The 54,163-nt window shown below is 69.6% G+C and carries 48 protein-coding genes and 1 pseudogene; 14 read left to right on the top strand and 35 right to left on the bottom strand.

What is annotated here, in order from left to right:
• Nucleotides 1-272: 272 nt before the first annotated feature.
• Both KIP79_RS16625 and KIP79_RS16620 read right to left on the bottom strand, forming a co-directional pair.
• Nucleotides 273-3,350, bottom strand: a complete 3,078-nt coding sequence (locus KIP79_RS16625; RefSeq protein ID WP_214105715.1) for a glycoside hydrolase family 9 protein — start codon at nt 3,348-3,350, stop codon at nt 273-275.
• A gap of 186 nt (nt 3,351-3,536) precedes the next feature.
• A complete protein-coding gene (locus KIP79_RS16620) occupies nt 3,537-4,127 on the bottom strand; it encodes a hypothetical protein (protein WP_214105714.1) in 591 nt (196 codons plus the stop codon).
• Nucleotides 4,128-4,529: 402 nt separating this feature from the next.
• Between KIP79_RS16620 and KIP79_RS16615 the strand changes: the two genes are divergently transcribed.
• Nucleotides 4,530-5,018 carry a MarR family winged helix-turn-helix transcriptional regulator gene (locus tag KIP79_RS16615; protein ID WP_214105713.1) on the top strand — a complete coding sequence of 163 codons (489 nt, stop codon included), beginning with the start codon at nt 4,530-4,532 and terminating at the stop codon, nt 5,016-5,018.
• A gap of 5 nt (nt 5,019-5,023) precedes the next feature.
• Here the strand turns inward: KIP79_RS16615 and KIP79_RS16610 are convergent, their stop codons facing one another.
• The 9 genes from KIP79_RS16610 to KIP79_RS16570 form a co-directional block, all read right to left on the bottom strand.
• Entirely contained in the window at nt 5,024-6,079 is a 1,056-nt protein-coding gene (locus KIP79_RS16610; RefSeq protein WP_214105712.1) for an ABC transporter ATP-binding protein, read from the bottom strand.
• Complete coding sequence (locus tag KIP79_RS16605; RefSeq protein WP_214105711.1) at nt 6,076-6,918, bottom strand: ABC transporter permease; 843 nt, start codon at nt 6,916-6,918, stop codon at nt 6,076-6,078. The genes KIP79_RS16610 and KIP79_RS16605 overlap by 4 nt, the downstream gene beginning before the upstream one ends.
• The gene (locus tag KIP79_RS16600; protein WP_214105710.1) at nt 6,906-7,757 is read right to left on the bottom strand and encodes an ABC transporter permease; all 852 of its coding nucleotides are present in this window, start codon (nt 7,755-7,757) and stop codon (nt 6,906-6,908) included. Before KIP79_RS16600 ends, KIP79_RS16605 begins: the two co-directional genes overlap by 13 nt.
• Entirely contained in the window at nt 7,754-8,914 is a 1,161-nt protein-coding gene (locus tag KIP79_RS16595) for an ABC transporter substrate-binding protein (protein WP_214105709.1), read from the bottom strand. The genes KIP79_RS16600 and KIP79_RS16595 overlap by 4 nt, the downstream gene beginning before the upstream one ends.
• Nucleotides 8,915-9,104: 190 nt before the next feature.
• Nucleotides 9,105-9,614 carry a sarcosine oxidase subunit gamma gene (locus KIP79_RS16590; RefSeq protein ID WP_214105708.1) on the bottom strand — a complete coding sequence of 170 codons (510 nt, stop codon included), beginning with the start codon at nt 9,612-9,614 and terminating at the stop codon, nt 9,105-9,107.
• Complete coding sequence (locus KIP79_RS16585) at nt 9,607-12,195, bottom strand: 2Fe-2S iron-sulfur cluster-binding protein (protein ID WP_308169748.1); 2,589 nt, start codon at nt 12,193-12,195, stop codon at nt 9,607-9,609. The genes KIP79_RS16590 and KIP79_RS16585 overlap by 8 nt, the downstream gene beginning before the upstream one ends.
• Entirely contained in the window at nt 12,192-12,449 is a 258-nt protein-coding gene (locus KIP79_RS16580; protein WP_214105707.1) for a sarcosine oxidase subunit delta, read from the bottom strand. The genes KIP79_RS16585 and KIP79_RS16580 overlap by 4 nt, the downstream gene beginning before the upstream one ends.
• 11 nt (nt 12,450-12,460) lie before the next feature.
• Nucleotides 12,461-13,660 carry a sarcosine oxidase subunit beta family protein gene (locus KIP79_RS16575; protein WP_214105706.1) on the bottom strand — a complete coding sequence of 400 codons (1,200 nt, stop codon included), beginning with the start codon at nt 13,658-13,660 and terminating at the stop codon, nt 12,461-12,463.
• A gap of 3 nt (nt 13,661-13,663) precedes the next feature.
• Nucleotides 13,664-16,030 (bottom strand): GcvT family protein, encoded by a 2,367-nt coding sequence (locus KIP79_RS16570; protein ID WP_214105705.1) that lies wholly within the window; start codon nt 16,028-16,030, stop codon nt 13,664-13,666.
• Between the two features lie 312 nt (nt 16,031-16,342).
• On the opposite strand from KIP79_RS16570, the gene KIP79_RS16565 reads away from it, so the two are divergent.
• The 3 genes from KIP79_RS16565 to KIP79_RS16555 are packed head-to-tail and all read left to right on the top strand — an operon-like array spanning nt 16,343 to nt 18,331.
• Entirely contained in the window at nt 16,343-16,636 is a 294-nt protein-coding gene (locus KIP79_RS16565; RefSeq protein ID WP_214105704.1) for a hypothetical protein, read from the top strand.
• A gap of 56 nt (nt 16,637-16,692) precedes the next feature.
• Entirely contained in the window at nt 16,693-17,205 is a 513-nt protein-coding gene (locus tag KIP79_RS16560; protein ID WP_214105703.1) for a hypothetical protein, read from the top strand.
• Nucleotides 17,159-18,331 carry a hypothetical protein gene (locus tag KIP79_RS16555; RefSeq protein ID WP_214105702.1) on the top strand — a complete coding sequence of 391 codons (1,173 nt, stop codon included), beginning with the start codon at nt 17,159-17,161 and terminating at the stop codon, nt 18,329-18,331. The genes KIP79_RS16560 and KIP79_RS16555 overlap by 47 nt, the downstream gene beginning before the upstream one ends.
• A gap of 36 nt (nt 18,332-18,367) precedes the next feature.
• Here KIP79_RS16555 and KIP79_RS16550 read toward each other — a convergent pair whose 3' ends face one another.
• The 7 genes from KIP79_RS16550 to betA all read right to left on the bottom strand — a co-directional run bounded on the left by KIP79_RS16550 (nt 18,368) and on the right by betA (nt 25,160).
• A complete protein-coding gene (locus KIP79_RS16550; protein ID WP_214105701.1) occupies nt 18,368-18,814 on the bottom strand; it encodes a hypothetical protein in 447 nt (148 codons plus the stop codon).
• Nucleotides 18,815-18,858: 44 nt separating this feature from the next.
• Nucleotides 18,859-19,266 (bottom strand): PIN domain-containing protein, encoded by a 408-nt coding sequence (locus KIP79_RS16545; RefSeq protein ID WP_214105700.1) that lies wholly within the window; start codon nt 19,264-19,266, stop codon nt 18,859-18,861.
• Entirely contained in the window at nt 19,251-19,511 is a 261-nt protein-coding gene (locus KIP79_RS16540) for a type II toxin-antitoxin system Phd/YefM family antitoxin (RefSeq protein WP_214105699.1), read from the bottom strand. Before KIP79_RS16540 ends, KIP79_RS16545 begins: the two co-directional genes overlap by 16 nt.
• A 78-nt stretch (nt 19,512-19,589) precedes the next feature.
• Nucleotides 19,590-20,561 (bottom strand): ABC transporter substrate-binding protein, encoded by a 972-nt coding sequence (locus tag KIP79_RS16535; protein WP_214105698.1) that lies wholly within the window; start codon nt 20,559-20,561, stop codon nt 19,590-19,592.
• Nucleotides 20,543-22,507: an ABC transporter permease subunit gene (locus tag KIP79_RS16530; protein WP_214105697.1), complete on the bottom strand. Its 1,965-nt coding sequence runs from the start codon at nt 22,505-22,507 to the stop codon at nt 20,543-20,545. The genes KIP79_RS16535 and KIP79_RS16530 overlap by 19 nt, the downstream gene beginning before the upstream one ends.
• Nucleotides 22,504-23,514, bottom strand: coding sequence for a quaternary amine ABC transporter ATP-binding protein (locus KIP79_RS16525; protein WP_214105696.1), 1,011 nt, complete (start codon nt 23,512-23,514; stop codon nt 22,504-22,506). The genes KIP79_RS16530 and KIP79_RS16525 overlap by 4 nt, the downstream gene beginning before the upstream one ends.
• A gap of 20 nt (nt 23,515-23,534) precedes the next feature.
• Complete coding sequence (betA, locus tag KIP79_RS16520; RefSeq protein WP_214105695.1) at nt 23,535-25,160, bottom strand: choline dehydrogenase; 1,626 nt, start codon at nt 25,158-25,160, stop codon at nt 23,535-23,537.
• A gap of 99 nt (nt 25,161-25,259) precedes the next feature.
• Between betA and KIP79_RS16515 the strand changes: the two genes are divergently transcribed.
• Nucleotides 25,260-26,024, top strand: coding sequence for an IclR family transcriptional regulator (locus KIP79_RS16515; protein WP_214105694.1), 765 nt, complete (start codon nt 25,260-25,262; stop codon nt 26,022-26,024).
• Here KIP79_RS16515 and KIP79_RS16510 read toward each other — a convergent pair.
• Together KIP79_RS16510 and KIP79_RS49470 are read right to left on the bottom strand one after the other, a co-directional pair.
• Nucleotides 25,987-26,760: an SRPBCC family protein gene (locus tag KIP79_RS16510; RefSeq protein ID WP_308169750.1), complete on the bottom strand. Its 774-nt coding sequence runs from the start codon at nt 26,758-26,760 to the stop codon at nt 25,987-25,989. The genes KIP79_RS16515 and KIP79_RS16510 overlap by 38 nt on opposite strands.
• Before the next feature lie 9 nt (nt 26,761-26,769).
• A pseudogene (locus KIP79_RS49470) lies at nt 26,770-27,015 on the bottom strand (Rieske (2Fe-2S) protein); the annotation flags it as partial.
• Nucleotides 27,016-27,307: 292 nt separating this feature from the next.
• On the opposite strand from KIP79_RS49470, the gene KIP79_RS16505 reads away from it, so the two are divergent.
• Nucleotides 27,308-27,490: a hypothetical protein gene (locus KIP79_RS16505; RefSeq protein ID WP_214105693.1), complete on the top strand. Its 183-nt coding sequence runs from the start codon at nt 27,308-27,310 to the stop codon at nt 27,488-27,490.
• Nucleotides 27,491-27,552: 62 nt separating this feature from the next.
• Here the strand turns inward: KIP79_RS16505 and KIP79_RS16500 are convergent, their stop codons facing one another.
• The 5 genes from KIP79_RS16500 to KIP79_RS16480 all read right to left on the bottom strand — a co-directional run bounded on the left by KIP79_RS16500 (nt 27,553) and on the right by KIP79_RS16480 (nt 30,633).
• Nucleotides 27,553-28,059 (bottom strand): DUF2199 domain-containing protein, encoded by a 507-nt coding sequence (locus KIP79_RS16500; RefSeq protein ID WP_308169747.1) that lies wholly within the window; start codon nt 28,057-28,059, stop codon nt 27,553-27,555.
• A 59-nt stretch (nt 28,060-28,118) separates the two neighbouring features.
• Nucleotides 28,119-28,331: a hypothetical protein gene (locus KIP79_RS16495; RefSeq protein WP_214105691.1), complete on the bottom strand. Its 213-nt coding sequence runs from the start codon at nt 28,329-28,331 to the stop codon at nt 28,119-28,121.
• Between the two features lie 82 nt (nt 28,332-28,413).
• Complete coding sequence (locus tag KIP79_RS16490; protein WP_214105690.1) at nt 28,414-29,073, bottom strand: histidine phosphatase family protein; 660 nt, start codon at nt 29,071-29,073, stop codon at nt 28,414-28,416.
• 93 nt (nt 29,074-29,166) lie between these two features.
• On the bottom strand, nt 29,167-29,508 hold the full coding sequence (locus KIP79_RS16485) for a hypothetical protein (protein WP_214105689.1): 342 nt from the start codon (nt 29,506-29,508) through the stop codon (nt 29,167-29,169).
• Nucleotides 29,509-29,730: 222 nt separating this feature from the next.
• Nucleotides 29,731-30,633: an AMIN-like domain-containing (lipo)protein gene (locus tag KIP79_RS16480; RefSeq protein WP_214105688.1), complete on the bottom strand. Its 903-nt coding sequence runs from the start codon at nt 30,631-30,633 to the stop codon at nt 29,731-29,733.
• Between the two features lie 74 nt (nt 30,634-30,707).
• Between KIP79_RS16480 and KIP79_RS16475 the strand changes: the two genes are divergently transcribed.
• A complete protein-coding gene (locus KIP79_RS16475; protein ID WP_214105687.1) occupies nt 30,708-30,989 on the top strand; it encodes a DUF2087 domain-containing protein in 282 nt (93 codons plus the stop codon).
• Between the two features lie 62 nt (nt 30,990-31,051).
• Here the strand turns inward: KIP79_RS16475 and KIP79_RS48970 are convergent, their stop codons facing one another.
• From KIP79_RS48970 to KIP79_RS16460, 3 genes are all read right to left on the bottom strand, one after another.
• On the bottom strand, nt 31,052-32,257 hold the full coding sequence (locus KIP79_RS48970) for an exonuclease domain-containing protein (RefSeq protein WP_214105686.1): 1,206 nt from the start codon (nt 32,255-32,257) through the stop codon (nt 31,052-31,054).
• A 352-nt stretch (nt 32,258-32,609) separates the two neighbouring features.
• Nucleotides 32,610-33,089 carry an NUDIX domain-containing protein gene (locus KIP79_RS16465; RefSeq protein WP_214105685.1) on the bottom strand — a complete coding sequence of 160 codons (480 nt, stop codon included), beginning with the start codon at nt 33,087-33,089 and terminating at the stop codon, nt 32,610-32,612.
• A 10-nt stretch (nt 33,090-33,099) separates the two neighbouring features.
• Complete coding sequence (locus KIP79_RS16460; RefSeq protein WP_214105684.1) at nt 33,100-33,618, bottom strand: XdhC family protein; 519 nt, start codon at nt 33,616-33,618, stop codon at nt 33,100-33,102.
• On the opposite strand from KIP79_RS16460, the gene KIP79_RS48390 reads away from it, so the two are divergent.
• The gene (locus tag KIP79_RS48390) at nt 33,604-33,729 is read left to right on the top strand and encodes a hypothetical protein (protein ID WP_256447284.1); all 126 of its coding nucleotides are present in this window, start codon (nt 33,604-33,606) and stop codon (nt 33,727-33,729) included. The genes KIP79_RS16460 and KIP79_RS48390 overlap by 15 nt on opposite strands.
• A gap of 58 nt (nt 33,730-33,787) precedes the next feature.
• Here the strand turns inward: KIP79_RS48390 and KIP79_RS16455 are convergent, their stop codons facing one another.
• The 5 genes from KIP79_RS16455 to KIP79_RS16435 form a co-directional block, all read right to left on the bottom strand.
• Nucleotides 33,788-35,677 (bottom strand): APC family permease, encoded by a 1,890-nt coding sequence (locus KIP79_RS16455; RefSeq protein WP_261368017.1) that lies wholly within the window; start codon nt 35,675-35,677, stop codon nt 33,788-33,790.
• Between the two features lie 57 nt (nt 35,678-35,734).
• Nucleotides 35,735-37,021, bottom strand: a complete 1,287-nt coding sequence (locus KIP79_RS16450; RefSeq protein WP_214105683.1) for an NBR1-Ig-like domain-containing protein — start codon at nt 37,019-37,021, stop codon at nt 35,735-35,737.
• Nucleotides 37,018-38,037, bottom strand: coding sequence for a hypothetical protein (locus KIP79_RS16445; RefSeq protein ID WP_214105682.1), 1,020 nt, complete (start codon nt 38,035-38,037; stop codon nt 37,018-37,020). Before KIP79_RS16445 ends, KIP79_RS16450 begins: the two co-directional genes overlap by 4 nt.
• Nucleotides 38,034-40,199, bottom strand: coding sequence for a hypothetical protein (locus KIP79_RS16440; protein ID WP_214105681.1), 2,166 nt, complete (start codon nt 40,197-40,199; stop codon nt 38,034-38,036). The genes KIP79_RS16445 and KIP79_RS16440 overlap by 4 nt, the downstream gene beginning before the upstream one ends.
• A gap of 203 nt (nt 40,200-40,402) precedes the next feature.
• Nucleotides 40,403-42,058, bottom strand: coding sequence for a DUF4082 domain-containing protein (locus tag KIP79_RS16435; protein WP_214105680.1), 1,656 nt, complete (start codon nt 42,056-42,058; stop codon nt 40,403-40,405).
• A 245-nt stretch (nt 42,059-42,303) separates the two neighbouring features.
• On the opposite strand from KIP79_RS16435, the gene KIP79_RS16430 reads away from it, so the two are divergent.
• Both KIP79_RS16430 and KIP79_RS16425 read left to right on the top strand, forming a co-directional pair.
• Nucleotides 42,304-43,827 carry a serine/threonine-protein kinase gene (locus tag KIP79_RS16430; protein ID WP_308169746.1) on the top strand — a complete coding sequence of 508 codons (1,524 nt, stop codon included), beginning with the start codon at nt 42,304-42,306 and terminating at the stop codon, nt 43,825-43,827.
• A gap of 70 nt (nt 43,828-43,897) precedes the next feature.
• Complete coding sequence (locus tag KIP79_RS16425; protein ID WP_214105679.1) at nt 43,898-45,079, top strand: esterase-like activity of phytase family protein; 1,182 nt, start codon at nt 43,898-43,900, stop codon at nt 45,077-45,079.
• Nucleotides 45,080-45,134: 55 nt separating this feature from the next.
• On the opposite strand, the gene KIP79_RS16420 is transcribed toward KIP79_RS16425, so the two are convergent.
• Complete coding sequence (locus tag KIP79_RS16420) at nt 45,135-46,157, bottom strand: LacI family DNA-binding transcriptional regulator (protein WP_214105678.1); 1,023 nt, start codon at nt 46,155-46,157, stop codon at nt 45,135-45,137.
• A gap of 171 nt (nt 46,158-46,328) precedes the next feature.
• Here KIP79_RS16420 and KIP79_RS16415 point away from each other — a divergent pair, with 171 nt between their 5' ends.
• Genes KIP79_RS16415 through KIP79_RS16400 form a run of 4 tightly spaced genes read left to right on the top strand, consistent with a single transcriptional unit; the run spans nt 46,329 to nt 51,851 of the window.
• The gene (locus KIP79_RS16415) at nt 46,329-47,618 is read left to right on the top strand and encodes a sugar ABC transporter substrate-binding protein (protein WP_214105677.1); all 1,290 of its coding nucleotides are present in this window, start codon (nt 46,329-46,331) and stop codon (nt 47,616-47,618) included.
• A complete protein-coding gene (locus tag KIP79_RS16410) occupies nt 47,615-49,198 on the top strand; it encodes an ABC transporter permease subunit (RefSeq protein WP_250213318.1) in 1,584 nt (527 codons plus the stop codon). Before KIP79_RS16415 ends, KIP79_RS16410 begins: the two co-directional genes overlap by 4 nt.
• The gene (locus KIP79_RS16405) at nt 49,198-50,031 is read left to right on the top strand and encodes a sugar ABC transporter permease (RefSeq protein WP_214105676.1); all 834 of its coding nucleotides are present in this window, start codon (nt 49,198-49,200) and stop codon (nt 50,029-50,031) included. Before KIP79_RS16410 ends, KIP79_RS16405 begins: the two co-directional genes overlap by 1 nt.
• A 17-nt stretch (nt 50,032-50,048) precedes the next feature.
• Entirely contained in the window at nt 50,049-51,851 is a 1,803-nt protein-coding gene (locus tag KIP79_RS16400) for a glycoside hydrolase family 13 protein (protein WP_214105675.1), read from the top strand.
• A 52-nt stretch (nt 51,852-51,903) separates the two neighbouring features.
• On the opposite strand, the gene KIP79_RS16395 is transcribed toward KIP79_RS16400, so the two are convergent.
• A complete protein-coding gene (locus KIP79_RS16395) occupies nt 51,904-54,036 on the bottom strand; it encodes a M6 family metalloprotease domain-containing protein (RefSeq protein WP_214105674.1) in 2,133 nt (710 codons plus the stop codon).
• Nucleotides 54,037-54,163: the final 127 nt, after the last annotated feature.

Genomic DNA, 54,163 nt, shown 5'->3' with positions numbered 1-54,163 from the left:
CAGGCCCCCAGGCCCGCAAGCCCGCAAGCCCGCAGGCCCCCAGGCCCCCAGGCCCGCAGGCCCGCAGGCCCGCAGGCCCCAGGGCCCCACTTTCCGGGGCCCGGTCTCAGAGGCCCCCAGTTCCGGGCTCCGGTATGAGGCCCTGGTTGAGGGGCCTGGTTGAGGGCCCTGGTTGAGGGGCCTGGTTGAGGGGCCTGGTTGAGGGGCCTGGTTGAGGGGCACGGTTGAGGTGCCTGGTTGAGGGGCCCGGTTTCAGGAGCCCGGTTCAGGGGTTATGCGCAGGCCTTGCCGTTCAGGGTGAACAGGCCGGGGTTCGGGTTGGCGCCCCCGGCGGTTTCGCCGATGAAGCCGAAGGTCGTCGTCTGGCCTGGCATGATCTTGCTGTTGTAGCTCAGGTTCTTCGCGGTCACCGAAGCCCCGGACTGACTGATGTCGGCCACCCAGTTCTGCTGGCTGACCTTCTGGTCACCCGTCCAGGCCCACCGCAGGGTCCAGCCGTCGATCGGCGTGCTCCCCGTGTTGGTGATGGTGATCTGCGAGTTGAACCCACCGGCCCAGTCGCCGTGCTTGACGTAGTCGACCTGGCAGGCCCCCGAAGCGGGAGCCCGCCCGTCACCTTGGTCGGCCAGCGCCGAGGCGATCCAGGCCAGCGCCGAGTTCCAGTTGATGGCCACCTCGTTGGTCGCGTACGAGTCGATGTGGTCCACGTAGCAGAACTGCGGCTTGCACCCGGCCAGCAGCGCGGCCGCGTACGGGTCCTCCAGGTTGGCGTTGGCGCCGCCCGCCAGCGAGCCCGCCGGGGGGTTGGGCAGCGACTCGTCCAACTGGTGGGCGAAGATCCGCGTGTGCTGGTTCTGCGAGTTCTTCTCGCCCCACCCGGTGACGTACGAGTGGTTGAGCGCGTTCCGCCCGAAGATGTAGTCCATGCCCTGCAACGCCCCGGCCTGGTACTTGCGGTCCCCGGTCAGGTCGTACGCGGTGGCCAGCACGATCACGTTGTTGATGACGTTGCTGTTGGACCCCCAGAAGTAGCTCCCCGGGCCCCCGGGCATCGGCAGCCCGTACGCCTGACCCGCCAGCGTGGTGAGGTAGGTGTCGGCGGCGGCCACCACCGACTGGCGGATGGTCTGCCGTTCGGCGGCCGGCAGGCCGCTGGGCACGGTGGCCAGGTCCAGCCGCCCGAGCGCCGCCGTGGCCGGCCAGGCGAAGCCGGTCGCGGTGAACACGTTGCCCGTGTGGTGCGGCGAGGCGCGCAGCTCGGTCAGGTACCCGGCCTCGCCCGTGGTCAGGTAGAGCTCGGCCGCCGCCCAGTAGAACTCGTCGCTCACGTCGTCGTCGCTGTAGGCGCCGCCGCCGTTGCCGTCGTTGGGGCTGGCCAGCCGGTTCGGGTTGGCCTTGGCGGCGGTGTAGGCCCGCTTGGCCGAGGTGAGGCACTTGGCCGCGAAGGCGGCGTCGTACGGGGCGAACAGGCGGGCGCACTGGGCGGCCGTGGCGGCCAGGTTGAGGGTGGCCGCGGTGGAGACCGGGTGCAGCTCGCGGAGCTGTGGGTCGTCCTCCGGCTGGAGCGGCAGGCCGGTCCAGTTCTGGTCGTGGATCTTGTGGTGGGCCATTCCGGCCAGCGGCTTGCCCACCGGCACCTGCATCCGCATCAGGAAGTCGAGCTCCCAGCGGGCCTCGTCCAGGACGTCCGGCACGCCGTTGCCCCGCTCGGGCACCCGGAGCTTGCTGTCCCCGAGCTCGGCGCCGCCGAAGCCGGTGATCGCGTTCTTGGTGCGCTCGAAGGTGCTGAGCAGCTGGTAGGTGGCGATGCCGCCGTTGACCACGTACTTGCCGTGGTCGCCCGCGTCGTACCAGCCGCCGCGCACGTCCAGCCGGTAGTCGCAGACCCCCGGCTGGCAGGGCACGTCGGTGTCGCCCTGGTTGGGGGCGACGCCGAGGTGGCCGGCCGGGCGGGCGTACGCGGCGCCGAACAGGGCGCCGTCGATGGCGATGCCGCTGCGCTGGATGGCGAAGAACTGGAGCGCGTCGGAGCGGAGCTGGTTATAGATACCGGTCTCGATGTCGAACGGGTAGCTGGTCTCGCCGTCGGCCACCAGGGTGAATCCGGTGCCCGAGCCGGTGAAGGAGCCGAAGTCGACGGTGTGGACGTTCTGGCCGGAGGACACGTCCACGCCGCGCGGGGCGGTGGTGCCGTCGGCCACCACGGTGCCGCCGCTGTTCTTCAGCTGCCAGGGCAGGGCCGTGGTCGAGTCGGTCACGATGGTGGCGTTCTTCGGGCCGTACGGCAGGTAGCCGACCTGGTTGACGCGCACCCGGGGGCCGGTGTCCGGCGCGTACGGGGGCTCCTCCTCGCCGCCGAGCAGCGAGACGTTGTCCAGGCAGAGCCGGTACTCGGCCGTGTTGGCGCCCACGTGGAAGACCACCTGGGCCCGCTCGGTGTCCGCGCTCGCGGTGAAGGTGTACTCCAGGCGTTCCGTGGTGGGGGTGAGCGGCACCGTACGGCCGAAGAAGGAGGTGAACGGCGCGTCGCCGAGCTGCACGTTGGCGTTGACCGAGGAACCCGGCGAAGCCGACGCCTCGAAGGAGAACGTGTAGCTCTCGCCGGCGATCAGCGTCACGTCGTTCTGGCCGATCCCGGCGTCCCACGGGTTGGCCAGACCGGCCGGGACCGTGGTGCACAGCCGCCCGTCGGCGGTGCTGGTGGCGTTGGTGCCGTAGGTGAACCAGCCGTTCAGCCCGCCGGAGAAGTCGCCGTTCTCCAGCTGCTCGGCTTGGCCGGGACCTCCGGGACCGCCCTCGGAGTCGCTGGTCAGTGAGACCTCGTCCAGGCAGAAGGTGAACGCCCCGCCGCCGCCCACCTGGAAGGTGAGGGTGCCGTTGGCGGAGTCCAGGTTGCCGTCGAACTCGTAGGTGAAGGTCTGCGGCGTGGGCGTCAGCGCCACCTCGCGGGAGGTCGCGGTGGTGTAAGGCGCCTCGTTCAGCTGCACGTTGGCCCGGACGGTCGCCGCCGTGCTGGCGTGCGCCTTGAAGGTCAGCGTGTACGGCACGCCGTCGGCCAGCGGGATCTCGTTGTGCCCGAGGGCGGCGTCCCAGGGGTTGGCGGTGCCTGCGGGCACCTCGGCGCAGAGCTCGCCGCCGGTGGCCGAGATCAGCACGTTCCCGGTGGACCACCAGGGGCTGGTGGAGCTGTCGAAGTCGCCGTTGGCGATGTGCTCGACCACCTCGGCCTGGGCGGAGGTGGGCAAGGTGGCCGTGAGGCCGGCGAAGGTCAGTAACGCGGCGGCGCAGCTCGCGACGAACGCGCGCGGCCGCCGTCCAAAGGGTCGGATCACCACGGGAGGTCGGGTCACGACGGTCCTTCCAGGATCGCGTGGGAGGGTCTGTGGGAGCGCTCCCGCGCAGGTTAGGGGAAGTCGCGACCCGCTGGAAGAGGTGATCTAGGGCCGCCCGCCGGGGGTGGCGGAGCGGCTGGTCAGGCGGGTACGCGGGCGCCCGGGGGACGCCCGCTGTGAACCTTTCACGGGCCGGCCGGAGGGTCAGGCCGCCTTGCGCGCCTTGGCGTACCGGCCGACGCCGGGGAGCCAGAAGGCGACCAGGGCGATGAGGCTGTCCACCGCGATCAGCAGGCCGAAGAGCACCAGGATGTCGGCGATCCCGTCGGCCATGTCGCGCAGGCCAAGCAGCGCCGCGATCGGGGCCAGCACCGTGAAGACGATACGCGCCCAGGTCGCGCCGGTGCGCAGGCCCAGCGCCAGCAGCGCGGCGAAGACCACGCCGAAGAAGATCCAGATGTAGGCGTGCGACTGGAGGATGGAGTTGGCCTCCGCCAGCGCGGCGTCCAGCAGCCCGGCCAGTTCCGAGCCCTCGGTGATCCCGGCCAGTTCCCGGGCGTACTCGCGGACCAACTCCTCGCCCTGGACGAGGGTGATGACGGCCGACAGCAGCGTGCTCAGGGTGACCAGCGCGGTGGCGGCCATCGCGATCAGCAGCGCCACCGGCGTCTTGACCGGCCCGGCCGGCGGCGCCGGGTAGCCCGCCGGCGGCTGCGTCCCGGGATACTGCTGGCCCTGCTGCGGATACTGCGGTCCCCCGCCCGGTCCGGGATTCTGGGGGTGGTGAATGTTCACAAGGGTACCTTTCCGGCAGAAGTGCGGCAGGGCTGCGCTCGGTCCGAGGCAGACTTGACACACTGAGTCATCGAATAACGCGTGATGCCCGCGGCAGGCGCCGTTGTCTCTCCCATTCCGAGATGAAGACGTCATGACACGAACAGGCCGGTCAGCGGACTGACCGACCAGGTGCCGGGAGGGGCGCGGCGGGTAACGATAAATAGCCTGTCGTTCACCCGGCTCCGCCGTCAAAATCCACAAAACACTTAATTCTCCCCGTAAGTGGTCCTGGCCAAAACCCGAAAGATGTGCTTAAGGCTGGTGAAAAGCGGGGAGTAAAGATCGAGATCGGCATGGCCTGCGGCGGCGCCGGGCGCTACCCTTTCCTTCGTGTGTCATACAACACGAGGATCGTAAAGTATGGACTCCGTATCATCTGAAACCCGGCAGCGTGAGCGGCTGACCGGGGAGATCCGGGAGTCGTTACAGGAACTCGGCAACCAGCTGTCGCTGCTCAACCATCACGTCGCCCTGCACGCGGGCCTCAAGGACGTGGACCTGGACTGCCTCGACCTGATCTCCCGGCACGGCCCGCTCAGCCCGAGCGCCCTGGCCCGCAGGGCCGGCCTGCACCCCGCCACCGTCACCGGCATCATCGACCGACTGCAACGCGACGGCTGGGTGATCCGCGAACGCACCCCCGAGACCACCGACCGCCGCGCCGTCGCCGTCCGCGCCCTCCGCGAGCGCGACCCCGAACTCCTCCACCTGTACGCGGGACTGAACGCCGCCGTGGACCACCTCTGCGACGACTACCCCGAGGCCGAACTCGACCTCATCGCCGCCTTCCTCCGCCGAGCCACGCACGCGGGCCGCGCCGCCACCGACGAACTCGCCGAGGACGACTGAGCCCGCTACGCGACGGCGGGCTCCTGGTCGCCGCTGGTCCGCGCGGTCACCAGCACCGGGCGTTCCACCACGCCGACCTCCACCCGCAGGCCGGGCGCCAGCCGTACCGCGTCATGGCCGGGCACGTCGGCGAGGACCTCGCTCTGGTCGGCGAGCTGCACGCGCAGCCGGGCGGTGGAGCCGCGGAAGGAGGAGGCCAGGATGAGCGCGCCGCCGTCCTCGGCCGGGGTGACCAGCACCGCCTCCGGGCGGATCAGCACGTCCACCAGCTCGCCCGGCGCGGTCCCGTCCACCGGCAGGGAACGGCCGAACACCTCCACCCGGTCCCCGGTGACCCGGCCGGGCACGTGGTTCATGGTGCCCACGAACTCGGCCACGAACGGCGTCGCCGGGCGGTCGTAGATCTCGGCGGGCGCGCCCACCTGCTCCAGCCGACCTGCCCTCAGCACCGCCACCCGGTCGGCGACCGAGAGCGCCTCCTCCTGGTCGTGGGTGACGAACACGGTGGTGATGCCCAGCTCCAGCTGGAGCCGCCGGATCTCCTCCCGGAGCGTCACCCGCACCTTGGCGTCCAGCGCCGAGAGCGGCTCGTCCAGCAGCAGCACCCGGGGCTGGAGCGCGAGCGCGCGGGCCAGCGCGACCCGCTGCTGCTGGCCGCCGGACAGCTGGTGCGGGAACCGGTCGCCGTGGTCGGGCAGGCCGACCAGGGCCAGCAGCTCGGCCGCCCTGGCGTGCCGCTCGGCGGTGGGGCGACGGCGCACCCGCAGGCCGAACGCCACGTTGTCGCGGGCGTTCAGGTTGGGGAACAGCGAGTACGACTGGAACACCATCCCGGCGTCCCTGCGGTTGGCCGGCACCCGGGTGACGTCCTTGCCGTCGATGAGCACCGCGCCGGAGTCCGGCGTCTCGAACCCGGCCACGCAGCGCAGCGCGGTCGTCTTGCCGCACCCCGACGGCCCGAGCAGGGCGATCAGCTCGCCCTGCGCCACCGTCAGGTCCAGGCCGTCCAGCGCGGTCGTCGCCCCGTACGTACGGCGCAGCGCGCGAAACTCCACGGTCATGGTTTCTTCCTTCCGGAGGCCCGGGAGAGCGTGATCAGCAGCAGCCAGATGAGGACCAGGCTGAGGATCGACAGCGCCACCGAGAGCTGCCCGTCGTTGCCGGAGATCGTGACGATCCAGACCGGGAACGTCTGGTAACCGAGCAGGGCGGCGATGGTGTACTCGCCGAGCACCAGCGCGAGGGTCAGGAACGCGGCCCCCGCCAGGGCGGACCGCAGATTGGGCATGATCACCCGGAGCAGCAGGTGCGGCCAGGACGCGCCCAGGTTCCGCGCCGCCTCCACCAGGGTGACCACGTCGATCGCGCGCAACCCCGCGTCCAGCGACCGGTACGCGAACGGCAGCGCGAGGATCACGTACGCCAGCACCAGCACGACGGGGAACCTGTCGTCCTGGATGGCGATGATGGTCGCCCAGAACGGCGTGGCCGCCAGCGCGTCCGCGCCCTCCCGCAGCGCGGAGCTGATGCCCACCACGTAGGTGATGGGCGGCACGATCAGCGGCAGCGTCGTGATCGTCTCCAGCACCGGCCGCAGCCCGGGCGCCCCGAGCCGTACCGCGATCATCGCGGGCAGCAGCAGCACGAGCACCAGCACGATGGTGACCGCGGCCAGCGCCAGCGAGGTGAGGAAGCTGGTGGCGAAGCCGGGCGAGGTCACGATCCGCCCGTACGCGCCGAGCGAGAACCCCTGCACCTCGTTGTAGACCGTGAACGAGATGGCGATCACCAGCGGGACCAGGAAGTACGCGGCGGCCACCACGAGCACGGCCCGCCGCCCCCAGCCGGAGCCCCCGACGGCGACCGCCCGCGCCGAACTCTGCGGGGTCACCGCAACCATCGTGAACTCCTCCGCTGCAACGGCAGGTAGACGGCCATCACCAGCATGGCCACCACGATCATGTCCAGGCTGAGCGCCAGCGCCACGTTCTCGAAGCCGACCAGCACGTTGCCGGTGAGCGCGTCCGCGATCTGCATGGTCACCAGCGGCACCGACGCGCCGACCATGGCGGCCGCCGTGGCGTAGGCGGCGAACGAGCCGCCGAACAGCAGGACCACGCCGCCGAGCAGGGCGGGGGTCAGCACCGGCAGGCCGACGTGCCGCCAGAACTGCCAGACGCTCGCGCCGCTGCCCTGCGCCGCCTCCCGCCACTGCGGGCGCAGCCCCTCCAGCGCCGGGGCGATCACCAGCACCATCAGCGGGATCGAGAAGTAGAGGTAGACCAGGGCCAGGCCCCAGAAGTTGTAGAGCAGCCCCGGGCCGAGCCCGAAGCTGGTGGTGACCAGACCCGAGTTGCCGAGGGTGGCGATCCAGATGAACGCCAGCGGCACCCCGCCGAAGTTGGCCAGCACCCCCGACGCGCTCAGCACCGACTCGCGCAGCGCCGCGCTCCTGGAGGTGAGCACGGCGTGCGCGAGCAGGGTGCCGGTCAGCGCCCCGGCCACCGCGACCACCGCCGACAGCTCGATGCTGGTCAGCAGCTTGGTCAGGTACGGCTCCCGCAGGCTGGCGGCCACGTTGTCCAGGCCGTACGTGCCCGGTTCGCCGGGCGCGCCCGGCACGGTGAACGCGCCGAGGGCGAGCATCACCGCCGGGATGCCGAAGGCGACCGCGACGACCAGGAGAAGGGGGGACGCGGGCGCCCACCCCTTCACCCGGGTGAATCTGGCGCTGGTCATCCGGCGACCGCGGCGCCCCAGCCGGCCGCCAGCGTCTCCTGGGCCTTCTTGGTCTGCGCCTCGGTCGGGAAGGTGGGCGTGCCTTCGACGGCCGGCAGCGCGGCGGAGGCGGCCTGGTCGACCGTCCCGTCGGCGATCATCGCGGGCAGCAGCACCGGGCGGGCGAAGCCCTTCAGGAAGAGGTTCTGGCCCTCGGGGCTGTACAGGAACTCCTGCCAGAGGCGGGCGGCCGCCGGGTGCGGGGCGTCCTTGTTGATCGCCTGCGCGTACAGCTGGAAGTACTTGCCGTCGGTCGGGATGACCGTCTGCCAGTCGAGGCCCTTGGGGGTCATGATCGGGGCGTAGGCGGCGTTGTTGTAGTCCCAGTCGATGCTGATCTGGGTCTCGCCCTTCTCGATGGTGGCCGGGGTGGTCTCCACCGGGTTGAAGTTCCCGGCGTCCTTCAGCTTCTTGAAGAAGTCGATGCCCGGCTGGATGTCGTCGAGGGAGCCGCCGTTGGCCAGCGCCGCGGCGAACACGCCGGCGAACGCCGAACCGGCCTTGGTCGGGTTGCCGTTCATCGCGACCTTGCCCTTGTACTCGGGCTTGAGCAGGTCGGCGAAGGTCTGCGGGCAGGGGCTGATCTTCTTGGCGTCGCAGCCGATGGAGACGTAGCCGCCGTAGTCGTTGACCCAGGTGCCGGACGGCTCCTTCTGCCCGTCAGGGATCTTGTCCCAGGTCTGCACCTTGTACGGCGCGAACAGCCCTTCGGCGTTGCCGCTGTTGGCGAACGGCTGGCCGATGTCGAGCACGTCGGGGGCGCGGTCCTGGCCCTTGCGGGTCTTCACCGCGTTGATCTCGTCGGCCGAGGAGGCGTCCGGGGTCTCCTCCTCGATGGTGATCTCGGGGTACTTGGCCTTGAAGGCCGAGATGATCTCGCCGTAGTTGGCCCAGTCGTGCGGGAGGGCGATGACGTGCAGCTTGCCCTCCTTCTTCGCGGCCTCGACCAGCTTGTCGAAGCCGCCGAAGTCGGCGGCCGAGGTGGCGGTCTTGGCGTCCACGCCGCCGGGCGCGGCCGAGGCTCCCGAGTCGGAGGTCCCCGGGGCGGAGCCACACGCCGCGGCCCCGATAAGAAGAACGGCCGACAGGCCGGCGAGTCGTACGCGCGATGACGTCACAGTGGATCCCCAGATGGAACGTTGTAGTAGAACTTGGTTGAAGAAGTTAGACAAGTCGTCCCTTCGCACAGTGACGTGCGAATGAACGCGGGCGGACCATCGGGAAACCCTTGAGGTCATGACGGCTTCCTCCTTCTGGATCACGTTCACCGAGAGCGTTAACCGGGCCGTGTTGACGGGTCAATGACCGTCAGAAGTCGTGGCCTTTTGGTGACGCAAACGGCTTCCGTCCGTAGCGGACCGTGCCCTCCGAGCCCGCGTCCAGCAGCCAGTCGGCCAGGTGGCGGGCGAAGGAGGAACGGACCAGGATCAGGTAGCCGTCCTCGGTGGCGATGAGGATGATCGGGGTGCGGGCGAACAGGGTCTGGGCGCAGCGGCCCGGGGGAAAGACCGACGGATGCAGGTCGAGCGCGCAGCCGTGGGCCAGCAGGTCGCGGGCGCGGGGCCCGGTCAGGCGGATGGTGGTGCGGTGGGCGGAGACGTCCACGCCGGGCGTGGCGATCTCACCGGGGCCGATGAGCAGGTACTCGTCGGGGCCCAGCCAGACCGTGGTCACGTCGCCGTCCCGGCGGGTGGTGTTGGGCGGGGTCAGGGGAGTGGCGGTGCGGACGTTGAGCTGGGTCAGGTACGGAACCTCCGTCACGGTCACGCCGGGGAGCTCGACATCGAGGCCGGAGAGCGGGCTGCGGCGTTCAGCCATCGCGGCGGCGTCCTTCCGGGTCGTAGAAGACGGGGGAGGTCACCTCGGCGGGGGTGCCGTCGAGGGTGGTCAGCGTGGTGTGCTCGCCCGCCACCAGGGCCAGCGCGAACGGGCGGCCCAGGGCGGCGCTGAGGTAGCTGGAGGTCACGTGGCCGACCATGCGCCCGTCGGCCAGCAGGGCGGAGCCCTCGCGGAGGCGGGTGGCGGGGAGCAGGCCGACCAGGCGTTTGCGGTCGGAGCGGGCGGTGTCCTGGCGGGTGAAGGAGCGCTTGCCGAGGAAGTCGGCCTTCTTCTTGGAGACCAGCCAGGACAGGCCGAGGTCGTGGGGGGTGACGGTGCCGTCGGTGTCCTGGCCGATGATGGGGTAGCCCTTCTCGGCGCGCAGGACGTGCATGGTCTCCGTGCCGTACGGGGTGACGTCGCGGGACATCACCGCCTCCCAGAGGGCCAGGCCGTACCACCAGCTGACGTTGATCTCGTAGGCGAGTTCGCCGGAGAAGCTGATCCGGCAGATCCGGGCCGGGATGCCCGCCACGTCGGCCTCCCGCCAGGTCATGAACGGGAAACTCGCCGAGTCCACCGCCAGGTCCGGCGCGAGTTCGGCGAGCACCGCGCGGGATCCCGGGCCGACCAGGGCCACCGTGGCCCACTGTTCGGTGACCGAGGTGCAGTGCACGCGCAGGTCCGGCCACTCGGTCTGGAGCCACTCCTCCATCCAGTCGAGCACGGCCGCCGCGTTTCCGGTGGTGGTGGTGACCAGGTAGTGGTCCTCGGCCAGGCGGATGGCGGTGCCGTCGTCGAAGACCATGCCGTCCAGACGGCACAGCACGCCGTACCGGATCGAGCCGACCTTCAGGGTGCTCATCAGGTTCGTGTAGAGGCGGTCGAGGAACTCGGCGGCGTCCGGGCCTCGGATGTCTATCTTGCCGAGGGTGGAGGCGTCCATGGCGGCCACGCCCTCCCGGGCCGCTCTGCACTCGCGGAGCACGGCGGTGTCCATGTCCTCGCCGTCACCGGGGTAGTACCAGGGGCGCTTCCACTGGCCGACATTCTCGAAGAGCGCGCCGTGCGCGGCGTGCCAGTCGTGCAGCGCGGTCACTCGGACCGGGTCGTGCAGGTCTCCCCGGTCCCGTCCGGCCAGCGCCGCGAAGGAGACCGGCGTGTACGGGGCGCGGAACGTCGTGCTGCCCAGGTCGGCGGGGGAGACGCCCAGCGTGCGGGCCATCACGGCGGTGGTCAGCAGGCCGGAGGTCTTGCCCTGGTCGTGGGCGGTTCCGGCGGTGGTGTACCGCTTGACGTGCTCGACCGAGCGGAGCCCGGCGCCCGTGGCGCGGTGGATGTCGGCCACGGTGACATCGCGCTGGAGGTCCACGAAATGCCGCGTGTAGTCCGTCGCGGGGACCAGCCAGCAGGCGTGCTGCCGGGAGGTCGGCGGAGGTTCGGGTGCGGTCTGCCCGAGTGCCGCGCGGGCCGCGCGGATTCCGTCCTGTACGCAGTCCGCGTGGCCGAAGACCCCGCGGGCGGCCCCGGCCACCGTGACGGCCTGGGGTGATTCGCCGGGGACGAGCGCGGCCAGGTCGTCGTCGTAGCGCAGGGTGCCGCCGGACTGGCCGAACAGGTGGACGACGGGGTTCCAGCCGCCGGAGACCAGGAGCAGGTCGGCCTCCAGTTCCCGCGACCCCACCAGGACTGAGGAGACCTCCCCGTCACCCCGCGCCTCGGTCACGAAATTTCCGGATATGACTTCGATGTCGGTTGGGGCGGGCGTCGGACGCACGTCCACGATTGCCGCGATCTCGACACCGGCCCGGGCCAGGTCTTCAGCCGCGAGGTAGGCGCTGTCGTTGGTGGTGAAGACGACCGCGCGGCGGCCGGGGAGCACGCCGTACCGGGTGAGGTAGGTCCGGGCCGCTCCCGCCAGCATCACCCCGGGCAGGTCGTTCCCGGCGAAGGCGATCGAGCGTTCGTGAGCGCCGGTCGCTAGGACGACGTGCCCGGCCCGGATGCGCCAGAGGCGTTCCCTGGCCGTCCCCGCCTCGGAACGGCGTTCGACCGCGATCAGGTAGTTGTCGTCGTAGTACCCGATGACGGTGGTACGGGGGAGAAGCCGCACGCCAGGGGGAGCGGCCGGGGTGCGCTCGTCCGCGAGGATCACCCGGACGCCGGAACGCGCGGCCTCCTCGGCGGCGGCCAGTCCGGCCGGTCCGCCGCCGACCACCAGCACCTCGCAGTGCGCGTACATCCCGTCGTACCTGGCAGGATCGGGCCGGTCGGCGAGCCGGCCGCGACCGGCGAGACCGCTGGCCACCAGCCCGTCGTAGAGCTCGACCATGGTCGCCGGGACCATCGGCTCGGGGAACGGCTCCTCGATCTGCACGACGGCGTTGGGCTCCTCGGCCCCGGCCGCGAAGATCCCCCGGGGACGGCCGTGCGTGACGCTCGTGCCCACCCGCCGTACGCCGTTGGCGAGCAACGCCGAGGCGAGCGTGTCCCCGGGATGGCCGGTGTACTCCCGCCCGTCGAAGACGAACCGCACCACCCGGCCACGGTCGACGGACCCCAACTTCGGGTGCCGGTTCACCGGTTGGCCTCCTGGGGGACGATGCGGTTGGTCGAGGTGTCCCGGACCACGTTGAACCAGCGGCGGCACCCTGCCGAATGGCTCCACCGTTCGGCGAAGGGCCCGGCCGGGTTGTCGCGGAAGAACAGGTACCGTCCCCACTCCTCGTCCGAGAGCGCGGCGGGGTCGGCTGGGTAGGCGACGTGCGCCTGCCCGCCGTAGTGGAACTCGGCCTCGTCGCGGGGCCCGCACCAGGGGCAGGGGATGAGCAGCATGGGGGTCTCCGTCAGTGGGCCACGGCGGCGGCGCCGTGCTCGTCGACCAGCGCGCCGGTGGTGAACCGGTCGAGACTGAAAGGCGCGTTGAGCGGGTGGGGTTCGTCGTGGGCGATGGTGTGCGCGAGGCACCAGCCGACGCCGGGGGTGGCCTTGAAGCCGCCGGTGCCCCAGCCGCAGTTCAGGTAGAGCGACTCGACCGGGGACAGGCCGACGATCGGCGAGGCGTCGGGGGAGACGTCCACCACCCCGCCCCAGGTGCGGAGCACGTGCGCCCGTGCGAACACCGGGAACAGTTCGAGCGCGGCGGCCATCTGCCGTTCGATGACGGCGAAGTTCCCGCGCTGCCGGTAGGAGTTGGGGGCGTCGATTCCGGCACCCATCACCAGTTCGCCCTTGTGCGCCTGGCTCACGTAGACGTGTACCGCGTTGGACATGACCACGGTGGGGTGCACGGGTTCCAGCAGCTCCGAGACCAGGGCCTGCAGGGTGTGGCTCTGGAGCGGCAGCCGGATCCCGGCCGACTCGGCCAGCGGTGAGGTCCTGCCCGCCGCGCACAGCACGATCTTGTTCGCCGTGATCCGTCCCCGGCTGGTTTGTACGGCCACCGCCCGCCCGTCCACCACCTCGACGGACTCGACCTCGCAGTGCTCGACCAGGTCGACCCCCAGCTGGTACGCCCTCCGGGCCAGCCCCCAGGCCACATGATCGTGCTTCGCGATTCCCCCCCGAGGCTGAAATGTCGCCCCTAGTACCGGATATCGGACATGTGGGCTGATGTTCACGATCGGGCAGACCTCGCGGACCTGTTCGGGGTCCAGCCACTCCGCGTCCACGCCGTTGACCCGGTTGGCCTCCACTCGCCGGACCCCGTCCCGGACATCCTGGAAGCTGTGCGCCAGGTTGAGCACCCCGCGCTGGCTGAACAGCAGCGGATAGTCGAGTTCGGCCTCCAGGCCCTCCCAGAGTTTCAGCGCGTGCTCGTAGATCCCCGCGCTCTCATCCCAGAGGTAGTTGGACCGGATGATCGTGGTGTTCCTGGCCATGTTGCCCCCGGCCAGCCACCCCCGCTCCAGAACGGCCACATCCGAAATTCCATGATTTTTCGCGAGATAGTACGCCGTGGCCAGGCCGTGCCCGCCGGCGCCCACGATCACCACCTCGTACGACCGCTTCGGCTCCGCCGACTCCCACAACCGATCCGGATGCACGCCCTACCCCCGCAGCCGTTCCATCGCCGGATCGAAGAGCGGCTCCGCCGCCACCTGCGCCGCCAGCCGCCGCTCGAAGTACCCGATCTCCACGGCCGTCCCCGGCTCGGCCAACTCGGCGGGCAACCACGCGTACGCGATCCCCCGCCCGATCGTGTAGCCGTATCCGGCGCTGGTGACATATCCGACACAGCGTCCTTGGTGGTACACGGGCTCCTTGCCCATCACCACCTCGTCCAGCAGCAGGCAGCACAACCGCCGCCGGACCTCCTCCTTCCGGCGCAGCACCGCCTCCCGCCCGACGAAGTCCCCCTTCCCGAGCCGGACCGCGAAGCCCAGCCCCGCCTCGTACGGATCGTGCTCGAAGGTCATGTCCACCCCGAACGACCGGTAGCCCTTCTCCAGCCGCAGGCTCGCGAACGCCCCCCGGCCCGCCGCGATCACCCCGGCCCCGGCCAGCGTGTCCCACAGCTTGAGCCCCATGTCGGCCGTGGTGTAGATCTCCCAGCCGAGCTCCCCGACGTACGAGAGCCGGAGCATGGTCACCGGAACGTTGCCCAGGAACCCGCTCGCCCCCCGGAAGTACCGCAGCGCGGTCAGATCGATCGAGGTCAGCGGCTGCACCAGCTCCCTGGCTCGCGGTCCCCACACCCCCAGGCAGCAGGTCCCCGCGGTGATGTCGCGCAGGAAAACCTCGGGCGGCCGGTGCCGCTCCAGCCAGTCGAGGTCCAGTTCCCCGTTGGCCCCGACCTGGTAGCGGTCCTCGCCGAGCCGGGCCACCGTGATGTCGCTGCGGATGCCCCCATCCACATCCAGCAGCAGGCAGTACGTCACCGAACCGATGGACTTGTCCACGTCTCCAGTGGTCATACGTTGCAGGAAAGCCGTCGCTCCCGGCCCGGCCACCTCCAACCGCTTCAATGCGGACATGTCGTATATCGCGACGCTCTGCCGGGTGGCCACGGCCTCCGCGCCGACGATCGGCGACCAGTACCGCGCCGCCCAGTCGTTGGGGACGTGCTCGGGAGCGGGCAGGGTCGCGTTGGCCTCGTACCAGTGCGGGCGCTCCCAGCCGGACGCCTCCAGGAAGTACGCGCCGAGCTCCCGCTGCCGGACATGGAACGGGCTGGTGCGCAGCGGCCGGGGGTCCTCCATCGGCTGGAGCGGGTGGATGATGTCGTACACCTCCACGTAGTTCTGGCAGCCCCTGGCCAGCACGTAGTCGGGCGCCAACTGGTGCCGCTCGAACCGGTTGACGTCACATTCGTGCAGGTCAACCGAGGAATGACCGTCAACGAGCCACTCGGCCACCGCCCGCGCCACGCCAGCGGAGTGGGTCACCCAGACCGCCTCGGCCACCCAGAACCCGCGCACCTCCCGGGACTCCCCGAGCAGCGGCATGTTGTCGGTGGTGAACGAGAAGAGCCCGTTGATGCCTTCCTCGATCTTCGCCGCCCGGGTGGCGGGCATCAGCGTCCGCGTCTCGTCCCAGGCGTCGGCGAAGTCGTCCGGAGTGAAGGCCATCACGGACGGCATCACCTCGGCCACGTCCACCCCGAGGATGTCGTCCGGCGCGATCGGCATCGGCCGGTGCCCGTAGTACCCGACCCCCAGCCTGCCTTCCCGGCTCCGGAAATACAGGTCGGCATCCTGATGCCGGAGAATCTGCGTCTCACGCTCCCCTTCCAGCTCCGGCAGGGGTTCCGTCCAGGCCAACTGATGCGCCAACGGCGTCAGCGGCAGTTCCATACCCACCATGCGCGCGACCTTGGGCCCCCAGATCCCCGCACAACAAACCACCACATCAGCCGAAATTTCGCCCTTGTCCGTGACGACCCCGGTGACCCGCCCGCCATCGACGGAAATCTCCACCACCTCATGCCGGGGAAGCACCCGCACTCCTCGCGCCCGAGCCCGCTCCAACTGCGCCGCCACCGCCGGCACCGCCAACGCCAGCCCGTCGCTCGCCAGGAACAACCCACCCAGAACCTTGCCGGGATCCAGCAGCGGATGCCGCGCCACACACTCCTCCGGCCCGAGCAACTCCGCCTCAAGCCCCCACGCGGTCGCCCACCCATACCGCCGATGCAACTCCCGCAGCCGCTCCGGCCCGGTCGCCACCTCCAGCCCACCCACCTGCTGGAAACACCCCAGCCCGACCAACTTCTCCACGGTGTACCTGGCCATCTCAGCCATCGCCTTAGAGGAATTGGTCTGAAACACCAGCCCAGGCGCATGCGACGAGGACCCCCCGGTCGCCGGCACATCCCCCTGATCGACCACGGTCACATCGGTCCAACCCCGCACCGACAACTCATCGGCAAGCGCGGCCCCCACCACCCCCGCGCCAATGATGACAACGCCCGGCATACCCACCTCCGCCGTTGCAACACGCGCAACCATCCGCGCTAACCGCAACAAGCGTCCCGTGCCGCACAAACAGTGTCAAGATTCCCGTATCGGATCAAGATCGATTGGGGGAGCGGGGCTGATCTCCGTCCGATCAGAAGATCAGATACGTTCGCCGTGATTCACCGGGTCAGTGGTATAGCGGTTCGGTATGGCGGATTGCCGCCCACTGCATGGTGTGACAGCGTCACATAGCGTGGCGGCTGAGACGCTGGCCCTCGCATTCGCTTGCTGCGCTGGTGGCACGGGAGTGCGGGGCACCGGATGGCTGAGGTGACGAATCCGATACACGCGGCGCTGATGGAGCTGCGGCGCCAGATCCTCGCCGACGCGGACATGGTCGAGCGGGCGCTGGCGAAGACCGACCAGGACATGGGTAGCGGGCTGGTATGGCTCGGCCCGGACGCGCGTAGCTGGCGGGATGACCTCGGGCAGCGCCGGATGCAGGTGCGGCGAGCTTCGAATCGGCTGGTGACGGCGATTGAGGAAGCACTGGCCGGACAGCCGGCCCAGGTGTCGGAGTCGACGGCGGATGCCTACCGGCGGCAGCGGACCGGACGGTTGTGATGCCGCTGCCCTACAGCTCAGAGTTCCGAGGGGTCGACCCGGACCGACTGCTGGCAATGATCAAATCGATGGACGAGGACGCGACGACGTTGCGGACGTTCGTGCAGCGGTTCCGGGGCGAGTTCGCGCGGCTCGGGGTGGACACCTCGGCACTGACCGAGCTGGACCAGATCGGCGCCTGGGCGCAGGGCCAGCTACCGGCGATGCGCCGCCGCCACGACCTGGCGATGGCCACCAACCGGCTGGGCGGGGCCGGGTTCGGGGACGCGTTGGTGCCGATACCCGAGGTGCGGATGTCGCTGGCCGAGGCCTATGCGTACGGCGAAGGCCTGGCCAAGATGTTCGGCGCGGGCATTATCGCCAACAACGACTTCACCGCGGAACTCAAGGGCGAGATGGTGCATGCGCACATTCGCGACCTGGAGAACCTGGCCGGTGACGCGGAGGCGTCGGCGGCGTTCGTGGCGATGCTCGCCGCAGGACTGGCGGGGCGCGGGAATGGTGGAAAGCCGTGCGTACGGCATGCCGGACGATGCGGTCGCGCTGGCGTTGCAGGTGATCGCCGATGATCCGGTGGCGATCCGGTCGGTGTTCGCCGAGACGGGCACTCCGGCCGACGGGGTGACCGGTACGCAGCGAATGAGCGCGCTGTTCCAGCATGCCAGGCAAGAGGGAGATCACACGCCGGATGCGCTCCGCAAGGTGCTGGTGGCAGGGGCGGGTCTTGACGAGCAGCCGGGCGCGCACAGTTCCGACGCAGCCCGCTTCGCTTTCAGCACGATCACCGGAGCCGCCTCCATCGGCCAGAACATGCCGCCTGCCCTCCAGGAGACGATGGCCAAACTGGCCGCCTCATATCGGCACGAACTACTGACCGGGGCACGCATCCGCGACGGCGCCTATCGCGGCTCCGGCATGGCCGCACCACCCGGCTTCTCGATGGTTCCCGGGCTGACGCCGGCCTTCTATCTGAGCCCGAAGGACACCTACGGCTTCCTGAAGACCTTCGTCGCCGACGAGCAGAACACACGTATGTTCGATCAGGCGATGGCCGGGCTTCGTCGTGATGTCCTGGTGGAATCCGCACGCATCGACGGCGAAGCGATTCGGGGAAATCCACCCAAGGATCCCGGATTTTTCGAGGAAACGGCCGGTGCGATCGGCAACATGGCGGGTCTGGAGTATGCGGCTGCGCTGAAAGTCCGCGGCGACATGGACGCCTTCGACGAGGACATGCGCGGAATGATCACCGATGCCGCGTCGGTCGTGTTGGACAGGGTGCCTGGTGCGGAGAAGGTAGGTGAATTCCTCTGGGAGGGGGCCATGTTCATCATCGGCGAGAAACTGGACGCCTGGGCGGAGGGAGACGAGGCGACCAGCCGGGCGGGCAGGACTGTCAGTGAGTACGACCGATGGGTCCTCGCCCAGCACTACGAGGTCGCCACCAGCCTGTGGGAAGGAGGGTTTCCCGCTGACCCACCATGGCCGCCCGCCCTGATGAAGGACGGCAGGCCACTTCCGGTGGATGATCTAGTCAAGGACAGCGCGAAATCCGAGGCGTTCGAGAGATGGTCTGATTCCACTGACAAGCACGGTGATGGCGCGACCTTTGATAAGAAGGCCGACCAAGGGGCCGACGCAGTAACCAGCGGCAGGTCCGCGGTGACCGCGAAAGGATACGAAGAGCAGCCATGACCAGCGCCCTCTCGGCTCGACCACCGCAGCGGCCGACTACTGGCACTCGGTCTCTCCGCTGATCTCTACAGCGATCCTTGTCTCCGACGGCAGCGTCATGGTGACGGAGAACCGTAGCCTGGGCTCCTTCTTGACCATGCCGATGGTGCGCGAGTCGATGACGTCCGACTGGTCTGGCACGGTGAGGTCGGGCAGGTATCCTCGTTCTTCGAATCTGGCTTCGATCTGCGTTGATGCTGTATCGAGCTTCTTGTCCGGATCCGGGTTAAGCGTGGGCAATTGGCCGGTGGCGGTGAACATACGTTTGGACCCGCCGCTGCCGCATCGGACGTCAATGGTGGCCGGGTTGGTGGTGCGTTCGTCCACCCAGTCGTCCCAAGCCATGACAGCCCTGCCGTCCTCGGCAAGCCGAGAGCCGATCTCCTGCAGGGATGGGCCACGTGAACACGCGGCCGCCGCCACAACCACCGTCAGGCCGAGCACGCAACTCCGCGTGATACGCAACGCTACCTCCATTGCCCTCGGAATCAGCGGGAGACGATCTGCGCACGCACGCCGGGAAGATCGTCGAATGCGGCCGACGCGTCCATCGTGATCACGGTTCTCGCGGTAGCCGCAGCTGTCGCTGCGATCAGGAGATCGTACGCTCCTCGTATCTTGCCTTCCCGCCGGACATGGACCATGAGGCGTGCATGGACTCTGGCGACGTCCGTGGTGTACTCCTCGACGGGGATCAACGCGAGGACTTCGTCGACGAAGGCCTGCCGGTTGGGCCGTCGGGCCGCATCGGCCATCTCCACGCCGACGAGCAACTCGGCCACGGTGATCGCCGCGATCGCCACATCATCCGTGTCCCCGATCACCGTGTCCACGGACGCCTTGCCGCGCTCGGCGGCAATGAGCACGCCGGTGTCCAGGATCAGGCGTCGGGCCACGTACCCCTCATCTCGTCGTCGACCACCTCGCGGGCCGCCGCCACGTCGGTCTCGAAGTCCGCGTCCAGCGTCCCCGCGCTTCTCGCCAGGAACGCCTTGACCATACGGCCTGGGGCCGTGGGTGCGGGACCGATCACGGCGATTTGCTTACCGCCACGGGTGACCACGATCGTCTCGCCGCGCTCGGCCTCATCCAGAACGGTCGCGAAGCTTCGAGACGCTTCAGTGGCAGTCATCACCTTCATCTGATCAGATTATCTGATTCCGCGGAGCCGCCGGGCGCGGCCAGGCCGTCCGGATCGGACGACCTGGCCGCCGCCGGATCAGCCCAGCCAGGCCGCGACCTTGGTCTCGTTCTCGCTGACCCACTTGGCCGCTGCGTCGGCGGGGGTCATCTTGTCTTCGGAGATGTACTTGGCGACTAGGTTCTGGTCGTCGTTGGTCCAGGTGAAGTTCTTGACCAGTTCGTAGGCGGGGCTGCCGGAGTCGGCGAACTTCTTGCTTACGATCTTGTCCAGTTCGTACAAGGGGTAGTCGCAGGCGATCTTTTCTGGGTCCGCGTCACAGCCGGCTGTGTAGGTGGGGAGGTTGACCTTGACGAGTTTCAGTTCGGACAGGAACCACTGGGGCTCGTAGAAGTAGCCGATGATCGGCTTCTGGTCCTTCTCGGACTGTCGGAAGGCGGTGATGAGGGCTGCCTCGCTGCCTGCGTACACGACCTTGTAGTCGAGTTTGAGGTTCTTCACCAGGGCCTCGTCGTTGGTTACGAACGACGGGTCGCCGTCCAGTAACTGGCCCTTGCCGCCGGACTCGGAGGTTTTGAATAGATCGGCGTACTTGTTGAGGTTCTGCCAGTCGGTGATGTCGGGGTACTTGGCGGCCATCCAAGGGGCGACGTACCAGCCGATCACGCCCTTGTTGCCGGTCAGGCCCGCGTCCACGGCGACCTTCTGGTCCTCGATGTACTTCTTCTTCAGGTCGTCGTGGCCCCAGTTCTCGACCACGGCGTCCACTTCACCGGTGGCGAAGCCCTGCCAGGCCACCTCCTCCTTGAGGTCCTTCTTGACCACTGTGCAGCCGAGTTTGCTCTCCGCGACGTGCGCGATCACCGCCGCGTTGGCCTCGTACCCGACCCAGGGGTTGATGGCCAGGTTGACCGTGCCGCAGGCGGCGGCGGGGGCCGACCCGGACCCGGCGGTGCCCGCGGCTGGGGGTGTCTCGCCCACCTTGGCCCCGCCACACCCGGCCAGCACCAGTACGGCCCCAGCGGCCAGAGCTATCTTTCGACGCGCCATACATCCTCCTTGGTTGACCCCGATCTGGCCTGGGCCGCCCGTGTCACGCGGTCCAGCACGATGCCCAGCACGACGATGGCCAGCCCGGCCGCCAGGCCCTTGCCGCGCAGTTGATGCTGGGAGAACCCGGCCACCACGTCGTAGCCGAGCGCCCCGGCCCCGACCAGCCCGCCCACCACGACCATGGAGAGCACGTAGATCAGGCCCTGGTTGGCGGCCAGCGCCACCGCGCCGCGCGCCATCGGCAGCTGCACCTTGGTGATCACCTGCCAGGGGCTGGAACCGGCCGACCTGGCGGCCTCCACCGTGGTCGCGGGAACCCCCCGGATGCCCTCGGCGACCAGCTTGACGGCCACCGGCGCGGCGAACACCACAGCCGCGATGATCGCGGTGAACCTGGTAGGGCCGAACAGGCCGAGAATCGGGACCAGGTAGACGAAGGCGGGCATGGTCTGGCCCGCGTCCAGCACCGGCCGGAGCACCGCGTCGGCGCGGTCGCTGCGCCCGATCCAGACCCCGACGACCACCCCAAGCGCCAGCACCAGCGCCGTGGCCACCAGCGTGGCGGCCAGCGTCACCATGCTGTCCTGCCAGAGTCCCAGGCCGACCAGCGCGGCCATGCCGAGCACGGTCACCGCGGCGGCCCGCGTTCCGCCGAGCAGGGCGGCCACCGCCACGCCCGCGAGCGCCACCAGCCACCACGGGGACCCGGCCAGCAGCGATTCCAGCGGGTTGAGCAGGCCGTAGGTGACCGCGTTCTTGAGCGCGTCGGTGAACCCGGTGAGGCTGTCCTGGACCCAGACGCTGGCCGAGTCCGCCGCCTGCCGCACGTACGGCCCGAGATCGGCCTCGGGTGGGAACACCGCCGCCCAGACGTAGGTGTAGGCCAGGTACACCGCCACGCCCGCCGCCCCCAGGAGGGCCGCGATCTCGATGCGCCGCCGCGCGTGACCGGCCACCCGTTGACCGGCGGCCGTGGTCGCCCGGTCCAGCACCACCGCCATGATCACGATGGCCAGACCGGCGTTGAAGGCCGACCCGATGTCCAGCGTCTGGAGCGCCTTCAGCACGGTCTTGCCCAGGCCGGGCGCGTCGATCAGCGCCGCGATGGTGGCCATGGCCAGCGCCGCCATGATCGTCTGGTTGACCCCGACCACGATGGTGCGCTTGGCCAGCGGCAGCCGTACCCGCCGGAGGATCTGCCGGGGGGTCGCCCCCAGTGAGGTCCCGGCCTCCACGGCGACGGGGGAGACCTCGCGGATGCCGTACGCGGTGATCCGGATCGCCGGGGGAATCGCGTAGATCATCGTCGCGATGGTCGCGCTGGCCGGGCCGATCAGGAAGAACAGGGTGAGCGGCGCCAGGTACACGAAGGTCGGCATGGTCTGCATGAAGTCCAGCACCGGGGTGACCAGCCGCAGGAACCGGTCGCTGAGCCCCGCCCAGATCCCCAGCGGGACGCCGACCGCCAGCGAGTACGCCACGGCGGTGAGGGTCAGCGCCAGCGTGTCCATGCTCTCCTGCCAGAGCCCGAGCAGCCCGAAGGACACGAAACCGGCCACGGTCAGCAGGGCGGCCCGCAGGTTCCCGAACAGGTAGGTGACCGCCCCGGCCACCGCCACCACGCCCAGCCAGCCCAGCACCGGCACCGGCCGTCCGAAGGAGGGCTGGCTGAGCAGCGCCTGCACGAAGGTGACCGACTCGTCCAGGACCAGCCGGATGTAGTTCACGAAGTACAGGAAGAACGGGTTGCTGTTCCGATTGTCGTCGACGGTGTCCCAGACCTCGTTGACCCGGCCGTGCAGCGGGGTCAGCTCGGCCCCGCCGAGGGCCAGGGTGTCCCGCCCGGACAGCAGCACGGCACCGAGCACCCAGGCGGCCAGCACCGCGCCGAGTAAGTAGCGGCGGGCGGGCAGCCGGGCGGCGACCGCCGTGAGCGCGGTCATCGGGCGATCATTTCGAGGATCTCCGCGCTGGTCACCACGCCGAGCAGATCGTCCTTGTCCACCACCCGGACCGGGCGGTCGGCCGACAGCACCGTGCGCACGGCGTTCCGGATGATCTCGTCCGGGCCCAGTTCGGGCCCGTCCAGCGGCTCGCCGGGCAGCGGGTCGCGCATCACCCAGCGCAGCGTCAGCACGTGCGAGCGCGGCACATCGCTGACGAAGTCCCGCACGTAGTCGTCGGCGGGGGCGCCCACCACCTCGTCCGGCGTCCCGGTCTGCACCAGCTCGCCGTCCCGCATGATCAGCACCCGGTCGCCCAGCTTCAGCGCCTCGGCCAGGTCGTGGGTGATGAACACCATGGTCTTGCCCACCTCGCGGTGCAGCCGGATGACCTCGTTCTGCATCTCGCGCCGGATCAGCGGGTCCAGCGCGGAGAACGGTTCGTCGAACAGGAGCAGGTCGGGGTCCACGGCCAGCGCCCTGGCCAGGCCCACCCGCTGCTGCATGCCGCCGGAGAGCTGGTCGGGGTAGGAGTTCTCGAATCCGGCCAGGCCGACCAGTTCCAGCACCTCCGCCGCCCGCCGGTACCGCTCCTGCTTTCCGCTGCCCCGGATCTCCAGGCCGAAGGCCACGTTGTCCAGCACCCGGCGGTGCGGCAGCAGGCCGAAGTGCTGGAAGACCATGGCCAGGCGGTGGCGGCGCAGCTCCCTGAGCCGTTTCTCGTCGGCTCGGCGGACGTCCTCGCCGTCGAAGACGATCTCCCCGGCGGTGGGCTCGATCAGCCGGGTCAGGCAGCGCACCAGGGTGGACTTGCCGGATCCGGACAGCCCCATCACCACGAAGACCTCACCGGGCCGTACCGCGAAGCCGACGTCCCGGACCGCGGCCACGCACCCGGTCTGCTCCTTCAGCTCGCGGCGGGACAGCGGGCTGCCGACCCAGCGCTCGGCCTTCGGGCCGAAGATCTTCCAGAGTCCGCGTACACGCAGGAGGGGGTCATCTGTCATCTTCGTTTAGGCCTAACGGGTCAGGGTTTGCGATAGAAGGCGGTCTTCTGTGGCGGTAGGGGGGTGTTGCCGAGGATCAGATCGGCCGCTTTCTCGGCCAGCATCATCACCGGGGCGTAGATGTTCCCGTTGGTCACGTACGGCATGGCGCTGGCGTCCACCACCCGGAGGCCGTCCAGCCCGTGCACCCGCATGGTCAGCGGATCCAGCACCGACATCTCATCCACCCCCATGCGGTTGGTGCACGACGGGTGGAGTGCGGTCTCACCGTCCCTGGCCACCCAGTCGAGGATCTCCTCGTCGGTCTCCACCCCGGGCCCGGGCGAGATCTCCCCGGTGCTGTACGGCTTGAGCGCCGGTTGTCCGAGAATGTGCCGGGAGACCTGTACGGCTTCCACCCATTCGCGGCGGTCCTGCGCGGTGGACAGGTAGTTGAACCGCAGCGCCGGATGTTTCCGGGCATCCGGTGAGGTGATTTTCACTGAGCCGCGGGCGTCGGAGTACATCGGCCCCACGTGCACCTGGTAGCCGTGCCCGCCCGCCGGGGCCGAGCCGTCGTACCGGATGGCGATCGGGAGGAAGTGGAACATCAGGTTCGGGTAGGGCACCTCATCGTTGCTCCGGACGAAGCCGCCCGCCTCGAAGTGGTTGGTCGCGCCGGGTCCGCTCCGCCCGAACAGCCACCGCGCGCCCACCCACGGGCGGTTCCGCCACTTCAGGTACGGCTGCATGGACACCGGCTGGCTGCATCCGTGCTGGATGTAGACCTCCAGATGGTCCTGAAGGTTCTCACCCACCCCGGGGAGATGATGGACCGGCTTTATCCCGATATTTCGTAGTTCGTCCGCGTTGCCCACGCCGGAGAGTTGCAGCAGTTGGGGTGAGTTGATGGCACCCCCGCAGAGGATGATCTCCTTGCCGTCGTAACGCCTGCCGTCGCACTCGACGCCGACCGCTTTTGTCCCCTCGAAGCGGATTCTGGTGACCAGGGTCCGGGTCTTCACGGTGAGGTTGGGCCGGTGGCGTACCGGATGGAGGTAGGCGCGGGCCGCCGAGAGGCGGCGGCCGTTGCGGATGTTGCGGTCGAAGGCCGCGAAGCCCTCCTGGCGGAAGCCGTTCACGTCGTCGGTCAGCGGGTGGCCGGCCTCCTGCACGGCCTCGAAGAACGCCGGGAAGAGCGGGCTGGTGGCGGGGCCGCGCTCCAGGGCCAGCGGTCCGTCATGACCCCGGAACTCGGTCCCGGGGTCGGCCAGGCAGTTCTCCATCTTCCTGAAGTACGGCAGGCAGTGCGCGTAGTCCCAGGTCCGCATGCCGGGGTCGGCGGCCCAGCGCTCGTAGTCGAGCGGGTTGCCGCGCTGGAAGATCATCCCATTGATGCTGCTCGACCCGCCGAGCACCTTGCCCCGGGCGTGGTAGATCCGGCGGCCGCCCATGTGCGGTTCTGGCTCGGACTCGTACTTCCAGTCGTAGAAGCGGCTGCCGATGGGGAAGGCGAGGGCGGCCGGCATGTGGATGAACACGTCCCACGGATAGTCCGGGCGGCCGGCCTCCAGGACCAGCACGCGGGTGCCCGGGTCGGCCGACAGCCGGTTGGCCAGCGCGCAGCCGGCCGAGCCACCGCCGACGATGATGAAGTCATATGTCATGACCCCTCCGCTTTTGCCGAATCGTAGCGCCATGCGCACCACGTTTCACTACTAGCAACAGAGATTTAATCTTTTCCGAGTGGCGGGTAGAGTTGCGTCATGCGCAACGAGAGTGGGGGTGTCCAGTCGGTCGACCGGGCCATCTCGGTGATGGAGATCCTGGCGCGCAAGGGGGAGGCGGGGGTCAGCGAGATCGCCGCCGAGATCGATGTGCACAAGTCGACCGCGTTCCGGCTGCTCGGCGCCCTGGAGGCGCGTGGGCTGGTGGAGCAGAGCGAGGAGCGGGGGAAGTACCGGCTGGGGTTCGGTCTGGTACGGCTGGCGGCCGGGGTCGACACGCAGTTGGACATCGTGCGGCGGGCGCGGCCGGTGTGTCAGCGGCTGGCGGAGGAGCTGGGGGAGACCGTCAACATCGCGGTGTTGCGGGCGGTGTACGCGGTCAATCTGGACCAGGTGCGGGGGCCGTCGGCGGTTACCGCGTACAACTGGATCGGGCAGCTCACGCCGTTGCACGCCACCTCCAGTGGGAAGATGCTGCTCGCTCATGCCGATCCCGAGTTGCTCGGGCGGATCACGCTGGAACGCTTCACCGGGCGGACCATCACTTCGGCGCGGAAGCTGGAGAAGGAGCTCGCGCTGGCTCGGGGGCGGGGGTATGCGGTGACTCTGGAGGAACTGGAGGATGGGCTCAACGCGGTTGCCGCGCCGGTGCGCTCCTTTCATGGGGAGGTGGTGGCGGCGGTCAGCGCGTCCGGGCCCGCCTACCGGCTGACCGAGGAGCGGGTGCACGCGATGGCGCCGACACTGGTGGCGGGGGCCGAGGAGATCAGCGCGCGGCTGGGGCACGCGCGATCTGGTCCTTGACCCAGTCGTGGAAGATGCCGATGTGGTGTTCGCTGGGGACTAGTACGCCGCCGTCCGCGTAGACGCGGGAGGACATCCTTGGCTGGCAGCGCTCGCAGGCTTCGAAGTCCTGTTCGTTGACGCGGTGGAAGAGTTCTACTGATTTATCCAGATCTTTGCCGCTTGCGACGACCTCTGGGAGGAAGAGCCAGTCGCATTCGACGATCGTGCGGTCGACGGCGAGGGGGAACATGCGGTGGATGATCACGTGGTCGGGGACCAGGTTGATGAAGACCTGGGGCTTGATGGTGATCGCGTAGTAGCGGCGGTCCTGTTCGTCGGCGAGTGACGGGATTCGGTCTACGCCGGGGGAGCCGTCCACGGTGAAACCCTGGATGTTCTCGCCGAACAGGGCGCCGTGGCCTACGTAGTACTGTGCGGCGTAGCCGTCGGCGAACTCCGGGAGCACCTCGACGAGTTCCGGGTGGATCGTGCCGCAGTGGTAGCACTCCATGAAGTTCTCGACGATCAGCTTCCAGTTGGCCTTCACGTCGTAGGTGATTCTGCGGCCCAGGTCGAGTGTGGTGGGTTCGTAGTTGTCGATCAGGTCCAGCGCTCCCAGTCGTTCGGTCACCGCGCCGAGCACGGTCTCCTCGAACGACGGCGGTTCCTCGGCCAGGCACACCCACACGTATCCCAGCCATTCCCGCACATGCACCTTGACCAGCCCGTACGCCACTCTGTCCAGATCTGGCATATCCGACATGTTCGGCGCCGCGATGAGCTTCCCGTCCAGGTCATAACTCCACGCGTGATACGCACACGAAAACGCCCGCCGAACCTCCCCGGACTCCGCCGCGCACAACGTCGCCCCCCGATGCCGGCACACGTTGTAAAACGCCCGCACCCCATCCTTGGCCCGGGTGACGAGAATGCTCTCCCTCCCCACCTGAACCGTCCGGAACGCCCCCACCTTCGGCAGATCCGACCCCCGAACCACACAGAACCACATCGCCTCAAACACGGCCCGCTGCTCGATCTCAAAGATCTCCGCATCCGCGTAGTAGCGCCCAGGAAGCGTAGAAATCAAACTCCCCACCACACCACCCCAGTTCCGCCTAACGAAACCACCCGCACCATACGCAACAGCCTGAAGCCACCCCTATACCTTGTCAAGCACCCAACTCAACTCCCCAAGTCGTTCCCCAACCCGACCGGGCACCGGGCGGCGGCGAGAGCTGCCTCAGCGGAGGTCCAAAGCCGCTGGATTTACCTTTCCGGCCGGATGTTGCTTCTGGCGGGAGGTGATCTCCCGGCACCCCGGCCCGTGGAAGGTCGCCTTCCAGGACTCGAACACGGCGGCCGTCGCGTTCTGGCGGCGCGTCGCCACCGAGATCGCCGGCGATGCGTGGACGGAGGAACGCCGGCCCGTGCCGAACCGGCCCGACGTTCCCCCGGAGGTGTGGATCTCCTTCACCATCGCCTGACCAGCGATCAAGAACGACTGCTCCATGGGCGGCGAGAACGGCGCAGGAGTTGCCCGTGCGGTCTACTGGTCTGGGTGGAGGAGGGTCTCGGTGATCTGCTGGAGCCGGGCCGTGGTGATCCCATTTCGCTGTTCGACGGCCAGTGGGTGGTCGGTGGGCTCCAGTTCGATGAGCGGGCGTTGCCCGACTGGGCGGGTGTGCAGGTTGGTCTTGAGGTTGATCGTTGACGAGTAGATGGGCAGGTCTGTGGACAGCCAGCCGAAGTAGGGGGGTTCGCTCTCCCTGCCGGGGATCTCCCAGAGTTCTGTGGCGCGAGCGAACTTCTCGGGGCTGAGCGAGACCCAGACGCCCCAGCTGAACACCTCGCCGAGGTCGGTCACGGGGATCTCGATCAACCCGCGCACGAAGAACGCCTGCCGCTGGATCACGCACTGGTCGGAGCTCAGCCCGCAGTCCGGGTCATCGGCCATCTCGGGCATCCAGTAGACGGGAGCCTCCGTCGAAAAGCCCAAGGGCAGACCGTCGTGCCGCTGCCCACAGCATGAACACGTGAATCCGAGATCACTCACCACCGGCCGAGAGTACTGAGGTGATCATGGTGACAACAACACCGGAAGGACCGCGCCTTCTACTCGAAGAGGGAGTGGCTGCCGCCGCGCTTGGAGCGGATGTAGATGAGGGTGGCGAGGTTGCCGATGGAGAAGGCGGCTATCACCGAGAGGATGGCGGCGGCGAGGGCCCAGTCGGCCAGGGCGGCGAGGGCGGCCAGGGTCGCGGTGACGATCAGGCCGAAGGCGGCCAGGGCGATCCGGAGGTTGAGGGGGCTCTTCGGGCGTTCCATGGTGGGGGAGATCTCCGCCCAGAGGCGGTCTCTGAAGCTTTCGGGTCTCTTTGGGCCGGTCATGATTCCTGCCCTCTCTTCGTCAGGAGGTTCCCTTCAGGTGGGTGCGGTCGTCGTAGGTGACCAGGCGGTAGGCGCCCTCGCTCCGGTGCCAGCTGGTGACGGAGGCGTTTCCGGCGAGGCCGCCGTCGGCGATGGTCAGCACTTCGGCGTGGGTCAGTTTCTCCAGGATCATCCGGAGGAAGAGCACCACCGCGTCGTGGGCCACGATCAGCACCCGGCGGTGCCGGTCGGCTTCGATGTCGGTCACCACGTCTCGCAGGCGTTCGGCCACGTCCAGGAACGATTCCCCGTCAGGCGGGCGGTATCCGAGGCTGTCGGCGGCCTCCTTGGCGTACTCCTCCGGGAAACGCTCCCGCACCTCGGCGGGGCGCAGATGGCTCAGTTGTCCCCGGTAGCGGTCCCGGAGCCGGGAGTCGATCCGGTAGCACGGTGCCGGTCGTGGTCCGAGTTCCCTGGACGCCACCTCCCAGGTCTGTACGGCCCGCAGATACGGCGAGCACCACACCATGTCCGGCATTTCCGCATCCGGCAACCCGGCCAGCCAAAGACCCACGGCTCCAGCCTGCCGTCCACCCAACTCGGTCAGGCTGATCGCCCCGTCGTCGGCCGGAACCACGGCCTTCGGGTCGAGAAACGCGGCGTTGGCCGTACTCTGCCCATGCCTGACGGCGTACACCACTTCAGGAGTCGCCCCAGGACCCTCACCATGGACACAGGCCACAATGCCCCCACAGACTCCGCTCCTCTAAGGTAAACAAGACGCTCCGAGCCCTCATTCCACCCGGCTTTCTCCGCCTTCCTCCCTAAAGCGGAAGACGCGACGTTTGTCACCTTCCACCACTATCCGCTCCAGCCGATCGACCTCACTCGGCAACGGAGGCCAGTCCCGGTAGGGGAGAAATGCGGCCCGTCGAGCCCAGCTGTGCCCGCGGAATATGTCCCGCCTGCTGAGCGAAACCCGCTCCGCCACCAGGAGACCGACGATCAAATGCGGCACCAGCGCCATGAGGAGCCCGAGCACCGCGGACGCCACCTCGTTACCCGTGGGGTCCGCGCGGGCGAAACGGACACCGACCACGAACGGTACGCCCAGCGTGGCCAGCCAGAGTGCCACCGCGTAGACCGTGCGAACCGTGTCCGACCGAGGCGGGCGTTCGCCTGGCCTGAGCTCCCGGCGCGGAACATCCCGACTCCAGCCCCTTGGCAAGGATTCCTGTGTCACCGATGCCCCTCTATCTCCGATTTATGATGGTCCCTCCTTGATCATGATATGGAGTTCCCAAGAAATCGACCCGTCTGGAGCGATTTGGCATCAAATGTGCCCCGGTGCGGTCGGCTACGGCTCCAGGCAGGTGGGAATGGAATCAGACCGTCCCTCCGGCTGCTGGGTTTTCCCGGTCGGGTCGTAGATCTTCACCCAACGAATGGACGGGAACTGTTTGAGGGTGGGCATGATCTCGTCGGCGATGGTGAACGTGGATCCGTCGCTCGCGCAACCGCCCGTCAGGTAAACCCGCGCCACTTTGCCTTTTACGGTCACCTTGCTGAATCCCGTCGCCTTCGAGGTCACGAAATACAGTCCGGCGTCCCGTTCCGCCTGGGTCAACCCGGCGAACAGGCGCTGCAAGGCACCGAACGCGGTCCGCGACGCGATCACCGGTCGTTGCACCGCCTTCCCGTACGGGGTGCGCCCGATGTTGAAATTGGCGCTGTTCAGGAAATGGGTCCGCACGTTGACCGTGCGATAGGGCGTCTTGATGTCGATGATGACCCGGCTCGGATCGCGCAGGGTGTGCATCCGGAAGGACGACTTCTTGGCCACCCCGACCCCGAACGACAGCACCGACTCGAAATCCCCGGTGTTCACCACCTGGATCACCCCGGGTAACGCGAACGTCCTCCTGGTCGCGCCATACGTGAGCACCCCGCGGTCATGCCCGGTGGCCCCGGCGAACCGGACCTTGAGCACCGCGCTGCCGACCACCGGCACCTGCAATCCGGACGGATCGGCCACCAGCCCCTTCACCCACTGCGCGCTACGCCAGGCCGGCAGGGGACCACGGAACTCGAACACCAGCCGATCCATCCCCGGATGGTGGGCCGCCCGGATGGCGACCAGCGTCGGCTGTGGTGCCCCCGCCGTGACCTGGGCCGCCGCCGGGGCCGGGACGGTGAGCAGCCCGGCCAGCACCCCTACCAGGGCGCCTGCCCGCAGGACCCGCATCCCGAACATGCGCATGAATCCGCCTTCCGAGCCCCATCGTCCTTGCCGGGAACGCAAAGTCAACCGAGGCGGAAAAGTAGGCTGACGAAATGACCACGGACGATTCATCGGAGCTCCTCGACCGGTTCCTGGTACGCGGACGGCTGATCACGATGCCTGCCAAACAGGCGAAACGGCAGATGGTGCTCGATCGCATCGCCGGAGCCTTCGAGCCGGGCGTGCGCTACCCGGAGAAGGAGGTCAACGAGATCCTGCTGACCTTCTACGACGACTACGCGGCCCTGCGCCGCTATCTGATCGATGGTGGTTTCCTGACCCGGGAGAACAACGTGTACTGGCGAATCGGCGGCACGGTGGACCCGCTGGACTGACAGGCCGGCCGGCCCTGGGGACTCTGGGATTCCTGGGACTGGGAGGGCTGGGGATGCCGAGACTATCGCGCGCGGTCGAGCATTCCGGCGAAAGCGGTAGGAGTAATGATGGGAATTCCATAGGTGCGGGCTTTCCTGGCTTTGCCGGAGAGCGTGTCGGGGTCGGCGGCGATCACCAGCCGCACTTTCTTGGTGACGTACGGATGCGGCACGTACGAGGCATGCCGCGCGCGTTCCTCCCAGCTCTCCCGTCCCCCGTCCATCTCGCCGGTGAAGACGACCAGGTCACCGGGGTTCAACTCGAACCGGGGCCGCCGAGCCACCGCCCCGGCGGACGCGGCGAGCGCCTCGGCGGCGGTACCGGGTGGCAGGCCGAGCAGCTCGGCCACCAGGCTGATCTCGCGCCGTTCCCGCTCGGTGACGACCCCGTCGGCCCGGGCGGCCGCACCGAGCGCGGCCAGGTAGTCGTGGTGCAGCCGTTCCACATCGGCCCGCCCCAGGCCGAGATCGTTGGCCAGCTCGACCAGGGCGTCCGCTTCGGTGGCCGAGATGTGGTGGTCCAGCAGCACCTGGTCGAGTAAGGCGAGGTACGCGTCGGCCTGGGCGGGTTCGGGAGCCCGGGGGAGACGGTCGAGCAGCCGGGCCAGGAAGTGGCCGTCCCGCTCGGCGGACACGCCCCGCCGTACCCAGGCGGCGTCCCTCATCGGCGGCGCCGGCCAGCGGAGGGCGGCGGCGTCGCGCAGGGCGGGGTGCCAGGCGGATCCCGCCTTGGCGAGGTAATGCTTGAGCAGGCCGGCGGCGGCCCGAGCGTCGATCAGCGCGTCATGGTGCCCGTTCAAAGGGATGTCCGCCACCGCGCAACATCCGGCCAGGTTCCGGGGCGCGTACGGCAGATAGGTGGCCGCCTCGGTCATCGTGCAGATGCCGAGATGCCTGGTCGGCAGGGTTGGGATCCCGATGCGGTCGTACTCGTACTGGAGAAAATTGAGGTCGAAGCGCAGGTTGTGCGCCACCGGCACCCGCCCCTCGAGTAGCCCCGTCAGTTCTCCCGCTATTTCCAGAAATGTCGGTGCGTGCCGGATGTCGGCCGCCGTGATCCCGTGCACATGCTGCGGCCCCAGATCACGCTCCGGATTGACGAGCGTGCTCCACTCCCCGGTGACCTCCCCGCCCGGATCGAGGTGCACCACCCCCACCTCGATCACCCGATCGCCCCACGAGGTCCGCAGCCCCGTCGTCTCCAGGTCCAGAACGGCGTAACCGATCATGTACGGCAAGATCGCACGCCACCGACCACCCCACTCCCCGAATATGCGGAGCGTGACCCTTCTGCAACGGAAACCGGCCGGGGCGATGAAGACGCTCGCCCCGGCCGGGGTCTAGATCCCGTATCTGGGCGGAAAGGAGGTCATCGCCTCGCGGGAAGTCGTAAGACTCGACGGCGGTCCCCGCGTTCCCGGTGAGTGTGTCGAGCGAACCGAGCGTCATGAGCGGTGCGCGATCGGCTGGCCCGCCGAAGGCGCCGACCGGGCGGAGCCCGAAGCCGACCGCGTTGTGGTGGGTGCCCTGATCGATGTGCTCGGTGGCCCGGCACGCCCGGCCGGTGCGTAAACCCCTCGGTCAGCCGCCGAAGTACCGCTCCACCGCCTGGGTGTGCAGCGGGAAGGCGAGTTCGGCCGCCTTGTCCAGTACCAGCCACTCGGTCGCCTCGGCGGTGGCGGTTATGGCGGGTAGTGCCGACGACGCCGTCTGGGGGCCGAGTGCGAAGATCAGTACGGTGCCGTCGGGGGCGCTCAGTACGTCGAAGAGGCGCACGTCGGCCGAGGATATCTCGATTCCCGTCTCCTCGCGGAGTTCGCGGACCGCTGCCTCCTGCCAGGACTCGCCCAGCTCGATGAAGCCGCCGGGCAGGGCCAGTTCGCCCCGGCGGGGTTCGATGTCGCGGCGCAGGACGAGGACACCGTCGTCGACCGGCAGGACGATGACCGCCACGGGGAGCGGGTTGAGGTAGCTGGTGTTCCCGCAGGACGCGCAGGTGCGGGGCCAGGGGAGGCCGTCGGCGTACGCCGTGCCGCAGAAGGAGCAGTGGGAGTTCCTCACCCGGGAGAGCCTAGCGGGCGAAGGCGAAACCGCCGGGGCGGTCGTTGCGGTCGGCGAGGAGGCCGGCCAGCGTGGCGATGGCGATCTCGGGTGGGGTGCGGGAGCCGATGTCCAGGCCGATCGGGCGGTGCACGCGGGCGATCTGGGCGGGAGGTACGCCGAGGTCGGTGAGGGCCTGCACGTGCGGGCCCGCGTGGCGAGGGCTGCCCATGATGCCGATCCAGCGGGTGGGGACGGCCAGGATGTCACGGAGCACGGGGCCGATCTCGTCCCGGTGGTGGTCGGTGAGCACGACGTCGGTGAGTTCGTCGAAGGCCGGGGAGGCCGTGGCCGGGACGCCGTCCAGGGCCCGGGCGGCATCCGGTTCGTACAGGACGGGACGGTAGCCGAGGTCGGCGCCGTAACGGAGCAGGTACTCCGCCAGCGGGGTGGCGAAGACGGCGACGAGCGTCCGGACGGGCGCGGGCTCGGCGGTGGCGTCGGGTTCGCCGTGGGCCACCGCGCAGGACGGATCGTGGACGTGGACCATGCGGCCAGCCTATGCCTGGGCGAGGACGAGGTCTTCGCCAAGGTCACCACCTACTCCGCCAGCCAGCGCACCAAGGTCACCCGTTCCAACACGATCCACCGCTCCTTCTGACCTCAGGCGCACGCACGAGGCGGCTCCCCCTCCCGCCGCCTCGCTCGGCCCCGCCCGATCAGCCCACGTGCACGATCGGGCGGCGCTCCGCGTCCGGCTCGGCCTGGCGGAGGACCTCGCGGGTGAGGGGCGGGATGTCGCCGCCGCCGAAGACCAGGTAGCGCAGTAGCGCGCCGATCGGGTTGCCCTCGGCGGCCCAGTGGAAGTAGACGTGCGGGGTCTTGCCGGTCTGGTCCCGCAGGTAGAGGAGGAGGGCGGCGATGGTGTTGGGGATGGCGGGGCTGCTCGTGCGCAGGATGCGGAAGCCGTGCCGTTCCTCGCCGGTGACCCGGATCTCCCCGGCGAACTCGGAGGCGTCGGGGACGGTGACCTCCAGGAACAGGAACCCTTCGCTGGTCCGCAGGCGGTGCAGCTCCCACGCCTCGCGGGCCTTGTCCACGTACTCCTTGCGGTCGCGCGCGTTCGGCTCGTTGGCGATCAGGCGGATCTCGCCGGACTCGTTGACGAAGCGGCGGGCCAGGTCGTCCAGGCTGATGCTGGTGACCCGGAGCTCGGTGGAGCGGGTGGCCCGGGAGATCAGCGAGGTGATCACGATGGCCAGCACGAAGAGCAGCGCGATCACCAGGCCGTCCGGGCGTTCGATGATGTTGGCCACCGCCGCGTAGCCGAGGATCAGCGAGACCGCGCCGAAGAACACCGCGGCCCGGGTGCGCCCGGCCGACCAGGCCGAGAGGGTGACCGCGACCGCCGCGGAGAGGATGAGCGCCAGCACCCCGGTGGCGTACGCGCCGCCCTGGGATTCCACGTCGGCGTCGAAGACCAGGGTGATCAGGCCGGAGATGGCGGTGAAGACCAGCACCATCGGCCGGGCGGCGCGGGTCCAGTCGGGGGCCATGCCGTACCGGGGGAGGTAGCGGGGGACGATGTTGAGCAGGCCCGCCATGGCGGAGGCTCCGGCGAACCAGAGGATCGCGATGGTGCTCAGGTCGTAGGCGGTGCCGAACCAGTCGCCCAGGTAGGCGTGGGCCAGGTAGGCCAGGGCCCGCCCGTTGGCGGCCCCGCCCTCGGCGAACGCCTCCGGCGGGATCAGCACGGTGGTCGCGAAGCTGGACGTGATCAGGAACCCGCTCATGATCAGCGCGGCGGTGGTGAGCAGCCGCCTGGCGCCCTTCACCCGCTCCGCCAGATCCCCCTTGACCAGCGGCATCACCGCCACGCCCGTCTCGAACCCGGACAGACCGAGGGCGAGCTTGGGCATCACGTACAGCGCGACGGCGATCATGGCGACGGGACTGGAGTAGTCGGTGGACAGCACGTTCCGCCAGCCGGTGACCAGCTCGGGGTGGGCCAGCACGTGCTGCACGGCCGTGGCGATCACCACCACGTTGACCGCCAGGTAGACCGCCACCAGCACCACCGCGATCGAGATGGCCTCGCTGAACCCGGCCAGGAACACCGCGCCGAGCGCGGCGATCAGCACCAGCGTGACCGGCACCCCCCACCCCGCGAAGAAGCCGGGCACGAACGGGTTGTGCAGGATGTGCGCGGTCGCGTCGGCCGCCGACAGCGTGATGGTGACGATGAACGCGGTGGCCACGAAGCCGAGCAGGAAGAGCACCAGGAGCTTGCCCGGCCACCCCGGCAGCAGCCGTTCCAGCATGGACAGCGACCCCAGCCCGTGCGGGCTCTCCCCGGCCACCGCCCGGTACGTCGGCAGCGCCCCGAACAGCGTCAGCGCCACCAGCAGCATTGTCGCCACCGGGCTCAGCGCCCCCGCCGCCAGCGCCGCGATGCCCGGCTGGTAGCCCAGCGTGGAGAAGTAGTCCACGCCGGTCAGGCACATCACCTGCCACCAGGGATGCTGCCGCTCGGGCGCCTCTTCGTGCGCCCCGGGACCGTCCCGGCGCAGGCCCTTCAGCAGCCAGCGCCGCACCCCCGTGTCCGTCATGCTCACGGGTGCCCATGCTGCACCATCGGCGCCCGCGTACGCCACAGGATGGGCAGCTCAGCCCTCGGTGGTCACGCTCATCGCGAGACGGGGCCCGGGAACGCCGCCCGGATCCGCGCTGTAGGCGGGCAGCGGCGCGCCGTCCGAGCGCACCAGCTGCCAGATTGTCGTGCACTTCTTCTTCGCGTCCGGTAGCGCGGTGAAGGGGAAGGAGACCGGATGCATCTCACCGGGGGCCAGGTCGGGGACGGAGATCGTGGGCTTCAGGGTGTCGCAGATCGGGGGCGCGTCCTGGCCCCCGGCCGGCTCCGCGCGCAGTACGACATCCCGCCACGGGGTGGTGCCGGTGTTGATGACCAGCCAGGTCGCGGTGACCGGCTGTCCGGGTCGTGGGCTGCGCGGGACGACGACCGGCGGGGTGTAGGCCCAGGTGCCCGGCCTCGCCCAGTTCGAGGGCGGGCTCGCCGGCGGCCGGGTGGCGGGCGGTGTGCCCGGGGACGGCGTCTCCTCAGGTCCGCTGGTCGCGTTGATGACGATGGGGACGGCGACGATCGCCACCAGAGCCGCGCCCGCGATCAGGAAGCGGCTCAGGCCCAGACGGCGGGCGGCCGTTGCCGCGGCGTCGCCGACGGTCCTGGTCAGCGTGTCGGCGAGGGCGGCGGCGGGGTTAGGGTCCGCGGGATGGAGGCTGGTGTCGGTGACGTCGGACAGGCAGCGCCAGATGTTGAGCTTGTGGATCTCGGGCTTGCCGAGCAGCGTGGTCCGCAGCACGATGAGCCGCCCCCGCAGCCGCGGCCACCCGTTCGCCGCGTCCAGGCGGAGCAGGTCCCCGGCGACCCGCTCCCGGTACGCCACGGTGTCGGGGTCCAGCCGCCGGCCCTCTTCGACGGTGCCGCCACCGGGCGCCTGCTCGCGCGGCCCGTCCAGGTACGCGCGCCACGCGGCCGGGTCGGGGGTGAACCCGCCCGTGCTGATCGGTCCGTACGCCAGGGGCAGGGTGGCGTCGAGTGTGCCGCGCAGGGCGCGCGTGGCGACGGCGACCAGCTCGGCACGGTCCCCGGGCCCGCCGACGCCGACCAGGATCGCCCGGATCGGGCGCCTTCGGGAGTCGGTGGGGTTCCCGGCCGGGACCAACCCGGTGACCAGCAGCACGGTCCGCTCGCCCGGGCCGTCCATGAGCAGCAGGCCCGGCTTCTCGTCATCGACGATCTTCCGGAACGGCGTGCCCTGGAACCCCGCCTCCAGGACGGAGATCACGTCGAGCGGCGGCCCGCCCAGCGGCGCCCACTCGTAGTCCTCGTCCGCGCGCCGCCCGCGCGAGCGCACCTGCCAGGACACGCTCATGACGGGTGCCCGGCCAGCAGCAGCGGATGGTCCTGGAGCACGGCGAACCCGTCGGAGGTCTTGCAGTCCCGGGAGAACTCCTGGATGGCGCTGGTCAGCGCCTGGTCGGTGCCGATCACCTGCTCCAGGATGGTGCGGAAGGCCCCCCGCCCGACCCGGCGGTACTTGTTGACGAGGAACCGCAGCGTGTACCGGAGCAACTGGTCGGTGTCCTGCGGCGCGTACTTCAACCCGGCCTTCCTGAGCTTGAAGTGGAAGATCGGGTGGCCGGTCGAGTCCTCCTCCAGGCGGGTGAACACCACCGAGCCGACGGTCTGCACCGGGGTCAGCACGCAGGCCGTGCGGATCCGCGCGTCCCCGGCGCCGATCTGGCCGAGCAGCGGCCGGTAGGCCCGGGTGACCCGGTCGGCCAGCTCGCGGGCGTCCGACGCCGAGCCCATCCAGCGCTCGCAGCGCAGCGGCGCGAGCAGGATCAGCCGGGGCGTGGCCACCTCGGTCATCCGGATGATGGTGTCGATGACGACGCCGGGGGCGTTCACGAACTCGTGGTAGCGGCCGTCCCGTTCCATCAGGGCCGGGGTGTCGATGGCCACCACGATCACGTCCGCCCGGCGCATGGCCCGGTCGAACTTGCCGCCGCCGTCCGCGTCCGGGCTGATCAGGTACTTGCCCGGATAGTCGGTGAAGCGCAGGCCGAACAGCGGCGGCCGGGCCTTCCTGCCCACCTGGAACAGGTACTCCCGCATGTCCGCGGTCCCGGCCAGCCCGTCGGTGGCGCGCACCGAGTTGGTGATCCGTTGCAGGTCGTTGATGTACGCCTGGAGCACCACCGAGGTGCCGTGGTCGTCCGGCATCACCGACAGATCCACATTGCCGATCACCCAGCGGAACCGCTCGTACATCGAGGCCAGCAGCGTGGTCTTGCCCACCCCGACCGCGCCCAGCATGGTCACGTCGAAGATGGCCTCCTCGCCGCGGGCCCCGAGAAAGGCACGGCGGAAATCCTCACTTCTCATAGCATCGCCTTCAGTCGCTCGATGGCCTCGTTCCACTGCTGGAGGTGCACGGTGTCGGCGGCCAGCGCGTCGAACTGGGCCGACCAGATCTCCGACCGGTACCGCCAGTAGAGGGCCTCCCACTCGGCGGGGGTGCGGCGCGAGCGCAGCACCCGGTCGCGGAACTCCTCGACGATGGCGAACACCGCGCTGTTGGGTTCGGAGAGCAGCCCGGACAGGGCCGTCTCGCATCGGTACAGGGCCTCCTGGTAGGCGATGTCGAGCAGCTCCCGTACCGACCCCGGGGTGGGGTTGCCGTCCAGGCCGAGCAACTCGGGGTGGTCCACGGACATGGCGTCCAGGCAGGGCCGGATGCGGTGCTGGAAGAAACCCCGGTAGGAGAGGCCGAAGCCGACCACGATGTCCAGCGCGTACCTGATCTCGCTGGTGCCGTCGCGGCGGACCGGGCCGATGCTCTCGGCCAGCTCGGCCAGGAAGTCCCGGCCCTTGCGGTCGCTGAGGTGGCGGAGTTCGCCGGCCTCGCCCAGCGCGGTGGCCAGTTGCTCCCACATGTGGCCCACGGTCTCGCCGAGCGCGTCGTCCAGCTCCAGGAAGTGCCGGGACAGGTGCGCCCTGCTCTCCTCCATGAGCGCGCTGTAGGCGGCGGTGTAGGAGCCGAGCACCGCCCGCCGCCGCTCGATCTGGTCGTGGGTGGGCAGGCCGTCGTGCTCCCTGGCCAGCCGGATCACCTCCGCCGTGGCCTGGCTCAGCTTGTTGTCCGGGGCCTCCCGCTCCTTCCGGAACCCCAGGACCAGGTTCTCCAGGGCGCCCGCCAGGTTCTCGTAGGTCTCCCGGAACAGCTCCTGGAAGGTCAGGTGCGACAGGTCGCCCGGCCGGGAGAAGGAGGTCAGGATGCTCGACTGCGCCAGCAGCAGCCGGATCTCCTGGTCGATCTCGGCGGTCCGGCGCGCTCGCTCGCTGATGATCGTCTCGTCCAGGGAGGCGATGTTGGCCACCAGGTAGTCCACGATCGGGTCGAAGGCGGCGATCACCTCGTCGGTCGCCGAACAGTCGGCGATGTGGGTTCCCGCCACCCGGATCGGGGACTTGGCGAGTTCGGACTGGAGGGCCTGGGCGCTGGCCAGGTTGTCCTGGTCCAGGCTCTTGCGGTGGTTGAGGATGACGAAGGAGCGTTTCTCCATCGGGATCTCCGGCAGCGCGCTCTGCGCGGTCCCGTAGAGCTCGACGTCGACGTCGTGGATCCCGTCCCCCTCGGGGTTGGGGCGGCGTACGAACAGCACCAGGTCCACGTCGTCCTGCAGGGCGGACAGCAGCACCCGGGAGTCCCCGAGGTTGGTGTCGCCGAGCCCTGGCAGGTCGATGACCGCCACCCCGGTCAGGTCGCTCTGCGCGAAGGTGGTGGCGATCTCCACCCGGCGGACCGCGCGGAAGGTGTGCTGCGGAGTGCCGTCCAGGTCGTCCTGGGCCACGTACCTGCGGATCTGGTCGGGACCCACACGCTCGGGGGAGGGCCGCCCGATCAGCTCGGCGTACGCGGGGAACGCCTGGTGGTAGGCGCGCAGGTGGCCGTACGCGCTGGCGGCCCTGGGGTCGTCGGCGCGGTCGGGGGGCAGCTCCGGCAACCGGTGGGCGCCGAACGCGCGCGGGGAGACCGGGCGGGCGCCCAGGCCGTACAGGTCGTAGTAGGGGCCGATCACCTCGTCCACGAAGGAACGCTCGGAGTGGTGGTAGACGTCGGCGTGGGTGGGGCCGTCGAAGTGTTTGATGGCGCTGGGCACGCCGGTGCAGAAGCCGCCGGAGCCGTCCGGGATCTCCCGTTTGGTGAGGCCGGTCAGGCTCTGCAGCAGGCGACTCTTGCCCTGCCTGGCCCGGCCCACCACCCCGATGTTCAACGTCATCCGGCGGAGCCTGGCCAGCGCCCGGTTGATCGCGGCACGTTCCAGCGCGACCTTGTCGGACAGCTCGCGCAGCACCGGGCCGAGCGTCGCCAGCTGTTCGCCCCGCTCGTCGCCCACCACCCGGGACAGCAGATCCGCCCGTACCCGGTCGAGGGTGAGCAGCGCGGCCTCGACGTCGGCCAGGTGGTCGCCCAGCGCCTCGGTCTCGGTTGCGCGTTCCGCCCGGCGGGCGCGGATGGCCTCGATTTTCGCGGCCCGGTCCATGGTCACCTCCACAGCGACTTGGCAGGTGGAGTTGTTGTAGCAGCGAGACCTGGCCGAATATCCCGTCAAATGACGGCATTGCCGCTGTTATCCGGGACCGGTCATCGGCTCACCGGCGTCAAGACGGCAGATCGAGCCGTAAATGACCATGGAAATAGAGGGCCGCCGGCCCGTGACAACGGACCGGCGGCAAATCGGGATTTTCAGTCGTGTCGTTCCGGGGCCGGGATCGGGCGGCCGTTGTCGTGCCAGACGTTTCCGGAGAGTTCGGTGAGGATGGACTGGGTGCTCAGCAGGATCGGGCAGTCGTAGAAGGAGTGCGAGCCGAACCGGTTGCCGACCACCCGCAGGCCGGTCAGCGGTCCGTTCAGCACGTTGTGGTTGAAGTTGAGGGTGCAGGCGCCGCCGTCGAGGAAGTTGTCCACCACGAGGGTGTCCGGGGCGGAGGACTGCAGGGCGGCGTTGGCGCTCTTGGTGGTGGTCATGTCGATGGTGTTGTGGCGGAGCACCACGTTCGACTCCCCGGCCATGGACTGCACGCCGTCGTTGTGGGTGGGCCCGCCGTTCTGGTTGGGGTCGGAGGCGAACCAGGTCAGGTCGTGGATGTAGGAGTCCTGGATGACCGTGCCGGTGCCGGCCTTGGCGCCGTCGGTGCTGCCGCGGAACTCGCTGCGGAGCACCGTGGTGTTGCGCGACCAGAGGCCGTCGATGCCGGGGCTCGGGTGGGCGGGGGCGAACTCCGAGTCCATGATCACGATGTTGCGGCCGCGGTTGGTGTCCACCAGCGCGATGTTGCGGTCGGTGACGCCGCCGCGGAACACGCAGTCCTTGAAGGTGATGTTGGAGCCGGTGACCTTGACGAAGCCCCGGAACTCCTTGCCGCTGATCACCTGGTTGTCGGTGGCGAAGGTCTGGTCGCCGTTGACGACGGTGAGCTGGGTGCCGGGGGTCACGCCGGTGTTGCTCGCGTTCGGGAAACCACCGGTGGGGGCCGGGGTTGTCGTTTTAGTCGGAGTCGAGCTGGGCGTCGGGGTCGGCGTGGGGCTCGGGCTGGGCTTCGGTGAAGGCGATGGGCTGGGGGAGGGGCTGGGGGACGGCGGGATCGGGCTCGGCGTTGTGGACGCCGTCACCGTGGCGATCACCGTCGGGGTGGGGCTCGGCGTCGGCGACGGGCTGGGCGTGGGCGTGACGGCGGGGGTTTCCGGGTCGGGGGAGCTTCCCGGTGCCGGGACGGTCTCCCACCACTGGAAGACCGGGTCCACGAAGTAGCTGTAGTTCTTGGGGTTCCACCTGTTGGGGAAGCGGCTCTTGCCGTACCGGTACACGCCGGTACGGGACAGGTCGGCGCTCACCGGCCCGCTGGGCGCGACCGCCTCGCGGCTCGCCACGTAGGTGCCGTTCTCGCTGTGGAAGGAGATCGTGTACGTACGCCCCGCCCGTACCGTGACAGGACGGGCGAAGCTCGCCTCCTGCCACCCCGACCGGGTCTCCCCGGCGAAGGTGACCCGGGCCAGCCGCTCGCCCCGCGAGTCCCAGAGGCTGCCGATGTGCCGCCCGCGCTCGCCCGGGGCCTTGAAGAACCGCAGTCCGGCCACCTGGCCGTCCCTGGCCACGGTGAACCGGGTGCCGAGTTCGAGTGGCGCGCGGTCGGCGTACCGCCGGGGGGTGACGGCCACGGCCGGGTTCCAGAGGCTGGCCTCCTTCAACTCCGGGGCGGAGACCCGCCGTACGGCGGCGGCCGGGACCACCTCGGGGCTGTCCCGGGTGCTCAGCACGGTGACGGTGACCGCGCCGGTGACCAGGGCTCCGGTGAGAGCCAGCCAAACCCTCGGGCGGCGGAACGAGAACGCATGAACCATGGGTCAGACCTCCGGGCGAACGTGCTCGCCGGGTCGCGTCGTGTGGACCGATCCTGCTTTCCGGGGGCCATTGTTGCGGCTGGGATAACGGACTCGCATCATTTTGGGCAAACCCGTCGTGATCTATTCATTTGATCTATGGGACGAGCTGAGAAAACGCCCTGAGATGAAGTACGGTTTGTGCGCTCCACGCTGCCCGGAGCCCCAGCCTGGAAACACCCGGAGTACACAGGGAGAAAAGTGCTGTGACGCTGCTCGCCGGGCGCTACCGCCTGCACTCGCGCATCGGCCAGGGCGGCATGGGCGCGGTCTGGCACGCCGTCGACGACCTGCTCCGCCAGGAGGTCGCCGTCAAGGAGGTGCTCCTCCCGCCGGAACTCGACCAGGCCAAGCTGACCGAGCTGCGCGAGCGCACCCTGCGTGAGGCCCGCGCCGCGGCCAGGCTGCGCTCCCACCCGTCCATCGTGACCGTGCACGACGTGGTGCTGGAGGACGGGCGGCCGTGGATCGTCATGGAACTGGTCCGGGGCCAGTCGCTGCAGGCGCTCGTGCAGTCCCGGGGGCCGTTGCCGCCGCCGCGCGTGGCCGCGATCGGCGCGACCGTGCTGGACGCGCTCACCGCCGCGCACGGCATGGGCATCCTGCACCGGGACGTCAAACCCGGCAACGTGCTGATCACCGACCAGGGGCGGGTGCTGCTCACCGACTTCGGCATCGCCAGCGTGGCCGACGACGTGGCGCTCACCCAGACCGGCGTGCTGTCCGGCTCGCCCGGGTACATGGCGCCCGAGCGGCTGCGCGGCGAGAAGGACGGGCCGCTGTCCGACCTGTGGTCGCTGGGGGCCACGCTGTACACGGCGGTGGAGGGCACCGGGGCGTTCCACCGGGACAACTCGGCGGCGGTGATGGCCGCCGTGCTCATGCAGCCGCCGCACCCGATGCGGCTGGCCGGGCCGCTGGCGCCGGTGCTGGGCGCGATGCTGGAGAAGGACCCCGCCAGGCGCTGCCCGGCCGACTGGGCGCTCGCCCAGCTCCAGGCCGTCGCGGGCGGCCAGGCGACCCCGACCCCGCCGCCGCCCCCGCAGTACGGCGCGCAGCCCCCGGCGTACCACCAACCGATGACGGGCCCGACCCAGGCAGCCGCGCCGCGGAGCGCCAACCGGGCGCCGGTCGTCGTCGGAGGCGTCCTGGCGGTGGCGCTGCTGGCCACGGCCGGGGTGGTCGTCTGGAACGGCTGGTCGGGACCGGCCTCCAGTGGCGTCAGCATGAGTAGCTCTCCGCCCGAGTCTTCCGCCACACCAAGTGCCGGTTCGAGCGCCCCGACGGGTCGCGCCCTGCTCACCAGCAATCCGAAAGCGTGCTCGCTGCTCACCCCCGCGCAGGCGCGGGTCCTGGTCGGCGGCCAGGCGGAGCAGATGTTCATGACCGCCGACGCCTGCCAGTGGAACGGCCCCGGCGGCGCGTACGTGCAGATCCAGAAGTACCAGTACCCCAGCGAGGAGACCGCCCGCCTCACCTACGACATGAGCAGGACGACCGCCGAGGAGGAACCCCAGCGCCAGCCAGGGACCCAGCTCAGGCCCGGCGCGAAGGCCGGGGACGCGGCCATCACCTGGACCCGCGACGCCGGTTCCTACCACCAGACCCAAATGATCCTCCGCACCGCCAACGTCACGGCCCAGCTCTACTACTCCGGCCCGCGCTCCGGATACACGACGATCGACCGCTTCGCCCAGCTCGTCGTCCGCGCCCTGCACAAGGCCGGTTGACAACCGTCCCACGGGAAACATCCATCTCGAATTCGGACGCGCGTCACACTGGGTCCCTAACGTGCCGGGCATGAGGAAAACTTTGATCATCCTTGGCGCCGCGGCTCTGAGCCTCGCGGCAGCCGTGCCCGCCCAGGCCACCAACGGTTCCGGGTACGGCAGGGCCACCCTGACCGGCTTCGCCTCGCTGCCCGCCGAGACCTTCGTGCCCGGCAGCGAGCCCTCGGGCGCGGCGCTGGGCACCACGCCCAGCAACGGGATCACCCCGCCCTTCGCCGGCCAGCCCGTCCAGGGCTTCAGCGGCATCGTCGGCAACGGGGACGGCACCTTCCACGTGCTCTCCGACAACGGCTACGGGAACAAGGCCAACAGCGGCGACTTCCTGCTCCGGGTGCACCACATCAAGCCCTCGTTCAAGGACGGCTCGGTCAAGGTGCTCGGCGGCTTCTACCTGAGCGACCCGGACCGCAAGGTGCCCTTCGCGCTCACCCGCGCCGACCGCACGCTCACCGGTTCCGACTTCGACGTTGAGTCCATCCTGCGTACCAGCGACGGCACGTACTGGATCGGTGACGAGTTCGGCCCGTGGCTGCTGCACTTCTCGGCCACCGGCAAGCTGCTTGAGGCGCCCATCGCGCTGCCCGGCGTGCGGGCCCCGGAGAACCCGTACCTGAACGGCGGTACCCCCAACCTCGGCAGCAGCAAGGGCTTCGAGGGCATGGCCCGGTCGGTGAACGGGAAGACGCTCTACCCGATGCTGGAGGGCACGGTCGCGGGCGACCCGGCCGGGACGCTGCGGATCAACGAGTTCGACCTGCGCCGCCGCGCCTACACCGGCAAGCGCTGGGCGTACCAGATGGACAGCCCTTCGAACGCCATCGGCGACTTCATCGCCGTGGACAACCGCCGCTTCCTGGTGATCGAGCGTGACGGCGGTCAGGGCGACGCCGCCGCGTTCAAGAAGATCTTCGAGGTCACCCTGATCGGCAACGGGACCACCCGCAAGGAGCTCGTCGCCGACCTGCTCGACATCGCCAACCCGCGCGGCATCGGCGGCTTCCCTGCCACCTTCCGCTTCCCCTTCCAGACCATCGAGGACGTCGTGATCCTCGACGACCGCACCCTCGGCGTCCTGGACGACAACAACTTCCCGTTCTCCAACGGCCGCACGCCCGGCAAGCCGGACAACAACGAGTTCATCACCATCCGGCTGGGCGCCCCGCTCAAGGCCGACCACCGCGTCTACGAGTAACCCAGCAGGCCGGTACCGGCCGTTGAAAGACTTGACGAAACTCTTTCACTGAATTTCACCGCATGGTGTGCGCCCCGGTGGAGGCCCGTAGCACGAGCTCCGGCTCGAACAGGTGCTCCGCCGGTTTGGCGCCCTTCCCCCTGATCTCGTCGATGAGCGCGCGCACGGCGGCCACCCCGATGGCCAGGACCGGCTGGCGGACCGTGGTGAGCGGCGGATCGGTGAACGACATCAGCAGCGAGTCGTCGGCCCCGATCACCGACACGTCCGCGGGAACCCGCAGGCCGCGGCGCCGGGCCGCCCGGATCGCCCCGAGGGCCATCAGGTCGCTGCCGCAGACCAGCGCGGTCACCCCCTGCTCGAGCAGCAGGTTGGCGGCCGACTGCCCGCCGTTGACGTCGAAGGTGGTGAGCTCGACGAGCTCGCCCGCGCCGGGGCCGAAGGCCTCCCGCATGGCCTGGCGGAAGCCGGCCAGCCGCCGCCGGACGGGGGAGTAGTTGGCCGGGCCGCTCAGGAAGCCGATCCGCCGGTGGCCGAGCTCGATCAGGTGCCGGACCGCGATCCGCCCCGCGATGGCGTCGTCGCAGGACAGGGTGGGGATGGCCAGGCCGGGCAGGTCCCCGTTGACGAACACGATGGGCATGCGCTGGCGCTTGAGGTCCTCGTAGCGGGAGCGGTCGATCGTGGTGTCGGCGTGCAGTCCGGAGACGAAGATGATGCCGGACACGCCCCGGTCCAGCAGCATGCCGACGTACTCGTCCTCGCCGGCGCCCTCCGGGGTCATCGTGCCGAGCACGGCGGTGTAGCCGTGCCTTGCCAGACTGCCCTCGATGACCTGGGCGAACAGCGGGAAGACCGGGTTCTGCAACTCGGCGACGATCAGGCCGACCAGGCCGGAGCTGCGCGGCCGTAACGCGCTCGGCCGCTCGTAGCCGAGCACGTCGAGCGCGGTGATCACCGCCCGGCGCGCCTTCGCGCTCACTCCCGGCCGCTCGTTGAGCACCCGGGAGACGGTCGCCTTGCTGACGCCCGCGTGCCGGGCGATGTCGTCGAGTCGCGCTGCCGCTCGTTCTGCCATCCGTGGGGATTCCTGATCTTCTTGGTGGAACGTCGCAAGGAATCCTGAAACACGGCAGCAATTCTCTGCAACATCTTTCGGGTATCGAAATGGACTGTTAATTTCTCGTCACACCGCGCGGTCACCCCCCTGGGCCTTCGCCCTTCCTCCCTCATCACCTGGAGCGATGCTGTGCGCACGATTTTCCGAGCACCGGCACTCGGCCTGGCCGCGTGCCTGGCGCTGACCGCCTGCGGTGGCGGCACCCCGGCCGACACCCCGGCCGCGCAGGCGCCCACCACGGCGCCCGCCGAGGACGCGGCGACCGCCACGCTGACCATCTGGGCCGACCAGAAGCGGTCCGAGACCCTCAAGCCGTTCGCCGAGGCCTTCGCCAAGGAGAACGGCATCAAGGCCGAGGTGGTCGCCGTCGCCCAGAACCAGCAGCAGACCTTCGTCACCGCCTCCCAGGCGGGCAAGGGCCCCGACGTCCTGGTCGGCGCGCACGACTGGATCGGCAACCTGGTCCAGAACGGCCTGATCGACCCCATCCAGCTGACCGAGGACCAGCTCTCCGGGTACGTGGACGTGGCGCGCAAGGCCGTCACCTACGACGGGCAGGTGTACGGCATCCCGTACGCGGTGGAGAACCTGGCGCTGTTCCGCAACACCGACCTCGCGCCGAAGGCGCCGCAGACCTTCGACGAACTCGTCGAGACCGGCAAGAAGCTCAAGGAGGCCGGCCGGGTCGAGGAGATCCTGGGCTACACGATCAGCCAGCAGGACGGCCAGTCCGGCGACACCTACCACATGTACCCGCTCTACACCTCCGGCGGCGGCTACCTGTTCGGGACCAAGCCCAACGGCGACCCCGACCCGGCCGACCTCGGCGTCGGCACGCCCGAGTCGATCGCCGCCTTCGAGAAGGTGGCCGCGCTCGGCGAGAAGGGCGCGGGCGCGCTCAAGCGCTCCTTCACCTCGGACAACTCCGCCGCGCTCTTCGCCGACGGCAAGACCGCGTTCCTGGTGGCCGGGCCCTGGCGGCTGGCCGACGTGCGCACCGCGGGCGTCAAGTACGACGTCACGCCCGTGCCTCCCTTCAAGGGCGGCGACCCCGCCCGCAGCTTCGTCGGCGTGCAGGCGTTCTTCGTGGCGAGCAAGGGCCAGAACAAGGCCCTGGCCCAGGAGTTCGTCACCAACACCCTGGCCACGCCCGAGGTGGCCCAGGCGCTGTTCGACGCCGAGCCGCGGATGCCCGCGCTGAAGACCGCCCTTGCGTACGCCGCGGGCAAGGACCCCGACGTCGCCAAGTTCGAGGCCGCGGCGGCCGACGGCGTGCCGCTGCCCGCGATCCCGCAGATGGTCGCCGTCTGGGGACCGTTCAACACGCTGATCCACGCCGTGGTCAAGGGCGAGCCCGTCGCCCCCGCGGTGAAGGCCGCCGGCAAGGCCATCGCCGAACAGCTCGGACAGACGGGATGACGATGCTCCAAACCCCCGCCCGGCGGCGCCGGGCGGGGACCGGCGCGCCGCCCCCGCGCACCCGGAACTGGCCCGGCTCGGCCTCGGGGGTGGCCGGCCGGGTCCTCGCCCTGGGCCTGATCCTCGGCATCGCCGTTTGGGCCGCCGTCCCGCTCGTCTCCTCCGGAGCCTGGACCGGGGTGGCGATCACCGCGGTCGCGACCGGGATCGCCCTGTACGCCTACCTCAGCCCGCGCCGGCTGCCCGCCAAGTACCTGCTGCCCACCACCTTCCTGCTGGTGGCCTTCCAGGTGTTCCCGGTGCTCTACACGATGTCGCTGGCGCTCACCAACATCGGCGACGGGCACCTGGGCAGCAAGCAGGAGGCGATCACCGCCATCGAGACCTCCTCGGTCCGGCGTGAGGCGGGGTCGGCCGAGTTCCGGCTCACCGTGGCCGAACGGGACGGGGCCCTGGTGTTCCTGCTGGCCGACCCCGCCACCCGCGCCACGTACGCCGGGACTCCGGACGGGCTGCGCCCGCTCGACGGCGCGGTGCCCGGCCCCGGCGGCAGGATCGCCGCCGCCGACGGGTACACCGTGCTGACCGGGGCCCAGGCCGCCGCGCGGAGCGCGGAGATCACCGCGCTGACCGTGCCGGTGGACGGCGGCGCCATCCGGAGCCAGGGGCTGACCCGTGCGTACCAGGGCAAAGCTGTGCTGGCCTATGACGCGGGCTGCGACTGCGTGACAGGTGAGGGCAGGATCTGGCGATCCGATGAGACGCAGGGCAGGTTCGTCGCCGCCGACGGTCACGCGCTGCCGCAGGGGTGGCAGGTCGGGGTCGGCCTGGCCAATCTGACGGCGGCGCTGACCAACCCGAAGATCAACGCGCACTTCGCGGGTGTCTTCGCCTGGAACCTGGTCTACGCGGTCGGCGTCGTCGTACTCACCGCCGCGCTGGGGGTGGCCGCCGCCCTCGTGCTGCACCACCGGCGGATGCGCGGGGTCCGCGCGTACAGGACCCTGATCGTGCTGCCGTACGCGATGCCCGCGTTCGCGATGCTGCTGGTCTGGCGGGACATGTTCAACACCGACTTCGGACTGATCAACCGGCTGCTCGGCCTGCACACCGACTGGCTGGGCACGCCGCTCACCGCGCGACTGTCGGTGCTGCTGGTCCAGCTCTGGCTGGGCTTCCCGTACATGTTCCTGGTCGCCACCGGCGCGCTCCAGACGATCCCGGACGAGTACCTGGAGGCGGCCGAGGTCGACGGCGCCTCGCCCTGGCAGCGGTTCCGGCAGGTCACCCTGCCGTTGCTGCTGCTCGCCCTCGCGCCGCTGCTGGTGTCCTCGTTCGCGTTCAACTTCAACAACTTCAACGGCGTCTTCCTGGTGACCTCGGGCGGGCCCTTCCCGTCGGACAACCCCACCGTCGGCGCCACCGACCTGCTGATCACCTACACCTTCCGGCTGGCCTTCGGCCAGCAGGGCGCGGAGTACGGCCTGGCCGCCGCGATGTCGATCTACGTCTATCTGATCGTCGCGGTGATCTCGATCATCGGCTTCCGGCGCACCCGGGCCTTCAAGGAGGTGACCTGATGCGCGCGCTCGCCTGGCGGCACGCCGCCGCGGTCCTCATCACGGCGTTCGCCGTGCTGCCCATCGTGTTCGTGGTGTCGGCCGCGCTCAACCCGATCGGCACGCTCAGCTCGACCAACCTGGTGCCGCGCGGCGCCGGGTTCGGGAACCTGTCCCGGCTGGTCGAGGAGACCCATTTCTGGACGTGGTACCGCAACTCGATCGTCGTGTCGGGGCTGACCGCGGCCCTGGCCGTCGCCGTCTCCGCGCTGTCGGCGTACGCGTTCAGCAGGTTCCGCTTCCCCGGCCGCCGGGCCGGGCTGGTGAGCCTGCTGGTCATCCAGGCGTTCCCGCAGTTCCTGGCCATCGTCCCGCTGTACGTGATCTTCAGCGCGATCAGCGACAACTGGCCGGCCTTCGGGCTGAACAGCGTCTGGGGCGTGGTGCTGCTCTACATCGGCGGGCAGGTCGGGGTGAACACCTGGCTGATCAAGGGCTTCTTCGACTCGATCCCCAGGGAGCTCGACGACGCCATGCGGATCGACGGCTGCACCCACACCCAGGCGTTCCTGCGGGTGGTCCTGCCGCTGGCGGCGCCGGTGCTGGCGATCAGCGGGCTGCTGGTGTTCATCGCCACCATCAACGAGTTCCTCATCGCGAGCGTCTTCCTCACCGGTGACGACGCCCGCACGCTCGCGGTCGGGCTGTTCGGCCTGCTCGCCGACCAGCGCAACGCCAACTTCGGCATGTTCGCCGTCGGGACCCTGCTGACCGCGATCCCTACGGTGCTCGTCTTCCAGTTCCTGCAGAGATACATCGTCCACGGGCTGACCGCGGGCGCGGTGAAGGGATGACGTGAAGGAAAATGACAATGCTTGATCGGGGATTCCACCACGACGGGTCTGCCGACCACGTCAGCACGCTGGCGCCCGAGCCGGGGGAGACCGTCACGGTGTTCCTCCGCACGCCGAAGGAGCACCGCAGCGGCGTGCACGTCCGCTCCACGCCCGACGGTGAGCCGCATTTCACCGAGGCCGTCGTCGACCGGGAGACCGAGCACGAGATCTGGTGGCGGGCCGACGTGGTGGCCCGCAACCCGGTCACCCGCTACCGCTTTCTGCTCGCTGGATCGCCGGGTTCGCCCGGCTACCGCTGGCTGAACGGCGCCGGCCTGCACGGCAACGACGTGCCGGACGCCGACGACTTCCGGCTGGTCACGTACGCGGCCCCGCCGGAGTGGGCGCACGACGCCGTGGTCTACGAGATCTTCCCCGACCGGTTCGCCCGTTCCGGCGCGCGGCGGGCGCTGCCCGCGTGGGCGGAGGAACGCGAGTGGGACGATCCGGTCGCGGGCAGCGGCCCCGCCACGCCTCTCCAGATCTTCGGCGGCGATCTGGACGGCGTGCGCGAGCGGCTCGGGCACATCGCCGCGCTCGGCGCGAACACCCTCTACCTGACGCCCGTGTTCCCCGCGGCGTCCAACCACCGGTACGACGCCGCGTCGTTCGCCGAGATCGACCCCCTGCTCGGCGGCGACGCCGCCTACCGCCGGCTGGTGGACGAGGCGCACGCGCGGGGCATGCGGATCCTCGGGGACATCACCACCAACCACTGCGGGGACACCCATCCGTGGTTCCAGGCCGCGCGGGCCGACAAGGGGGCGCCCGAGCGAGAGATGTTCGTCTTCGGCGACGAGGGGCTCGGCTACGAGGCGTGGATGGGCGTCGCCTCCCTGCCGAAGCTCGACTGGACCAGCGAACTGGTCCGCCGCCGGATGATCGAGGCGGACGACTCGGCGGTCCGCCGCTGGATCCGCTTCGGCCTGGACGGCTGGCGCGTCGACGTCGCGAACATGACCGCCCGGCTGCGCGGGGACGACCTCACTCGCGAGGTGGCCGCGCGGCTCAGGCGGGCGATGGTCGCGGAGAACCCCGACACGCTCCTGGTCGCCGAGCACGCCCACGACGCCTCGGGCGACCTGGACGCCGACGGCTGGCACGGCACCATGAACTACGCCGGATTCACCCGCCCCGTCTGGAGTTGGCTACGCGGCCCCGAGGTCCGGCTGCCCTTCCTGGGCGTGCCCGCCCCCATCCCCCGCCTGGGCGGCGACGCCCTCCTCGCCACCATGCGCTCCTTCTCGGCGCGCACCTCCTGGCGCTCCCTCACCCACTCGTGGTCGCTGCTCAGCTCCCACGACACCGCCAGGATCCGTACGGTCTGCGGCGGCGACCCCGCTCTGGTGGAGGTCGCGGCCGGCCTGCTGTTCACCCTCCCCGGCACCCCGATGATCTTCGCAGGCGACGAGCTCGGCCTGGAAGGCGCCTGGGGCGAGGACGCCCGCCGCACCATGCCCTGGCACCACCAGCACACCTGGGACACCCGCACCCTCACCACCTACCGCGACCTGGTATCCCTCCGCCGCAACGAACACGTCCTCCGCCACGGCGGCCTCCGCTGGCTCCACGCCTCCGAAGACGCCCTGGTCTTCCTCCGCGAACACGCGGGCGAGCGCCTGCTCGTACTGGCCGCCCGCGCCCCCCACGACCCGGTCCGCCTACGCCTCGGCTCAGCCGGCACCCCGCTGTACGGCTCGGCAGACCTGCTCCCCGCCCAGGACGGCACCCACGTCCTGCCGTCAGACGGCCCGGCCTTCCACGTCTGGCGGTTGTGACCAGGCGGGCCGGGATGGAGGGGCACGGTGGATGCCGTGCCCCTCCGGGGGGTTAGCGGCCGAGGCCGACGGCGACGCAGGTTGCGGTGTCGGTCTTGGTGGGGTCGCTTACCGAGGTGGCGGTTAGCTTGATCTTGGCGGTTCGGGTGCCGCCCTGGTCGCGGAGGGCGTGGACCGGGACGGTGGTGTTCTTGCCGAAGTCGGCGGTGGCCAGGTGGTTGGGCAGGGAGATGGTCCAGCCCTGGCCGTTCACTTCGGCGGTGAGGCGGTAGACGTCGCCGTTCAGGTAGGCGGAGACGTCCTCGGGGTGGGTGGCGGTGGTGGCCGCCGCCTTGCCGGTGTTCCTGAGCTGGAACTCGCAGGTGGCCGGGGTGTCCCCGGCCGTGACGTCGGCGGTGGGGATGAGCTTGACACCGCGCAGCTGGGGGCCGGAGCCGTCCAGGGAGCGGACCGCGACCTTGTAGGAGAGCTCACCCTTGGCCGAGCGCTTCAGGTCGAGGACGTAGAAGTGCAGGCGGTTGGGCTCGTCGACGAACTCGTACTCGCTGCCGGAGTCGGCGCCGGCGTGGAAGAGGGCGTCGGAGAGCTGGCGGTAGTCGCCCATGGTGATGGGCACGGCGGTGCCGTCCGGCAGGACGTAGTCGGTCATGCCGATGTCCTGCGGGTTGGCGTCGACGACCCACTCGAACGGCGCGCTGTCCCGGTCCTTGGTCTTGGCGAGCAGGACTCCGGAGTCGGGCGTGAAGGAGTCGGCGCCCATGCGGTCCACGACCTCGATCGTGTAGTTGTTGTAGCCGCCGCCGTCACAGAGCACGTTGGTGGCGATGCTGCAGGCGGGGGTCTTGTCGCCGGTGGGCATCGCGATGTTCACGCCCATCAGGCCGTCCGGGCCGGGCTGTACGGCGCGTGCCGTCACCTCCGCGATGACCAGGCCGGAGGCGCCCAGCTGGTCGCGGTCGAGCCGGAGCACGTTGGCCTCGTCCACCATGCCCAGCTTGATCTTGTTACGGAGCATGTGCTGGGCGCCCATGGAGCCGCCCGAGGTGGGCGGGATCAGCCACCGGCTGTGCGGGCCGCCCGGGCCGTTGAAGCTGCCCCGGCTGAGCATCTCCCAGATGCCGGTGTACGCGCGGCGCAGCGGCACCCCGTACGGGTTGTTGTAGTTGTCGGCGATGCCCATGATGTGGCTGAGCTCGTGGGCGTACACGCCCATGCCGGAGCTCTCCGCCTGGACCGAGTCCACCCCGAACCGGGCGTTCGGCCAGAAGGTGGAGCCCGCCTGCCAGGAGGTCCACTCCACGTACCGGGTGGGTGACCAGTTGGGCAGGTTCGGGTCGCTCTCCGGGCCCCACTCGTCGGTCACGTCCTCCTTGGTGGGGAACTTCATCATGCCGAACTCCTGCCAGGTCGACGACTCGTCCTGGCCGGCGCTCACGTAGAAGACGAAGTCGAACTGGGCGGTCGTCTCGGGGCCGACCGCGGCCAGCCAGGCGGCGTTGCCGTCGGTGCGCAGGTTCCTGTTGCAGTTGTCCCCGGCCGGGCAGGAGTTGCGCTGGTACTCCATGGCGTACTCGTGGTCCTTGCCGGGCATGGTGTAGGGCCCGAAGCCGGTGAGGTCCACGCCGTACCGGCCGCCGGAGTCCTCCATCCAGTACTCGTGGATGGTGTGGCCGCGGTTGAGGGCGTTCGGGGTGTTCAGGAAGTCCTGGTAGAACTTGGCGACCTGGTCACGGGGGATGTCGTGGGCCTCGGCGGTGGGGTTCTTGAAGACCGTGGAACCCTTCGGCTGGGTCACCACGAACGGCTGGTTCGGGTAGTCCAGCAGCACCAGCGCGCCCTTGAAGGTGCGCGCCGAACCCTTGACGGCGGGGTCGTTCCAGCTGGTGCCCGGCGGCTTCTTGTAGTCGGACCACGTCATGTGGTCCGGGTTCTTCCAGTTCTGCGGGTCGATCGGGCCCGGCAGGCCCGACTGGCCGGGCTGGCCAGGCCGGGCACCGAGCGTGCGGAGCTGCGCGGCCCCGGCGCCCTCGTCCTGCTGCCACGGCTGGGTCTGTGGCCAGTGGTCGTACCGCCAGGGGTACTCCGGGTCGGGAGCGGGCTCGGCGGAGACGGGGGTAACCGGTAGTAACGAAAGAGGCAGGATTGCTGCCACGGCTGCCACGAGCAACCTGAGGGGGCGTTTCATAGTATGTGACGTTATATAGCGTGTTTTGGAAGATCAATTGACACTCTGTTACATGTCCGGAAAAGCTGGCATACGTGATCTACGTTGTAAAGGCGACGGCCGCCGTACGCGGAGGTGCGTACGGCGG

It is taken from the genome of Acrocarpospora catenulata (assembly GCF_018476525.1).
GTDB classification, from domain to species: Bacteria; Actinomycetota; Actinomycetes; order Streptosporangiales; family Streptosporangiaceae; genus Acrocarpospora; species Acrocarpospora catenulata.
The sequence above is the reverse complement of the archived record's forward strand: the minus strand, read 5'-3'. Positions and strand labels throughout refer to the sequence as shown.

Excerpts from the sequence above, each read along its gene's own strand:
- KIP79_RS16590 (WP_214105708.1), bottom strand. The coding sequence starts at position 9,614 with ATGGCTGAACGCCGCAGCCCGCTCTCCGGCCTCGATGTCGAGCTCCCC.
- KIP79_RS16510 (WP_308169750.1), bottom strand. The coding sequence starts at position 26,760 with ATGCCAGATCTGGACAGAGTGGCGTACGGGCTGGTCAAGGTGCATGTG.
- betA (WP_214105695.1), bottom strand. The coding sequence starts at position 25,160 with ATGACATATGACTTCATCATCGTCGGCGGTGGCTCGGCCGGCTGCGCG.
- KIP79_RS16560 (WP_214105703.1), top strand. The coding sequence starts at position 16,693 with ATGATCAAATCGATGGACGAGGACGCGACGACGTTGCGGACGTTCGTG.
- KIP79_RS16455 (WP_261368017.1), bottom strand. The coding sequence starts at position 35,677 with ATGACGGACACGGGGGTGCGGCGCTGGCTGCTGAAGGGCCTGCGCCGG.
- KIP79_RS16450 (WP_214105683.1), bottom strand. The coding sequence starts at position 37,021 with ATGAGCGTGTCCTGGCAGGTGCGCTCGCGCGGGCGGCGCGCGGACGAG.
- KIP79_RS16570 (WP_214105705.1), bottom strand. The coding sequence starts at position 16,030 with ATGCCGGGCGTTGTCATCATTGGCGCGGGGGTGGTGGGGGCCGCGCTT.
- KIP79_RS16600 (WP_214105710.1), bottom strand. The coding sequence starts at position 7,757 with ATGACCAGCGCCAGATTCACCCGGGTGAAGGGGTGGGCGCCCGCGTCC.
- KIP79_RS16405 (WP_214105676.1), top strand. The coding sequence starts at position 49,198 with ATGCGCGCGCTCGCCTGGCGGCACGCCGCCGCGGTCCTCATCACGGCG.
- KIP79_RS16605 (WP_214105711.1), bottom strand. The coding sequence starts at position 6,918 with ATGGTTGCGGTGACCCCGCAGAGTTCGGCGCGGGCGGTCGCCGTCGGG.
- KIP79_RS16425 (WP_214105679.1), top strand. The coding sequence starts at position 43,898 with ATGAGGAAAACTTTGATCATCCTTGGCGCCGCGGCTCTGAGCCTCGCG.
- KIP79_RS16615 (WP_214105713.1), top strand. The coding sequence starts at position 4,530 with ATGGACTCCGTATCATCTGAAACCCGGCAGCGTGAGCGGCTGACCGGG.
- KIP79_RS16535 (WP_214105698.1), bottom strand. The coding sequence starts at position 20,561 with ATGGCGCGTCGAAAGATAGCTCTGGCCGCTGGGGCCGTACTGGTGCTG.
- KIP79_RS16460 (WP_214105684.1), bottom strand. The coding sequence starts at position 33,618 with ATGGTCCACGTCCACGATCCGTCCTGCGCGGTGGCCCACGGCGAACCC.
- KIP79_RS16525 (WP_214105696.1), bottom strand. The coding sequence starts at position 23,514 with ATGACAGATGACCCCCTCCTGCGTGTACGCGGACTCTGGAAGATCTTC.
- KIP79_RS16495 (WP_214105691.1), bottom strand. The coding sequence starts at position 28,331 with ATGGAACGCCCGAAGAGCCCCCTCAACCTCCGGATCGCCCTGGCCGCC.
- KIP79_RS48970 (WP_214105686.1), bottom strand. The coding sequence starts at position 32,257 with ATGATCGGTTACGCCGTTCTGGACCTGGAGACGACGGGGCTGCGGACC.
- KIP79_RS16555 (WP_214105702.1), top strand. The coding sequence starts at position 17,159 with ATGCCGGACGATGCGGTCGCGCTGGCGTTGCAGGTGATCGCCGATGAT.
- KIP79_RS16435 (WP_214105680.1), bottom strand. The coding sequence starts at position 42,058 with ATGGTTCATGCGTTCTCGTTCCGCCGCCCGAGGGTTTGGCTGGCTCTC.
- KIP79_RS16395 (WP_214105674.1), bottom strand. The coding sequence starts at position 54,036 with ATGAAACGCCCCCTCAGGTTGCTCGTGGCAGCCGTGGCAGCAATCCTG.
- KIP79_RS16610 (WP_214105712.1), bottom strand. The coding sequence starts at position 6,079 with ATGACCGTGGAGTTTCGCGCGCTGCGCCGTACGTACGGGGCGACGACC.
- KIP79_RS16475 (WP_214105687.1), top strand. The coding sequence starts at position 30,708 with ATGACCACGGACGATTCATCGGAGCTCCTCGACCGGTTCCTGGTACGC.
- KIP79_RS16515 (WP_214105694.1), top strand. The coding sequence starts at position 25,260 with ATGCGCAACGAGAGTGGGGGTGTCCAGTCGGTCGACCGGGCCATCTCG.
- KIP79_RS16540 (WP_214105699.1), bottom strand. The coding sequence starts at position 19,511 with ATGAAGGTGATGACTGCCACTGAAGCGTCTCGAAGCTTCGCGACCGTT.
- KIP79_RS16400 (WP_214105675.1), top strand. The coding sequence starts at position 50,049 with ATGCTTGATCGGGGATTCCACCACGACGGGTCTGCCGACCACGTCAGC.
- KIP79_RS16530 (WP_214105697.1), bottom strand. The coding sequence starts at position 22,507 with ATGACCGCGCTCACGGCGGTCGCCGCCCGGCTGCCCGCCCGCCGCTAC.
- KIP79_RS16420 (WP_214105678.1), bottom strand. The coding sequence starts at position 46,157 with ATGGCAGAACGAGCGGCAGCGCGACTCGACGACATCGCCCGGCACGCG.
- KIP79_RS16445 (WP_214105682.1), bottom strand. The coding sequence starts at position 38,037 with ATGAGAAGTGAGGATTTCCGCCGTGCCTTTCTCGGGGCCCGCGGCGAG.
- KIP79_RS16410 (WP_250213318.1), top strand. The coding sequence starts at position 47,615 with ATGACGATGCTCCAAACCCCCGCCCGGCGGCGCCGGGCGGGGACCGGC.
- KIP79_RS16440 (WP_214105681.1), bottom strand. The coding sequence starts at position 40,199 with ATGGACCGGGCCGCGAAAATCGAGGCCATCCGCGCCCGCCGGGCGGAA.
- KIP79_RS16480 (WP_214105688.1), bottom strand. The coding sequence starts at position 30,633 with ATGCGCATGTTCGGGATGCGGGTCCTGCGGGCAGGCGCCCTGGTAGGG.
- KIP79_RS16580 (WP_214105707.1), bottom strand. The coding sequence starts at position 12,449 with ATGCTGCTCATCCCCTGCCCCTGGTGCGGGCCCCGCGACGAGGCCGAG.